45 protein-coding genes (1 of these 45 running past the window's edge) are annotated in these 57671 nt (G+C 63.5%); 24 read left to right on the top strand and 21 right to left on the bottom strand.

The window, feature by feature from the left end:
• From IVB26_RS31055 to IVB26_RS31045, 3 genes are all read right to left on the bottom strand, one after another.
• Window positions 1-260, bottom strand: partial view of a hypothetical protein gene (locus IVB26_RS31055; protein WP_247968845.1) — the 5' portion only. 28 nt of this gene lie to the left of the window's left edge; 260 of the gene's 288 nt are visible here — the first part of the coding sequence; it begins with the start codon at window positions 258-260; its stop codon lies off the left edge, out of view.
• A 388-nt stretch (window positions 261-648) separates the two neighbouring features.
• The gene (locus IVB26_RS31050; RefSeq protein WP_247968844.1) at window positions 649-2880 is read right to left on the bottom strand and encodes a Wzz/FepE/Etk N-terminal domain-containing protein; all 2232 of its coding nucleotides are present in this window, start codon (window positions 2878-2880) and stop codon (window positions 649-651) included.
• A gap of 32 nt (window positions 2881-2912) precedes the next feature.
• Window positions 2913-3740 (bottom strand): hypothetical protein, encoded by an 828-nt coding sequence (locus IVB26_RS31045; protein WP_247968843.1) that lies wholly within the window; start codon window positions 3738-3740, stop codon window positions 2913-2915.
• A 334-nt stretch (window positions 3741-4074) separates the two neighbouring features.
• On the opposite strand from IVB26_RS31045, the gene IVB26_RS31040 reads away from it, so the two are divergent.
• From IVB26_RS31040 to IVB26_RS31025, 4 genes are read left to right on the top strand one after another with little or no spacing between them, the layout of a single operon-like run.
• The gene (locus tag IVB26_RS31040; RefSeq protein ID WP_247968842.1) at window positions 4075-5277 is read left to right on the top strand and encodes an acyltransferase family protein; all 1203 of its coding nucleotides are present in this window, start codon (window positions 4075-4077) and stop codon (window positions 5275-5277) included.
• Between the two features lie 7 nt (window positions 5278-5284).
• Entirely contained in the window at window positions 5285-6619 is a 1335-nt protein-coding gene (locus IVB26_RS31035; RefSeq protein ID WP_247968841.1) for a hypothetical protein, read from the top strand.
• Window positions 6620-6628: 9 nt separating this feature from the next.
• Window positions 6629-7735: an acyltransferase family protein gene (locus tag IVB26_RS31030; RefSeq protein WP_247968840.1), complete on the top strand. Its 1107-nt coding sequence runs from the start codon at window positions 6629-6631 to the stop codon at window positions 7733-7735.
• Entirely contained in the window at window positions 7732-8820 is a 1089-nt protein-coding gene (locus tag IVB26_RS31025; RefSeq protein ID WP_247968839.1) for an acyltransferase family protein, read from the top strand. The genes IVB26_RS31030 and IVB26_RS31025 overlap by 4 nt, the downstream gene beginning before the upstream one ends.
• A 17-nt stretch (window positions 8821-8837) precedes the next feature.
• Here IVB26_RS31025 and IVB26_RS31020 read toward each other — a convergent pair whose 3' ends face one another.
• The gene (locus IVB26_RS31020; protein WP_247968838.1) at window positions 8838-9935 is read right to left on the bottom strand and encodes a glycosyltransferase family 4 protein; all 1098 of its coding nucleotides are present in this window, start codon (window positions 9933-9935) and stop codon (window positions 8838-8840) included.
• A gap of 288 nt (window positions 9936-10223) precedes the next feature.
• On the opposite strand from IVB26_RS31020, the gene IVB26_RS31015 reads away from it, so the two are divergent.
• Complete coding sequence (locus IVB26_RS31015; protein WP_247968837.1) at window positions 10224-11681, top strand: lipopolysaccharide biosynthesis protein; 1458 nt, start codon at window positions 10224-10226, stop codon at window positions 11679-11681.
• Between the two features lie 19 nt (window positions 11682-11700).
• A complete protein-coding gene (locus IVB26_RS31010; RefSeq protein ID WP_247968836.1) occupies window positions 11701-13062 on the top strand; it encodes a polysaccharide pyruvyl transferase family protein in 1362 nt (453 codons plus the stop codon).
• 26 nt (window positions 13063-13088) lie between these two features.
• On the opposite strand, the gene IVB26_RS31005 is transcribed toward IVB26_RS31010, so the two are convergent.
• The 7 genes from IVB26_RS31005 to IVB26_RS30975 form a co-directional block, all read right to left on the bottom strand.
• Window positions 13089-14216: an acyltransferase family protein gene (locus tag IVB26_RS31005; RefSeq protein WP_247968835.1), complete on the bottom strand. Its 1128-nt coding sequence runs from the start codon at window positions 14214-14216 to the stop codon at window positions 13089-13091.
• 254 nt (window positions 14217-14470) lie between these two features.
• Window positions 14471-18379 (bottom strand): RHS repeat domain-containing protein, encoded by a 3909-nt coding sequence (locus IVB26_RS31000; protein ID WP_247968834.1) that lies wholly within the window; start codon window positions 18377-18379, stop codon window positions 14471-14473.
• Between the two features lie 527 nt (window positions 18380-18906).
• Entirely contained in the window at window positions 18907-20298 is a 1392-nt protein-coding gene (locus IVB26_RS30995; RefSeq protein ID WP_247968833.1) for a hypothetical protein, read from the bottom strand.
• Window positions 20295-21572, bottom strand: coding sequence for a glycosyltransferase family 4 protein (locus IVB26_RS30990; RefSeq protein ID WP_247968832.1), 1278 nt, complete (start codon window positions 21570-21572; stop codon window positions 20295-20297). Before IVB26_RS30990 ends, IVB26_RS30995 begins: the two co-directional genes overlap by 4 nt.
• Window positions 21573-21606: 34 nt before the next feature.
• Entirely contained in the window at window positions 21607-22944 is a 1338-nt protein-coding gene (locus IVB26_RS30985; protein ID WP_247968831.1) for a hypothetical protein, read from the bottom strand.
• Entirely contained in the window at window positions 22944-24083 is a 1140-nt protein-coding gene (locus IVB26_RS30980) for a glycosyltransferase (RefSeq protein WP_247968830.1), read from the bottom strand. The genes IVB26_RS30985 and IVB26_RS30980 overlap by 1 nt, the downstream gene beginning before the upstream one ends.
• A 255-nt stretch (window positions 24084-24338) precedes the next feature.
• Entirely contained in the window at window positions 24339-25442 is a 1104-nt protein-coding gene (locus IVB26_RS30975; RefSeq protein WP_247973313.1) for a glycosyltransferase family 4 protein, read from the bottom strand.
• Window positions 25443-25625: 183 nt separating this feature from the next.
• Here IVB26_RS30975 and IVB26_RS30970 point away from each other — a divergent pair, with 183 nt between their 5' ends.
• Window positions 25626-26504 carry an aldose 1-epimerase family protein gene (locus IVB26_RS30970; RefSeq protein WP_247968829.1) on the top strand — a complete coding sequence of 293 codons (879 nt, stop codon included), beginning with the start codon at window positions 25626-25628 and terminating at the stop codon, window positions 26502-26504.
• 27 nt (window positions 26505-26531) lie between these two features.
• Here the strand turns inward: IVB26_RS30970 and IVB26_RS30965 are convergent, their stop codons facing one another.
• Window positions 26532-27380 (bottom strand): MBL fold metallo-hydrolase, encoded by an 849-nt coding sequence (locus tag IVB26_RS30965; protein ID WP_247968828.1) that lies wholly within the window; start codon window positions 27378-27380, stop codon window positions 26532-26534.
• Between the two features lie 93 nt (window positions 27381-27473).
• A complete protein-coding gene (locus IVB26_RS30960) occupies window positions 27474-28634 on the bottom strand; it encodes an acyltransferase family protein (RefSeq protein ID WP_247968827.1) in 1161 nt (386 codons plus the stop codon).
• A 275-nt stretch (window positions 28635-28909) separates the two neighbouring features.
• Between IVB26_RS30960 and IVB26_RS30955 the strand changes: the two genes are divergently transcribed.
• Window positions 28910-29725: a response regulator transcription factor gene (locus IVB26_RS30955; RefSeq protein ID WP_063196665.1), complete on the top strand. Its 816-nt coding sequence runs from the start codon at window positions 28910-28912 to the stop codon at window positions 29723-29725.
• 87 nt (window positions 29726-29812) lie between these two features.
• Here IVB26_RS30955 and IVB26_RS30950 read toward each other — a convergent pair whose 3' ends face one another.
• Complete coding sequence (locus IVB26_RS30950; RefSeq protein ID WP_458309295.1) at window positions 29813-30619, bottom strand: transglycosylase SLT domain-containing protein; 807 nt, start codon at window positions 30617-30619, stop codon at window positions 29813-29815.
• 52 nt (window positions 30620-30671) lie between these two features.
• Window positions 30672-31808 carry an alpha/beta hydrolase family protein gene (locus tag IVB26_RS30945; RefSeq protein WP_247968826.1) on the bottom strand — a complete coding sequence of 379 codons (1137 nt, stop codon included), beginning with the start codon at window positions 31806-31808 and terminating at the stop codon, window positions 30672-30674.
• A 1505-nt stretch (window positions 31809-33313) separates the two neighbouring features.
• Between IVB26_RS30945 and pgm the strand changes: the two genes are divergently transcribed.
• The 4 genes from pgm (at window position 33314) to IVB26_RS30925 (ending at window position 38062) form a co-directional block, all read left to right on the top strand.
• Window positions 33314-34960 carry a phosphoglucomutase (alpha-D-glucose-1,6-bisphosphate-dependent) gene (pgm, locus tag IVB26_RS30940; protein ID WP_247968825.1) on the top strand — a complete coding sequence of 549 codons (1647 nt, stop codon included), beginning with the start codon at window positions 33314-33316 and terminating at the stop codon, window positions 34958-34960.
• A 304-nt stretch (window positions 34961-35264) separates the two neighbouring features.
• On the top strand, window positions 35265-36314 hold the full coding sequence (locus IVB26_RS30935; protein WP_247968824.1) for an aromatic ring-hydroxylating dioxygenase subunit alpha: 1050 nt from the start codon (window positions 35265-35267) through the stop codon (window positions 36312-36314).
• 3 nt (window positions 36315-36317) lie between these two features.
• On the top strand, window positions 36318-37070 hold the full coding sequence (locus IVB26_RS30930; protein ID WP_247968823.1) for a GntR family transcriptional regulator: 753 nt from the start codon (window positions 36318-36320) through the stop codon (window positions 37068-37070).
• An 11-nt stretch (window positions 37071-37081) separates the two neighbouring features.
• Entirely contained in the window at window positions 37082-38062 is a 981-nt protein-coding gene (locus tag IVB26_RS30925; protein WP_247968822.1) for a PDR/VanB family oxidoreductase, read from the top strand.
• A 201-nt stretch (window positions 38063-38263) separates the two neighbouring features.
• On the opposite strand, the gene IVB26_RS30920 is transcribed toward IVB26_RS30925, so the two are convergent.
• Entirely contained in the window at window positions 38264-40225 is a 1962-nt protein-coding gene (locus tag IVB26_RS30920; RefSeq protein ID WP_247968821.1) for a putative bifunctional diguanylate cyclase/phosphodiesterase, read from the bottom strand.
• A 298-nt stretch (window positions 40226-40523) separates the two neighbouring features.
• On the opposite strand from IVB26_RS30920, the gene IVB26_RS30915 reads away from it, so the two are divergent.
• Window positions 40524-41699 (top strand): IS481 family transposase, encoded by a 1176-nt coding sequence (locus IVB26_RS30915; RefSeq protein WP_247968820.1) that lies wholly within the window; start codon window positions 40524-40526, stop codon window positions 41697-41699.
• A gap of 104 nt (window positions 41700-41803) precedes the next feature.
• Here the strand turns inward: IVB26_RS30915 and IVB26_RS30910 are convergent, their stop codons facing one another.
• Window positions 41804-42169 (bottom strand): nuclear transport factor 2 family protein, encoded by a 366-nt coding sequence (locus IVB26_RS30910; RefSeq protein WP_247968819.1) that lies wholly within the window; start codon window positions 42167-42169, stop codon window positions 41804-41806.
• Between the two features lie 102 nt (window positions 42170-42271).
• Here IVB26_RS30910 and IVB26_RS30905 point away from each other — a divergent pair, with 102 nt between their 5' ends.
• Genes IVB26_RS30905 through hemC form a run of 3 tightly spaced genes read left to right on the top strand, consistent with a single transcriptional unit; the run spans window position 42272 to window position 45548 of the window.
• Window positions 42272-42862, top strand: coding sequence for a TetR/AcrR family transcriptional regulator (locus IVB26_RS30905; RefSeq protein WP_247968818.1), 591 nt, complete (start codon window positions 42272-42274; stop codon window positions 42860-42862).
• A 54-nt stretch (window positions 42863-42916) separates the two neighbouring features.
• The gene (locus IVB26_RS30900) at window positions 42917-44542 is read left to right on the top strand and encodes a GMC family oxidoreductase (RefSeq protein ID WP_247968817.1); all 1626 of its coding nucleotides are present in this window, start codon (window positions 42917-42919) and stop codon (window positions 44540-44542) included.
• Window positions 44543-44567: 25 nt separating this feature from the next.
• Window positions 44568-45548, top strand: coding sequence for a hydroxymethylbilane synthase (gene hemC, locus IVB26_RS30895; RefSeq protein ID WP_247968816.1), 981 nt, complete (start codon window positions 44568-44570; stop codon window positions 45546-45548).
• A gap of 74 nt (window positions 45549-45622) precedes the next feature.
• Here hemC and hemE read toward each other — a convergent pair whose 3' ends face one another.
• The gene (hemE, locus tag IVB26_RS30890) at window positions 45623-46657 is read right to left on the bottom strand and encodes a uroporphyrinogen decarboxylase (RefSeq protein ID WP_247968815.1); all 1035 of its coding nucleotides are present in this window, start codon (window positions 46655-46657) and stop codon (window positions 45623-45625) included.
• Between the two features lie 106 nt (window positions 46658-46763).
• On the opposite strand from hemE, the gene IVB26_RS30885 reads away from it, so the two are divergent.
• Window positions 46764-46979, top strand: a complete 216-nt coding sequence (locus IVB26_RS30885) for a hypothetical protein (protein WP_247968814.1) — start codon at window positions 46764-46766, stop codon at window positions 46977-46979.
• Window positions 46980-47152: 173 nt separating this feature from the next.
• A complete protein-coding gene (locus IVB26_RS30880; protein ID WP_247968813.1) occupies window positions 47153-49060 on the top strand; it encodes a sensor domain-containing diguanylate cyclase in 1908 nt (635 codons plus the stop codon).
• A gap of 156 nt (window positions 49061-49216) precedes the next feature.
• On the opposite strand, the gene IVB26_RS30875 is transcribed toward IVB26_RS30880, so the two are convergent.
• Both IVB26_RS30875 and trhO read right to left on the bottom strand, forming a co-directional pair.
• The gene (locus IVB26_RS30875; protein WP_212092107.1) at window positions 49217-49435 is read right to left on the bottom strand and encodes a SlyX family protein; all 219 of its coding nucleotides are present in this window, start codon (window positions 49433-49435) and stop codon (window positions 49217-49219) included.
• Complete coding sequence (gene trhO, locus IVB26_RS30870; protein ID WP_247968812.1) at window positions 49425-50207, bottom strand: oxygen-dependent tRNA uridine(34) hydroxylase TrhO; 783 nt, start codon at window positions 50205-50207, stop codon at window positions 49425-49427. The genes IVB26_RS30875 and trhO overlap by 11 nt, the downstream gene beginning before the upstream one ends.
• A 198-nt stretch (window positions 50208-50405) precedes the next feature.
• On the opposite strand from trhO, the gene ggt reads away from it, so the two are divergent.
• The 5 genes from ggt (at window position 50406) to IVB26_RS30845 (ending at window position 56609) form a co-directional block, all read left to right on the top strand.
• Window positions 50406-51992, top strand: a complete 1587-nt coding sequence (gene ggt, locus IVB26_RS30865) for a gamma-glutamyltransferase (RefSeq protein ID WP_247968811.1) — start codon at window positions 50406-50408, stop codon at window positions 51990-51992.
• Window positions 51993-52157: 165 nt separating this feature from the next.
• Window positions 52158-52772 carry a (2Fe-2S)-binding protein gene (locus IVB26_RS30860; RefSeq protein ID WP_247968810.1) on the top strand — a complete coding sequence of 205 codons (615 nt, stop codon included), beginning with the start codon at window positions 52158-52160 and terminating at the stop codon, window positions 52770-52772.
• A gap of 4 nt (window positions 52773-52776) precedes the next feature.
• Window positions 52777-53799, top strand: a complete 1023-nt coding sequence (locus IVB26_RS30855; protein WP_247968809.1) for an FAD binding domain-containing protein — start codon at window positions 52777-52779, stop codon at window positions 53797-53799.
• Entirely contained in the window at window positions 53796-56084 is a 2289-nt protein-coding gene (locus IVB26_RS30850) for a xanthine dehydrogenase family protein molybdopterin-binding subunit (RefSeq protein ID WP_247968808.1), read from the top strand. The genes IVB26_RS30855 and IVB26_RS30850 overlap by 4 nt, the downstream gene beginning before the upstream one ends.
• Window positions 56085-56144: 60 nt before the next feature.
• The gene (locus IVB26_RS30845; RefSeq protein WP_212092113.1) at window positions 56145-56609 is read left to right on the top strand and encodes an FKBP-type peptidyl-prolyl cis-trans isomerase; all 465 of its coding nucleotides are present in this window, start codon (window positions 56145-56147) and stop codon (window positions 56607-56609) included.
• A 162-nt stretch (window positions 56610-56771) separates the two neighbouring features.
• Here the strand turns inward: IVB26_RS30845 and IVB26_RS30840 are convergent, their stop codons facing one another.
• On the bottom strand, window positions 56772-56990 hold the full coding sequence (locus IVB26_RS30840) for a CsbD family protein (protein ID WP_246927548.1): 219 nt from the start codon (window positions 56988-56990) through the stop codon (window positions 56772-56774).
• Window positions 56991-57118: 128 nt separating this feature from the next.
• On the opposite strand from IVB26_RS30840, the gene IVB26_RS30835 reads away from it, so the two are divergent.
• Complete coding sequence (locus tag IVB26_RS30835) at window positions 57119-57631, top strand: cupin domain-containing protein (RefSeq protein WP_247968807.1); 513 nt, start codon at window positions 57119-57121, stop codon at window positions 57629-57631.
• Window positions 57632-57671: the final 40 nt, after the last annotated feature.

Raw genomic sequence — 57671 nt, 5'->3', positions numbered from 1 at the left:
AAGAGCCGCATGATCGCATCGCGCAGGGCGAGCAACGGCGGCACCAGCACGAAGAATGCCCCCATCGCTACCGAGACGATGACATGACGGATCGAGAAGGGTTCGTCCTGCTCGAGGTCTCGTTGGCTGGGGTCGACAGGGGCCGGCGATAGCGTCGTCGCCATCGGCTGCCGACGCGGCTTGCGCGGGGGAACCACGATCAACACGAACAGGATGTTGAGCAGAACCCAAATAGTCAAAATCGTCAGGACGATCAGCATTCCGAGCCCACCGGAAAAGAACTACAAATATGAGCCGAGGTTAGCCTCAGGGAACCCAGAAAGAAAGATGCCCAAAGTTTCGGCATTTTGAAGCATCAAGGACCGGATTGTCTCGTCTTATCGGGAGATGATTGCCAATTGGCGCACTGTCCTAGCGACCACCGCCTTCGTCAATCCTTGCTTTTGGCTAGAGCAATAGCTGCAAGTTGTGGATTCCGGGCGAATACGGAGGCCTGAGCAGTCCGGTGGGCTTGGCGCAATCCTCGCGCCGTGCGCAAAGGCGCATTCGATCGCCTTCCAGCTACAGTTCCGCAAGACGCGAAAAAGGCCCGCTGCCAATATGGCAGCGGGCCCGAGGTCGTTACGGTTCGGCTGAGCGCGGCGCCGCCTAGGCATGCTCGACGTAGTAGCTGTTGTGGTGCTTGCCCTTGTACGCCTCGATGCGCTTGAGCATCTTCGGGTTGGCGCGGTTGAGCACGGCGCCGAGCAGCTTCTTCTGGAGCACTTCCGACCCGGAAACCGACTCCTGAAGAGCACTTCGCGTCGTCTGTCCCCATTCGATCACGTAGACCATGGCGTCGATCAGGAGGCTGACGGCCTTGGAGTCCGCCACCGGCATCACCGGGGCAAGATCGATCACGATGTATTCATAGTGCTCTCGCAGCACCTTGAGCAGTTCGGCCATCGCCTTCGATCCGATGACGTCGGCCGAATTGACCATGCGGGACGCCACGACGGACGGCAGGAAATCCAGTCCCGTCTCCTTGCTTCGCTGCACATGGTAGCCGAGGCTCGCGGGGTCGGCGAGGGCCTCCACCAGGCCGCTCTTGGCGTTGGGTGCGAGCTCTCGGGTCAGCGAGCGCGTGTGCAGATCGCCGTCGATCAGGACCGTGCGATGCCCGGTGAGGGCGATCAACTGTGCGAAGTTGGCCGCCACCGTCGTCTTTCCTTCCTTGGGAAGCGAAGACACGATGCCGATCACCTTGATCTCGCGGGTCAGGCGCGCAACATCAATCGACACCTTGATGTTGCGCAACGTCTCGGCGAACCGCGAGAATGGATGATCGACGACGTAGCGGGACAGATCGGGTGAGGCTGTCTTGGCTGACGTCGAAAGCAACGCGCCAGTCGTCGTCGGCGGACGAATGTCCGGCAGCACTCCAAGGCACTTCACGCCGAGCTCATCCTCGACCTCGGCCGGGGTCCGCAAGACGTCGCTGAGCAGCTCACGCCCAAATGCGACGCCGAAGCCGAGGCACAGGCCACCGACCAGGCCACCGACGAGCGCCAGGACCGTACGCGGCGAGCTCTTGCGATCCGGCTTGGTGGCGGTGCTGATGAGGCGTGACTCGCTGAGCGGAAAGCTCTGATTCTGCGTCGCGCTTTGCAGCTTCTCGAGGAAGTTGTTGTAGAGGTTGCGATAGGTGTCGGCGGCGCTTTCGAGATCGCGCAGCTTGACCGCGGCCTGGCCGCTATCGCCGGCCTGGGCGACGAGCTCCTTCACGCTTTTCTCGAGCGATGCCTCCCGGCTCTTTGCGATCTCATAGTCGCTGCGATAGGCATCTCCGATCCGATGCAGCTCGTCGGCGATGTTCTTGCGCAGCTCCTCCATCTTGTTGGCCAGATTGACCGCCGCAAGATGCTGCTTGCCATAGCGTCGCGACCAATCCGCATATTGGGCCTGAAGGTCGAGATATTGGGCGCGCAGGCGGGTGATGACCGAGTTGTTAAGAGCGTCCGTCACGGTTGATTGCGCAACATCCTGATCGGAGATCGCGTTGATCCGGTCGAGACGAGCCTTGGCTTCGGCCGTCGCCGCTCGCGCTTGAACCAGCTGCGTGTTCAGGTCCGACAATTGCTGCTCGGACATCAGGCCGCGGCTGGTTCCGACGATGTTGTGCTCGGCCTTGAAGGTTTGCACGGCGCGGTCGCTGGCCGTTGCCTGCTCGCTGAGCTCGATGCTGCGCTGCTGAAGCCATTCGGTTGCCCGCTTGGTGGACTGATATTTGGCCTCCAGGGCGCCGACAAGGTAGGCATTGGCGATGGCGTTGACGATCTTGGCGGCCTTGTCGGGGCTCCGTGCGCGATAGTTCATCGACAAGACATACGTCGTCAGAACGCGTTCCGTTCTCAAGTTCTTCTGAACCGCCTCGACCACGGCATGCTCGAGCCGCTCCTGGGACGCCGGTTCGCCGGAGCTAAACAGCGACATGACCTTGCCGAGGACAACGGACAGCAGGCCCGGATTGGAGCCGTTGAATTCGGGATCGTCCGTCAGCTTCAGGCGACGGACGACCGAGAGAATCAGGTCGTCCGAATTGATGACCTCGACTTGGCTATCGACGTAGCCGGTGTCGATGAGGGCACTGTTGGCGTTGCTGTCCTTGTCCAGCACCTGCGCCTGACGCGTATCCATCATGATGCGGGCATTCGCCGTGAACATCGGTTGCGCCATGACCAGGTAGATCATCACCAGAGCCAGAGAAGCCCCGGTGCACGCCGCGATGATCGGCCACTGCCGGCGCAGGACGTCGGCCACGCGCTCGAAGCTGAGGACTGCTCCGCCGAATTCGATGCCGAATCGGTGTCCCGACTGGAAATGTTCTCTAGGCTGGTACATTTGCTAATTCGCTGCCTTTTGACGATCGCTGATCAGTTCGGAAGGGGGACGGGCTTGAAGGGGTTGGCCAGCTTGGTTTTAAATTCGCCGTCGAGCAGGGCCCCGCCTCGGGACGGTTGCGCCAGACTCTTGTTTTGCGATTGAGCCTGGGCGCCCGAGGCGTCCTCACCTGCGGCGGAATAGCCCGCTTGCACGTTGAGATCACCGATCCGTTGCGCGAAATCCCTGATCTTGCGCGCGGCGTCCGGCTTCGTAGACGTGCACCGTCCTTCCGCAATCCTCAGCGCGGCGCCGATGGCGGAACGATCGGCCGAAGCCGAGCCGGAGATGAGTGTCTGCACGGACGGCAACACCGACGGGTTCGTGGCGATGTAGGTGGCGAGCCGAAATCTCAGCTTCTCCTTGTCATTGCGGAGCCGCTCCAGAAGCGAGGAGGGCGATTTCACGAACGTGTCGAGCTCGAGCTGCGAGGCGCGATCCGAAAATTCGACGCACTGAGCGCGGCAAGCATCGATGCTCGACACGATCAAGGCAGAAGCTGCCAAGACGATCGGTAGCCATCGTGTCATTGCATGACGACGTGTTAGTCCGCAGCCCATCCGTGTCCCTTCCTCCCTGTTGCAATAGGAGAACAGGTGAAACTTGGCAGGTAACTGTGTCAATTTTTGTGCGACGCAAAAGCAGAGTGTGTCGGCGGCGATGACGTATGCATTGCCTGATTTTCGATCGGTTGCAAAATGAGGATATGCAATGCATGCGAGATCGGCATGCTCGCGCCTAGGAATGTTGCAACTTGAAAACATAAGAGGCGTTTGCGGTGAGGCGTCGCAAGCGACCGTCGCAAAACCGACACAAGTCATCAGCTGCTCATTAGTTCCCGCCCGCGAAAAATTATCAGCGGGACATCAGCATGCGAAGATCGCGGTTGTCTTAATCGCAGCAGCGCCGAATTTCGCGCAAACTTTACGCGCAAATACTCGCGATCATCATCGCTTGATTTGATTTGCGCGCCGACGCGACGGCGGTCTCAGGCAAAAAGTGGCGTGAACTTGACGCTCGCATGTCCGAATGAACTGCGAGCCTTGAAATTATCGTCGATCGTCATGCGTCGAATGCGAGTCCGCAATCGCAGAGATTGAACACGCGCCAAGTCCTGATACACACTGCTGCGGTGCAATAGTTGGGAATGTTGATGTGACGGAGTTGGTTCATCGTGAGAAGGCGCATGTCCTGGCGCTCGACAGCATCCGGGGTATCGCCGCGACATCGGTGGTGATTCACCATCTCCTGCTGATGCCGACGTTCCTCGCGGCGTTCCCGCACAATGCGTGGATCAACTGCTCGTTCTTCAGGAGCTCCTGGCTGCTGGTCGATCTGTTCTTTGTTCTCAGCGGGATCGTCATGTCGCTCAGCTACGTCGAGAGCGACTTCGGGCGTTTCTCGCTGCGCGAGTTCATGGTGCGGCGCCTGGCGCGGGTCTATCCGCTGCACATCGTCATGCTGATGGCAAATCTGTTGTTTCGCCTCCTGCGAATCAGTCTGGTCATGGCGGGTGTCGTTGTGGCCGCGCCGGCGGCGTTCGAAGTGAACAATGCCTATTCCTTCGTTCTCAACGTCCTGCTGCTGCATTCGATGGGGTTTATCGACTATCTCAGCTGGAACGCGCCGAGCTGGAGCATCAGTGTCGAGTTCTACACCTATCTCGTGTTCGGCCTGATCGTCCTCTTTGCCCAGCGCATGCGTTCCCTGTTGTGGTTTTACGTCCTTTGCGGCGCGCTTGCGGTCGGAAGTCTGGTCTTCATCATCTTCGTGCTCGACAAGAGGAGCCTCGGGCTTCAGACCGACTTCGGCATCGTGCGCTGCTTCGTGAGCTTTTTTCTGGGGGTGCTGACGGTCAGGATCGTTGATCGCCTGCCGGCCAAGCCGGGCCCAGCCGTGCAGGGAGTGCTGCAATTCGTCGCCATGATAGCCAGCATCGTCCTGGTGTCCCTGGCGGAGACCAGTCCTGCGTCAACCTTCCTCGCGCCCGTGACGTTCGCGATCTTCCTCGGCAGTTTACTGGCTTTTCCCGATGCGCTGCTGGTGCCGCGGATGCTGGTGGCCAAGCCGCTGGTCTGGCTCGGGAAACGTTCCTACTCGATCTATATGGTGCACGCGCTCGTGGTGCTCCTGGCCGAATATTTCGTGCGGGCGCTCGGGGCGGGGCGGATCGCCGCTCTCGATTCGGTCTTCGCTGGTCTGCCGGCCACGCTGAATCTCGTGGTCTCATTGACCGCCGTGCTGGCGGTGTCCCACTTCACCTATCGCTATGTCGAAATTCCCGGCGGCAGGCTGATGCGGAACGTCCTTGGAGACCGGTCCGGTTTCTCCGCCTCGCCTGCGCGACAGACGAACTGAGCCGGACATGACGATCCTCGCGCTGCATCGCCCCAAAATCACGCTGATCAGCCTCAACATCGAGGCGATCGCGCTCGGGGTCTATCTGGTCCGCGACGCCTTTGGCGGCGTGATCCGCTATTACACCAGCATCTATCACGTGGATCCGCTCTGGTACCTGCCTGACGGCGTTGCGCTTCTGTGTCTGGCCCAGTTCTTCGTGCATTGTGTCCTGCGCAATCGCAGCACCCTGGCGCTGTTGGTGCTGGTCCAGATCATTCTGTCGCTTGTGCTCGGCTACTTCTTTATGGGAACGATGAACGCTGCGATCTCGTCCTTCAAGATGATGTTGCCGATATTCGTCGGATTCTGCTTCTGCGATTCGAGCCTTGGCTCGTACCGGAAGCTGCTATCGGTCATCGCTGTGACCTTCTATCTGTCCGTGATCGGCGTTCTCCTGACGAAATTCTACCTGATGCCCTGGGTGGGCTACAAATACGAGTCCTTCGGCGCCGTACGCGAGGCTGGTCGGTTGTGGTGGGCTTATGGCGGCGACGACCAGCGCCTCATGGGCTTTGCGGCCGACAATACCATGGCTGCATTCTTCATCCTGGTGTCGTTCGCGATCACGTCTATTCGCATGAGCACCACGTGGTGCCTCATATTCGGCTCCATCGCGATCTATGCCATCAAGCTGACCACGAGCAAGACGACCATGATCGTCCTCGTGCTCTATCTGGTTCTGCTGGTGTTCGTGCGAATGCTGCCGGAGAAATCGCGCTTCCCCGCGATCCGGACCATCGCGCTGTGGTCGTTTGCCTCGATCCTGGTTCCGTTCTTCATGATCGTGGTTGCGTCGGGCACCGCAGCCGTGCCGCATTCGACCTTGTTCAGCATCGTCGATCGCATCAACAACAGCTGGCAGTTGCCGTTCGTCTACATGAACCAGCTTATGCCGGTCGGTCTGGTGACCGGCTGCGGGGCGGGTTGCTTCAACTATCCGCAAAAGCTGTTCTCGCCACTCGCCCACTTCTGGGTGCCGGTCGACAATTTCTACATCGGCACGTACCTGATGTTCGGACTCCCGTTCGCGGCGTTCATGGTGATGGTGTTTCGGGCGACTTTCGGTGCGACCGACGTCTACAAGCTGACGCTGCTCTTCGTCGTCAACCTGTTCACGATCACGGTGCTGAACTACGGCCCGGCGTCCGGCCTCCTGATCATCGCATTGAGCTTCAGCGAAGTGTTCTCGCGGCGTGCGGCCTCCGCACGGGCAGGCGACGCCGTGCCAATTGTCATGCGGCCGCCGATGCCGTCATTGGAAGGCTTCCGCCCAGATGCGGCGGCGAGCGGAAGCAGGTGAGAACGAACAATGCATAAACGGCTCGCATTCATCGACACGTTGCGCGGCATTGCCGTGTTGTCGGTCCTGGTTCAGCATGTGTTCGAGGTGATCGTCGAAAAGCACCCGACAGGTGCCTATTACTGGCCCATCCATGATGTGTTCGGCTACTACATGAACTTCGGTCGGTTCGGTGTGGTGTTGTTCTTCTTCGTCAGCGGCTTCGTCATTCCGTTCAGCTTCCCGGACAGCGCCACGCCGGTGCGGGATTTTACGATCAGCCGCTTCTTCCGGCTCTACCCGGCCTACTGGACCTCGCTCGTGGTCGGGCTCGTGACGATGCAGCTGCTGGAGTCGAAGATCTATCCGCTGGGGCAGGTCGCTGCGAATGTGACGATGTTGCAGACCTTCGTGAACGTCCCGAACCTCTGGGTCTTTTACTGGACGCTGGCGATCGAACTGCTGTTCTATGTCGGATGCACCATTCTTTTTGCCATGGGGCTGCTGAACCGACGCTTCACCGCGGTCACCATCGTCGCTGCGGCCGCGCTGGTCGGAACCACCGCTGCGCTCTTCGTTGAGAACAGGACGGTCTCCTCGGTGATGGAGGTCGGGCTGAACCTGTCGGCGATGTTCCTGGGCAAGATCATCCGCGACACCGTCATCGGCGGAAAGCTGCGATGGACCCATGTGGCCGTCTGCACTCTCCTGTATGCGATCTTCGCCGTCACCCTGTCGGACCGTCGGTTCGGAGGCGTGTATCACGAGAACTTCTTCTACAGCTATTCGATCGGATCGGCCTATGTCTGCGCGGCGCTGGTCTTCATCGGCTTTGCCGTGTTCGGCGAGAGGATGGCGTGGCGCCCGATGGCGTTCGTCGGCGTGATCAGCTATTCGGTCTACCTGATGTCGCCGTTCGTGATCGTCTTCATCCACCGCCTCGTCTGGTTCGGCGATGGGCCGCTGGGATGGTCGGTCTTTCTGGTCATGATCCTGGCGTTGTCGGTCCTCGTCAGCTGGATGACATTTGCGTTCGTCGAGAAGCCCAGCATTGCCTTCGGGCACAGGTTCCGCTCGACGCGGCGGAAGACCGTGGTTATCGACCCTGCGCTCAGTACCCAGGGTGCCGCAGAGTGATCAGGACACCGCAGCAGCCGGGCGCAGCCTACGACGGATCGTTCGTTCCGTCGGTCCAGGGGCTTCGCGCCATCGCGGCGCTGAGCGTGCTGATGGATCATTTCTACGACATGCCGAAAGCAGGCATGTACGACATTCCTGATCCCGGATTCCTGCCGCCGCTTTGGCTCTGGCTGCAATCGGTGATCAATGTCGGTGGTCACGGCGTCGAACTGTTCTTCATGATCAGCGGCTTCCTGATTCCGGCGAGCCTGGTGCGGCACGGGTCGTTGCCGCGGTTCTTTTTCGATCGCGTCCTGCGCATCATGCCGGTGTTCGTCGTCCTGCATCTTGCGCTGTTCGCAATTGGGCCGATCGTGGCCTACAAGTTCTTCCGCGGGATCGATCTGACCAGCTATCTCGCAATCTTTGCGGCCAACCTGTTCTTCGTGCAGGACGCGCTCGGCCTGCCCATTGCCCAGCAGAATGCCTGGACGCTGACCTATGAGTGGGCATTCTACATCTGGTTTGCGCTGACATTCTCGATGTGGCGCGCCGGGGGCAGGCTGCTGGCGGCGCCATTGATCCTGCTGGGTCTGGCGTGCCTGATGCATTGGCCGATCACCGCGTTTTTCTGCATCGGCATGCTGTTCAGCGCGACCGGATTTCGCATCTCCATTCCCGGACGCGTTGGGCTGCTCGCAGGTCTCGTCTGCGGGGTCGCCCTCTATGCGAGCCTCGTGCTGTTTCACCCCTTCGTGGGGCTCATTCCCGGTTTCCTGTTGTTCGGCATGGTGCTGGCCCCGGAATCAGGCCTCGGGAAGGCTCTGAGTGCGCCGGCCCTGCAATATGTCGGCAAGATCAGCTACAGCCTCTATCTCGTGCATCCCTTCGTGCTGTTCCCCTTGCAGGTGATCGGCCTGAAGCTGGTCGCTGCCGGCGTTGATCGGTGGCTGCTGTGGGCCGCCTTCATCGTGCTCGGGCTGGTGATGTCGTTGGTCGCGAGCGCGATCAGCTATGAGCTGATCGAGGTCAGGCTGAGGCGCCTGTTGGACGGCGCGATCCGCGGCATGTTCTTCCGACGGCAGATCGAGCAATCGGTGTGAGAGGACGCCTGTCGCGGTCAGCTCACGGTCCGGCCGGCGAGCCTGTGATAGGATCCGAGTAGCTGCTCGGCGATGCGGTCCCAGTTCAGGAGGCCGGCCGCGGTTTGCCGTGCGCCTTCGGTCAATGTCGCGGCAAGAGGCGTCGAGGTCAGCACGCGTTCGAGTGCCTCGGCCAGCGCCGTGGCATCGCCGGGAGGAACCAGCAGCCCGTTGACGCCGTCGGCCACGACGTCGGGAATGCCGCCGGTGGCGCTGGCAACGACGGGACGGGAGTTGCCGTAAGCGGATGCAAGCACGCCGCTTTGCGTTGCATCCTTGTAGGGCAGGGCGACCACGGCGGCGGATTGAAACAGCCGTCCGGTCTCCGCAGGCGAGATATAGGCATTGATCATCTTGACCGTTGGCATCGCTTCCATCCGCGCGCCGAGCCGTGTCATCTCGGGACCGCGGCCGGCGACGATCGCCTCATGCGCCACGCCGCGCTGAGCCAGTATGTCGATCGCATCGATGAACACGTCCAGGCCCTTGTAAGCCCACATTCGTCCAAAGAACAGGATGCGCCCGGATTCCGGCTCGCTGAGCGCGCCCTTGGCTGGCGGAACCATGAGCACGCCGTGCATGCTGGAGATCGTCTCGCCTTTGAAGTCGGGCGAGGCGCGGCGAAAATCGGCGATACAGCTCTCCCCGTGCGTCGTGACCACCGATGCGGCGGCGCGCATGCGCCCGCGCCAGGCATCCTCACGCGCCGAGGTGCCGGAGCCGCCTTCCGAATGCGGAATCGCATCGTGAACGGTCAGCACCAGGGGAATGCCAAGCGGACGAAGCAGCTGGATCAGCTTGGATGTGTAGATCTCCGGAACTTCATGACAATGAATCACGTCCGGACGAAACGATATTATGTCGAAGAAGGACGCGGGGATGCCGATTGCGCCGCCGCGGCGCAGACTCAGGTCGCGGATGCGTGTTTCGAAGGGCGCCGCCACGGCGATATCGGCCAGTTCCCATTGCTGATTTGCGTCCTTGGCGTTGAGCACGAGGCGGACGTCGCAATGATGCGCCAAGCCTGATGCGAGCCGGTAGGAATATTCCGCAAAATGCGGTGCGTAGATCGCCACACGCAAGCGCCTGGAGTTACGCAGAGAACGCTGAGCAGGCGAATTCATCAAGGCATCCATTTTGCATCACTTCGCAAAGGTTGATTGGAGTGTAGTCCACGATTTGAACTCACTTCCACTCTAAATGGGAAACGTGACGGCACTCATCTGATTGCCATCACTCCGTCGTAATGTAGCGAGCAATCAGTACTCCGCCGCGATCGGAGATGGAGACGTCGCGGCAGCATCGTGCCACGTCGTCTAGCCTGCGATTGTGGTTGGATCTGTCGGAATTGGGTCGAATTGTTGATGAACGTCACGCAGGGCAAACAACATCAGGTCGTGGTTGCCTTGTTCTGGTCGCTTGCACAGAATTGGGGCGGCCGGGCGCTGTCGTTCGTCCTGTTCCTGGTTCTGGCCCGGCTGCTCAATCCCGCGGATTTCGGTCTTGCAGCACTCGTCGCCTTCATCCTGCTGCTCTTGAGTTCGATCGCCGAATTCGGCTTCGGCGACGCGTTGATCCAGCGGCGCACGCTGGAGCCGGCCGATGTGACGCTGCCCTTCTTCTGCTCCTTCGCCGCTTCGACGCTTTTGGCGGTTCTGATTGCCTTCCTCGCGACGGATATCGAGCGTTGGCTCGACGTGAAGGGTCTCGCGCCGCTGTTGACGGCCGCAAGTCTTTCTCTTCCGATCGGCACCGCGACCTTGTTCCAGGAGGCGCTTTACAAGCGCCAGATGGATTTTCGCGTGCTCGCAGTCAGGACCATGGTGGCGACCGCCATCTCCGGCATCGTGGGAATCGCCTGCGCCTATGCCGGGTTCGGCGCTCTCAGCCTCGTGATCCAGGTGGTCGTTCAGAGCGCGATCAGCGGCTTGTGGCTCTGGAGCCAGCCGCGATGGCTGCCGATGCGCGGCTACGATTCCGGAAGCTTTCGCGAGCTCTCCGGCTATAGCGTCCATGTCGTGCTGAACAGGCTGCTGGATTTCGCCATCGTTCGCACGATCGACATGATCATCCTGACGCTCTATGGCGTCGCCGCCCTCGGCATCTACACCGTCGGTGCGCGGGTCTACATCATCCTGATGCAGCTGCTCACCCAGGCCGTCATGGACGTCGCTTTGAGCGCGCTGTCCAAGATCGCTCACGAGCGCGACCGTATTGCCGGCGCCTACTTGCGCAGCGTCAGTCTCGGCGCGCTGGTCGGCTCTCCCATCTTCGTGCTGCTTGCGGCGATCGCGCCGGAGTTTTCGCTGCTGCTGTTCGGCGCGAAGTGGAGCGGAAGCGAAGCGGTGATGAGGCCGCTGATGCTCATCGGCGCGATTCAGACGGTGCAATTCGTCAACAGCGCCTATTTCGGCGCCCTGGGCAAGCCGAACTACGTATTCGCGCTGAACATCCTCAAATTCTGCGCGGTCGTGCCCGCAATGTTCCTGCTTCCCTCGCGCGATATCGGTCAGCTGGCGACGATCTTCGCTTTCGCGCAGCTTGTGGTGACCCCCGTGACATTCGCGCTGGCGCTGCGGCTGCTGGGCCTGAGCTGGAGCCAGTTCCTGCGTCCGATCGCGGGCTGCCTTTGCGCCATCGTGCTGGCTTATGGCGCGGTCGTGCTGTGTCGCCATGCGACGCCGGATATCAACCCGTATTTGCGGATGGGGCTGCTGTCGTCGTGTTTCGGCGCGACCTATCTGATGAGTATTCTGCTGTTCTGGCGGAAGCAGCTGTTCTCGCTGATCGAATTCGTCGTGAAGCGCGGCGCGACCGCCTGATGAAGACGAGGAGGACGATTTGAAGCAACTGATCCCGGTGCCGGTTCGCAGGCATCTCCGAGGCTGGCTCAACAGCGCAAAGAACACGCCCCTCGCGGTCGATCTCCTCGAACTGCGCCGGTGGCAGATTGCCCGGAAGGACGTCGGCGTCAATGCCGCGCCGCGCAATAATCCGCGCCGCCTCGTGCTGTTGCCGTCGGATCCCTGGAGCATTCATCAGTCACGTGGCGACGAGGCGATGATCGAAGCCACCGTCGGCGAGCTGAAGCGGGTCTATCCCGATCTCGAAACTTACATCGTCACCGCCACCAGCGCGGCGAGCGCGGATGTTCGCGCGATGGGTTTCAAGCCGCTCGAGATCTGGAGACAGCCGTTTTCCTACGAGAAGGTCGCGCAGGAACTTTCGATCACCCGTCCGGATTTTGGCGTGGTGCTGGGGGCCGATGTGCTCGACGGCTATTATTCGCCGGTGGATGCGGCGCGCATGCTGCTCGTTGCCGACCTGATGGCGGGATTTGGCGCCAAGGTCAGCGTGCTCGGCTTCAGCTTCAACTCCCGTCCGGCGAAGGCACTGCGCGAAGTGTTCCGGCTGCTCGATCCGGGCGTGGTCCTGAACCTGCGCGATGCGATATCGCTTCAGCGTTTCGACGATTTCGCCCGCAAGCGCGCGCGTCTCGTCGCCGATTCTGCGTTCATGCTGACGCCGCGCGCCGACACTGCCGCAGTGAAGCAGATCGCGGCCGCGGTCGCACGGCAGCGCGCGCAGGGTCGCAAGGTCTTCGTTTTCAACATCCACCCGATGCTGTTCAAGAAGCCGGAGCCGGCCAAGCTGGAGCGGATGATAGAGCTTGCGGCGGATGCCATGGCGCGCCTGTCGCGGCAGCACAATGCAAGCTGGCTGTTGCTGGCGCATGATTACCGCCCCGGAATTGCCGACGACAATTGCCTGCGGCCGCTGGCCGCGCGGCTTCAGCCCGCGCTTGGGGAGCACGTGCATCATGTCGACCAGGTTCTGTCGGCGGGCGAGATCAAGGCCGTTGTCGGACTGGTCGACGGCGTGATCACCGGCCGTATGCACTTGGCGATTGCTGCCCTCGGACAGGGCACGCCGGTGGCGGCGATCACCTACCAGGACAAGTTCCAGGGTCTGTTCGCGCATTTCGGCATCACCGAGTCGCTGTTGCTCTCGCCGGCCCAGTTCCTTGTCGGGGACAGCTTCGAGGCGTTTCTGCTGCACTTCCTTGGCACCTACGAAGCCGCCGGCGAGCAGGTCCGTCAGATGCTGCCCGAGGTCATGGAACTATCTCGCGCCAACGTCGCTCCGTTGCTGGACAATGGTGCGATGCGGATCGTGCCGGAGGCTGGCGGCAAGGTCGCCTGAGCAGCCCCGATGTTTCCGGAGCGGCGTCAGTTGACCGCCCGCTCCGTGTTCTCGAAGCGCATGGACGTCTCGGCCGTCACCGGCCGGACCTTGCGGGGGGATACCGGCGCGGTGTCGGCCAAGCGATTGAGCAGGCGCCGCGCGGGATTCTCGAAATAGGCGTAGGTGCGGTCTGCGACGATTGTCAGCACCACGCAGCAGGCAAGGGCGAAGAGGCCGAACTGATCCGGGCGCAATCCGAGCCAGGTCCATAGCGGCTTGAACACGGCAATCAGAACGGCATCGTGCAGCATGTAGATGGCGTACGAGGTGTTGCCGAGCCGTCCAAGCAGGCGGGCGCCGGGGAATTCGGCGAAGGCGCTTTCGCCGACTGCGGTCAGCAGAATGGCGCAGGAGAACAGCAGAATGGCAAGGTCCGGCTTGGCGAAGACGTTGAGGACGAGCACGGAGATGCCGAACATGGCGATGCCGGCGAACACCACACGCTTCTGCCGGTAGGGCTGCGACAACCGGAACAGGATCGCGAGCAGGATGCCGTTCAGGAAGCTCGGCAGCGCGCGGAGCATGCCGTAGTCGTAATTGGCCCCGTACATCTGCGACCGTTCCTGCCAGATCGGCAAATGGCCGTGCGCCAGGACCAGATACAGCGCCGCGACGATTGCGGCCAACCCAAGGGGATGCAGCTTGCGCGCAAACAGCATCAAGAGCGGGAAGATCAGATAGCAGAAGAATTCCGCGCTGATCGACCAGGATGGCGAGTTGAAGCTGAGGTGATCGGTGACGCCCCAGGCCTGCAGCAGCAGCACGTTATACAGGAAGTCCAGCGGGGTCGACCGCGCGGTACGCTCCAGACCGACGCCGATCAGCACCACGAAGATGAGCAGGCTCAGCAGGTGCAGCGGATAGATCCGCGCGATGCGGCGGATCATGAAACGGGAATAGGCGCGCATGCCGCGCGCATCGGACGGATAGGAGTAGGAGATCACGAAGCCGGACAGGATGAAGAACATGTCCACGAACAGGCCGTAGGACCCGTTCCAGGCCGGCGAGATCCCCGTGTCGATCAGCTTCAGGTGGAAGATGAAGACCCCGAGCGCGGCGACGAAGCGGTAGAAGTCGAGAACGACAAAACGTCTTGCTTCACTGGCTTGCATCGGGCCTCGGAGTCCTTGCGCGGTTCGTGTTTCTTCTAGAGGCGAATTGTGACGCAAGTTCGCAAGCGCGCGGGTCGATGCGGCGCAATCGCGGCAAGTCGTCAGAATTCATGGGGCCCATCCAATTGCGGATGGCAATCAGCTCTCTGCTCATCGATGAGGCAGGCGCCCGATAAAGAATTGGGGGCCGGGACCCCTGCATGGTCCCGGCCCCCCAGCGACGTGGCGCGCGTCTGGGCAGTATTTCGTCGGACTCAGACGAACAAGAAGTCGTGGCTCGTCAGGCTGGAGACATAGACGTTCTTCAGCAGGATCGAATCATTGGCCGAGAACGTGATGAGCGCGTTCGTGCCGGACTGCGTCATTTGCAGGTGACTGTAGTCCGCGGCGAGCAGCTTCGAGATCTGGACCACGTCGTGAGTTGTGCCATCGCCGGCCTGGAAATTGAGGATCTGGTCCTGGCCGTGATCGTAAGCCACCGTTGTTGCGCTGGGTGCCGCCGAGAACACGTCGTTGCCGGCGCCGCCGTGGATCGTTACGCCGCTGGCGACGGCCGTGACGTTGTGGGTGCCGTCGGTCTTGCTCTGATCGAAGAATTGGAGCGCGCTGGCGGAGTTGTAATTCTCGTGCTGCGTCGTTCCGGTCTGTCCGTTGAAGTTGAACAGGAAGACGTCCTTCGATCCGTCGGCGTTGTTGGCGATCTCCTGGGTCTTGTTGCCGGCGCTGTTGTAGATGTCGGTCAGCTTGCTGCCGTCGTCGTGGATGACCTGGGTATAGTCCAGGGTGCCGTCGGCGTGGGTCCGGGTGAGCTCGACCATCTTGCCCGAGGCATCGAGGTGTTGATGCTGGGTGGTGTAGGACTGCCCGGTGATGTTGTAATTCCAGTTGTCCGACGTGCCATCCGCATTCTTGATATAGGCAGCGCTCTTCACGCCGCTGTTATAGACGGTCGTAGAGCTGTAACCATCGCTCTTGGTCGTCACCTCGCTGGTGATGACGCCGTTGGCGTCGTACCAGTCGGAGGTTTTGGTGCCGTCGGCGCTCTGCTCCAGCGTGAAGGCCAGGCTGTTGTCGGCGTGGGTGCGAACGATATCGGTGAGGAAGCCGGTCGAATCGTAGCTGTCGTGCTCGTTCGTATAGGTCTGGCCGACGATGTGGAACTGGAAGACGTCCTTCGACCCATCGGCGTGGTAGTCGGTCTCCGTCTTCTTGACGCCGGCTGTATCGTAGTTGGTGACCACGCTGCTGCCGTCGTCGTTGACGACCTGAGTGTAGTCGAGCGAGCCGTCGGCGTGCCAGCGGGTCACCTCCGTCGTCTGGCCGGTCGGATCGAGGTGCTGGTACTGCGTGGTGTAGCTCTGGCCGGTGATGTTGTAGCTATAGTTGTCGTGACTCATGTCGGCGTTGGTGATGTAAGCCGCAGTCTTCACGCCATTGGTGTACACCGTGGTCGCGCTGTAGCCGCTTGGCTTCTGGAGCACCTCGCTGGTGAGGACGCCGTTGGCGTCGTACCAGTCCGTGGTCTTGGTCCCATCGGCGCTCTGCACCAGCTTGAACGCCATGCTGCCGTCGGCGTGCTTGCGGATCAGCGTGGTGAGGAAGCCGGTCGCATCGTAGATGTCGTGCTCGGTCGTGTAGGTCTGGCCGGTGATGTTGAAGAGGAAAACGTCCTTGCTGCCATCGGCGTGATAGTCGGTTTCCTTCGTCCGCGTTCCCGCAGCGTCATAGTTGGTGACGACGCTGCTGCCATCGCTGTTGATGACCTGGGTATAGTCGAGCGTGCCGTCGGCATGCTTGCGGGTCACGGCGGTGACCTTGCCGGACGGATCGACGTGCTGGATCAGCGTGGTGTAGCTCTGGCCGGTGATGCCAAAGGCGTAGTTGTCCTGGCTGCCATCGGCATTCTTGACATAGGTATTGGTCTTGACGCCGTTGCTGTAGACCGTCGTCGAGGTATAGCCGTCCGCCTTCTGCACGACCTCGCTGGTGAGGCTGCCGGCGGCATTGTACCAATCGGTCGTCTTGGTGCCGTCGGGCGTCTGGACCAGCTTGAAGGCGAGGCTGCCGTCGCCGTGCAGCCGCGTCAGGCTGGTGAGGAAGCCGGTCGAATTGTAGACGTCGTGCTCGGTCGCGTAGCTCTGGCCCTTGATATTGTAGGTCCAGACGTCCTTGCTGTGATCGGCATGATAGGCCGTCTCGACCAGCTTGACGCCCGTGGCGCTATAGGTGGTGATCACGCTGCTGCCGTCGCTGTTGTAGACTTGCGTCGAATCCAGCGAGCCGTCGGCATGGCTGCGGGTCACCGAGGTGACCTTCCCCGAGGCGTCGAGATGCTGCACCTGGGTGGTGAAGCTCTTGCCGGTGATGCCGTAGGTATAGTTGTCCTGCGAACCGTCGGCATTCTTGACGTAGGCGGCCGTCTTCACGCCGCTCGTGTACAGCGTGGTGGAGTAATAGCCGTCGGACTTCTGGACGACCTCGCTCAGGAGGATTCCGGCCGTGTTGTAGGTATCGGTGGTCCTGGTTGCGTCGGTGCCGACATGAACGAATTTCGTCTGCACGCCATTGGTGTAGCTGATCAGGTCCTTGGAGCCGTCGGTGTAGGCGACGGTGGTCGAGGTCGGCTGTCCGCTCGAATTCAGACCGGTATCCGACTTCGACAGAAGCGTTCCGCTGGCGTTATAGGTCTTCGTGTTGCTCCAGGTCGCGGCAGCATTCGTCACCGAGAACGAGTATCCGCCCTGGATCTTGGAGAGAGCGCTGCCGTAGTGGGCAATGATGTAGTCCATGGTCGCCTTGGAGGCGACCGGCAGCACGTGCGAGTCGGTCAGCGTGATGGTCTGCAGCGCGGTCGACTCGCTCAGGTCTGACAGTTGCGGTACGATCTCGGCAGCCGTGCCGGTGATGCTGGTCCGGGTGTCCGGCGGAGTCGAAGTGGTCGGGGGCGCGTCGATCTCGATGATCAGCGGGTGATCGCTGACCGGGATGGTGATCGTGCTGACGTCGGTGTAGCTGGCGATCGCCGTGGTTCCCGTCAGGGTGTCATACACCTTCACCGAATGATGCACGCCACCGAGGTTCACCGTGACGGTCTCGGTCGGATTGGAAATCTCGGTGTCGTTGGCGTCCTTCCAGAGCTTCGGCTCCGCCCACACGACGAGCTCGTAGGCGCCGTTGCTCTTGCCGAGCACCATGCTGTTGCCCGACGCAGGCATGTTGCTCAGGGTGTAGTTCAAGGGATCAGTCGGCTGCAGGCCGCCCTTGCCGTCGTCGGCCAGAATGGTCGTCAGGTTGTGAATGGCCGTCGCGGCGAGCTTCGGCGTCCCGTCGGAGTTGAACAGTCCGAAATTGGCTTCGGGATTGGTATTGCCGGCGGACGAGTCGCGGTCGAACAGTTCGTAGAGATAAGTCGCGCTGACGCCGGCCTTGTAGGCATCAGCCAGCGTATTCAGGATCGACTTGGCCTGCACCGTCTCGTTGACGCCGAGATATTGGGTGTTGGCTTGCGTGGTGTAGCCGGTTTCCGTGATCACGACGGGCTTTCCCGGCGCCGCGGTCATGACGGCGCTCAGCGTTTCCGCAATGGAGCTGCTCGGATTGAGGCTGGTGCTGACATAGGCGTGGGCGTTGGCGTAGTCGACGGAGCCCGACATGTCGCCGAGCTTGCTGTAGCCTTGCGGATCGTTGTAGGCCAATGACAGATTGTAGACGGGGATGCTGCCGAGCGCGGCGTTGGCATTGACGGCCTGATAGAGCGCGCTCTGGAACTGAGCCGCGGCCGTGAGGCTCGAGCTGCCGTTGTAGCTGAAGGGCTGGTGATTGGCTTCGTTAAGCCCCTCGATGGCGCTGATGCTGCCCGCATGGCTCGTCACGAATTTCTGGAGCGAGGCGATGTAGTTCTGCAGCCCGACCGTGCCTGTCTGAGGCAGGGCGGACGACACCAGGAAGTCGAATTTGTAGCCGGCAGCGGCCAGCCCGTCGACGACGGGCTGCGCGGCCGGGCTGGTCCCCATCGCGTCGCGGAGATGGGTGACGCCGAGATATTCGAGGTCATCGACCATCAGCGCGAGATTGTTGTAGCCGGTCCACCCGAATCCGGCGTGCGTGTTGACGCCGATGGAGTTGATGAAGCCGCTGGCGGACAGGATGGTCTGGTCTGACATTGCACACTCGAGTTTTTCAGCGCGAGCAAAATTGCTCGCAGGGATTTGCGTTCAAGCTTCTGTGTCGAGTGTGAATTTCAGATAAAAATAGAAGCTACAAATCGCGAGCGAAGTGGGGTTCCTTGTGCAGGAACAGATTCGCTCTTTGCAGCAGAATAGGAATGCGATGCCGGGGCAGGATGACGTGAGGAAGGCGCTTTCGTGATTTTCAACAATTGCACTGCTGAATATATGTGCGCGTGCCCTTGCGAGAACGCTTCGGCTTGAGCGTGCCACAGGCATCGTGGTGCTCGGAGTTGCGGCCAGTAAAGCTAACCCCAGTCTCCGTCCTCACTATCGGACTGCACAGGAAGCCGGCAGATGCCTTTATTTTTCGTCGGCGAGCAATTTAATAGATTTTATCGCTTTGGTTGTACCAGTAGAATCCCGGAGCATGACACGCAACGGTTCCGCGCAGGAACTGCAGCCCTTCGCCCCATGGCTCAGCCGTTCACTCCATGTGATGGCATCGGGCTGCTCGCGACGAATCAGCTGCGGCGGGCCAGCAGCAGAAAATCTCCGCGCCACCCGATGATCGCCGTCGCAATCGCGGCGATCACGATCTTGCCGGCGAGCCATGTCGCGGGCTCCGTCGGCATCGAGCCGAGCGATCCGATCAGGATTGCGGCCACCAATGCCTGCATGACCAACGGCCAGCGCGGGAATGCCTCGAACCGCAGGGTCGGACCGAGCGCGATCAGGATCGTTGCGAGGGTGGCGAGCGAAGCGCAGCCGACTGCCTGTCGCGGCGACAGGCCGGCCCATACTGCGACCAGCGCGACGGCTGCGACGATCGCGAGCTGGCCGGCCGCGACGAGCACCAGCCTGGTCGCGAGCTTCTCCAGGTGTGGAACCACCGCGATGGTGGCCTGGAGATGTGTGTGCAGGAAATAGAAGGCGGCTACCGTGGGCGCCGTCGCCAGGAAGCCGTCAAGGCTCTCCCGCGGCACCAGGATACGGGCTGCATCCGGAATGAAGCCGACCAGGCCGCCGAGCAGCACGAGGGTCGTGCAGATCATGAATTCGAACATCCGCCGCGCCGATTGAACCGACTTCACGGCGGTCCCGTGTTCGAAGTCCTTGACCAATTCGGGATAGCTCACGGTGTGAATTGCGGCGTTGAGGACCCAGAACGGACGCTGCAGCAGGTCGAGCGCGATCGAAAATCCGGCACCTGCCCCCGTTGCGCCCAGCCGGCCGATGATGATGACACGGAGCAGCACCGGCACCGACAAATGGATGACCGATGCGCCCGCCGCGAGCATGCCGTAGCGGGCGAAGGTCTTCCAGTCGGTCAGCATCGCCTGCAACGAGGCGCGTTCCAGCGGCGTGCGATACGAGACGAGGCCCGCGACGAGCCCCAGCATGTGACCCGACGCAATCCCGAGCAGCGCAGCTTCAGCCGTCCCCGAAATCGCTCCTCCCACGGCGGCGCCTACCAGAAGCGCGGTGGCACGCAGCGCAAGAAGAGAGGACGCGACGCCCAGCCGGTCGGACAGACGGACCGACAGGAAGTAGAGATCCGTCAAGCCCTGAAGCACGGATATGCCCAGTCCTAGCGCGATAATCCCGGTCGGGAGCGCGCTGGCCACGGATGCGCAGCTCCCGACCACGACGAGCGCGCCCGCACTCGACAGGCCTGCTGCAAACAGCGACCACCTCAGCCGGGCCGCCTCGTTCTCCCCGGCTGCGGCCAGGAAACGCAGTCCGGCGAGTTGCAGCCACTCGAACATCAGCACGCAGAGCAATTGGCTCGAGGCCAGCGCGAGCGAAAAGCTGGTGTAGTCGGCAGCGGGCAGCAGATGGCTGATCGCGAAGATCAGGATGATCGCCGCGGCGCTCTGATAGACGTAGCCCGCCATCGCGAGGAGGCGTGTCATCGCGGAATGAGGCGCTCCTTGCCGACGACCGCCGCTCCCTGCGGCGTTTCGGTTGTGGCTGCGCGCAGGTGCGACATCCGCTGTTCGCGCAATTGTTCATACAGGTTCTTGTATGAAGACAGCACGTCGGAAAATATCCACTTGTTGGTATCGGCGATGAGGCGCCGGCTGATCTCGTCGATCTTGTGCGGATCGGCTGCGACCGCGAGCATGCTCTTGGCCAGGGATTGCGGATCGGCTTCAGTCAGCCAGCCCGTGATGCCGTGCTCGATGACCTCGGGCATGCCGCCGAAGCGCGTTCCGAGCAGCGGCCTGCCGGCCGCCTTGGCGTCGGCGACGACCAGCGGGCCAGGGTCGTGCCAGATCGAGGGGGCGATCACCACGTCCACTTGCTTGTAGAAATCGTCGGGCACCACGAAGCCCATGAATTCGATCCGCGCATCCGGCGCGAGCGTCCTGAGGCGTCGTTGCTCCTCGTCGCTGACACGGCCGGCGATCAACATGCGGATGCGATCCGGGGGCAGCAGAGCCAGCGCCCGCATCAGATTGTCGATGCCCTTTTCCTCCGTGAGGCGGCCGATGAATCCGAACGTCACTTCCGTGGTGCAGACCGGACGAGGATAGGGCTCACGCGGCGGCTCGGTGGAGGCGTTGCGGATCACGGTGCGGATCGGCGTCTCCGAGAACATGCCCATCTCGGTGTGAATGGACAGGACGCGCTCGCTCACGCCGACCACGGCACTGAGCCAATGCGTGGCACGCCTGCGATGAAAGGTCAGAATTCCGCAGCTCGTGCAGGTGTGCTCGCAGGACCGTCCCTTCTCGAAGCGCGAGCAGCGCGGGCAGGTCAGATAATAGTCGTGAAGCGTATGGAGCACGGGAACGCCGAGCTGGGCGGCAACGCGCCAGATCGCGGTGGTGAGGCCCGACAAATTGTTGGAGTGCAACACGTCCGGTTTGAAAGCCCGGATGCGCTCCGCGATCAGGGGCGCCTGCATCTGCCAGTCGTCGACGGCATGCCAGATGCTGCGCAGCGCGACGTTCTTCTGCTCCGTGAAGGGCATGTAGATGTTCTGCACCGGCGCGGAATAGACGTTGATGCCGTTGCAGCTTTCGCGCGCCTGCTCGGGCGAGGATGCGGCCCGGATCACTTCCACTTCGTCACCGCGCTGCGCCAGGCCCTCGGCGAAACGCCGCGCGAAGATCTCTGCGCCGCCGACGATCTTTGGGGCCTGAGGCGTCGGATAAAGCGTGGATGTCAAAAGAACTTTCATCGCGTCAACCTCATGTCTGCAAAAAAAATCGCGTCTACCGCGCCGGCCTTATCTCCAGGGCGGGAACGGCACTGTCATTGGCTGCAATCAGGACCGGTGTGCTCGAGACGGGGATCCAGACCCCGGACGCAGGCTTTGCCGTCTGGTCGCACGGCATCGCAAAGCTTGCGCCTGGTTGGTCGCCCTTGAGCCGGATTTCGTAGCGTCGATCCGGAGCCTCGGACCAGACCGCAACTCTGCCGCCGGAAGCCGTTGATGCGTTGATCGACACGACCCCGCTGGCGAGCTCGCGTCGTTCGGCACTCAGGCTGGAGCGAACGAAGGCCCAGGCGCCCTGGGCGGCACAGGCAACCGGCTTTGGCGAATTGTCGAAACGATAGAGCCCGAAATTGTCCTCCAGTTCCGATGGATTCTTTCCACTGTCCTTGAGCTCGTAGAGCCACATGCCCTTGAGCCAGCGCGTCGCGGTCGCTGCCCACAAGATGAGCTGCGCCGTATTGTCGGCCTGGGCCTGCTCGCTGACGCCGCATTTGTTGGTCGCCGTGGTCCAGCCCGTCTCGGTGATATAGATCGGAAAATCGGGGTTTCCGCTCGCCTGGCCGACGAGACGGTGAAACGCCGTGACGCGGTCGATGATTTCGGCCGAGGTGCGTTTGCTTGGGCCCATGCAGAAATTGTAGAGATGGATCGAGGCGCCGTCCGCGTACTGAAGGATGCCGGTCCGCAGCATCTTCTCCGTCCATGTCCAGCCCGGATCGTCGCCGAGAGCTCCGACCAGGAAAGGCGCATGCGGCGCGACCCGCTTGACCGCTGGCCGCGCGACTTGTGCGAGCGCCAGATAGTTTTCGGGTGAGAATGCGGCGTCCTTCTTCGCCGCCAGATTCCATTCGTTCCAGAGCTCGAAAAGTGGATGCTGCGCCACGACCGATTGCGCTGCCGCAGCAGCATAGTCGGCAAACCGCTGTCGCGCTTCATCGGTCGTCGGTGGCGACGAATTCGGCACCAGATGGTGGCCGAACGCGAGGATCAGAAGGGGACGCGCGACGCCGGATCTGACTTGGGACTCGAGCCTGCCGAGCCTGGGCGTAAACCCCATCCGGCGTCCGCCCACTTCGAAATCGGACCAGGGAAAATCGTCGCGGAAAGCGTTGAGGCCGAGTTGCTTGATCTGCGCGACGTTCTCCGAAGGGACGTATCCGCGCGCGCTCACCGGACCACCCAGCCCCTGATGCGTGCCGACCCCCAGCAGGAATCGGGCATCGAGCGGTTGAGCCTGCTGCGCGCAGACGGAAACCGGCAGGAAAATGGCTGCGATGAGGCTCGCAAGGCGGAAGCTGCCGCGAACCAAAGTGCGTGGGAGCGGTAGAGCCATCAGAAATTCTTGGAGAGATCCGATTGCAGTGCCGCCTTTGCCTCGACCGGCGTCCGGTCGTCATGCAGGAGCTCGGCATAGACCTGCTGCAACTGTCCATGCGTCTTCTGAACGTCATAAAGCTGTTTGAACCGGTCGTAGCCGCGCTGTCCCAGCACCTTGAGGTCGAAATCGAGCGCTCGCCGGAAACCATCAACGAGCGGCTGAACGGCGACGGGTTCGCAAAGCACGCCGGTGACGCCGTCGACGACGATCTCGGGCAACGCGCCGCTGCGGAATGCCAGGATGGGTTTTGCGGCGCGCATCGCTTCCAGGGCAACGAGGCCAAAGGCCTCCCATCGTGACGGGATCACGACGAGATCGGCGGCTTCGAGCTGGGTCTCGATGGTCGGGCGGTCGAGCCAGCCCAGCAGGGCCACGTTCGACGGGACGCTCGGACCTTCGTACTTGTTGACGACGGAGGCGCCGATCATGCGGATATCAAGCACATCTTCGAGCGTGCGCGCCGCTTCGATCAGGAGATCGAATCCCTTCTGGCGGTCCAGGCGTCCGATGAAGAGGACCTTGACCTTCTTGGAGGTCCAGTCCGCCGCGACGGGCTGCGGCGTGCGGCTCTTCGAGATGCCGTTATGAACGAGGGTAAGACGGTCAGCCGGAATTCCCGCGCGGACCGCTTCGTTGAACTCGTCGCTGGAGATGCAGATGATTCGGTCCGACGTCCGCGCGAGAAGGTTCTCCGCCGCCTTCGTCACCACATGACTGAGGCGGCCGGTCTCGCGCGTAAATGCCCAGCCGTGCGGGCAATAAACCACGCGCGGACCGTCCGAGCGGGTCGCAAGCGCGGGGCGGAGCACGAGGCCTGCAAACGAAGAATGCAGATGCACCACGTCCGGCTTGAAGGCATCGAGTGCCTGCATGCTCGCGCGAAACATCTGGAATAGTCCGGCGACGCTGCGGCCGGATCGTTCGAACGTCGTAATCTGGTTGTCATCGACCGCGGGAAGATCGCGGCGATGATCCGAGGGCACGACATAGTGCACGTTCTCGGCGCCGAAACTGGCCTGTTGCTGTGGATGCAACTCGTTCAGGTAGCTCGCAATCCCGCCCCGAATCGTCTCGGCGATGTGCAGCACTTTCATCGTTTGCCTTGCATAAGGCTGCGTCGGAGAGACGGACATCCTGTATCCCTGTTCTAGTGTTCGCTAGTGCGAGATACAGTTCCTCGAATACGTAGCGATAATGGGGCAGTGATGTGGTGATGTTGCGCCAAGCCTTTCGCATGCGTGAAGTCGTTACAAAAACAAAAAAGTTTCATGGAACTATGCAGCGGCAGGCGAGTTGCGAGACGTTTGTGCGGGAGCTTTTGCACGCGATAGGCGAGTTGCGTCTAAATTTCATGCCGCGCTGGCGACATTCGCCGGACCTGCGAGATGATCGAGCAGAGCCTTCGCCGATTTCTTCCAAGAATAGAATGCAACGCGATCCTGCTGCCTCATGCGTTCCTGATCAGAGATGGCGCCGGTTGCCAATCTTTCGAGCATGAGCTGCTTCAATGCTTCGGCATCGCTGGCGCGAAAATACGCAGCTGCATCGCCACAGGTCTCAACGACCGCGTCGGCGGTCGAGGCGATGACCGCACAGCCGAAGATCATGGCTTCGAGCGGCGGCACGCCAAACCCCTCGTAGAGCGAGGGGAACACGAATGCCGATGCATGCGCATAGAGCGCCGCGATCTCGCCGTCCGTCAGGCGTCCGGCCAGCAGCAGGCCGGAAGCCCCGTCGCCAGAATTGTCCTGAAAGACCTTGCTGTTGTCGCCGCCGACGATGACCAGCGGAACGTCGGCCCGATCGAGCAATTGGACGGCGCGGATTGCGACGGAGAGATTCTTGTTCTTGGTTCTCGAGCCCACATAGAGGAAGAATTTCTGTGGCTGAATCCCAAGTCTGGCAATGATGCCGGGATCTGGCTTCGTCTTGGCGAAATGTTCTGCGCTGTTGGGGAAGACCGGGATCCCCATTGCCGACAGATTCAGCACCTCGGCAAGCTCTTTGCGCGAAAAAGCCGACACGGTTGCGATGCCTGCATGTCGGGCGAGCAGCCGGCCCATTGTGCGGTGAACCGCCAAATAGCGCCAGTTGAAGAAGTCGGGCCTGCGAAAAACCTGTGCGTCGTGGATCACGACAATGTGGTCGCGATGGAACACCGGGCCGGAATTGGCCAGACTGATCAAGCGGCCGCCCGCAGCGGCGCGGGCCAGATCGATTTGATCCCAGGCGTGCCCGCGCAAGCGGCCGACGGTCCGAATCTTGATTCGCTCGAGGTGAAGGTCTTCGCTTGCATCCACGGGCGCCAGCAACTGCCAGTCTGCGTTCCGCAGCGAGGCGGGCGTTTGCTCCGACGCCAGCTGCGCGTCGATCGCCTTGACGATTTCGGCGGCATAACGCTGAACGCCGGTGAGGCTTTGCGACAGAAAGCGGCCGTTGATGAAGAATTTCAATTGGCTACCAGAATTGTTCTCGGGGATCCGGGCCGCGTTTCCGAAAAAGCTTGGCGGCGGACGAACTGCAAGGGAGCAACCGTTAGGTACAGAAATATGACGCTGCTCTGCAGGGCGCTGAGGCGCCGGCTGCATGGCTGGCGCCGCCTTGCTGCATGTGAGGGCGAGGTGTAGATGTCGCGCATGAGCGATGACAGCCACTCCCTCCGCAGCGGCGGGCTCACCGCAACCGTCAAGGCGCACGGCGCCGAACTGTGCTCGCTGAAGGACGGGGGCGGCGTCGAATTCGTCTGGCAGGCGGGGCCGGAATGGCCGCGCCATGCGCCGTTGCTGTTTCCGATCGTCGGGCGCCTCGCCAAGGACGAATTGCGGCACCGGGGCAAGACGTATCGGATGACCCAGCACGGCTTTGCGCGCGACAGCCGCTTTGCATGGGCGGAGCGCGGCGAGAGCCGCTGCACGCTGGTGCTCCAAGACAGCGAGACGACGCGCGCGCTCTATCCGTTCGCGTTCCGGCTGACCGCAATCTATACGCTCGATGATGCCGGCCTCGACCTGACGCTCACGATCGCCAACACCGGCAAGGAGACGTTGCCGGTGTCGATCGGCGGTCATCCCGCGTTCAACTGGCCGCTCCAGCCGGGACTTGCCAAGGAGAGCTGCGCGCTGACCTTCGCGGGCGCGGAGTCGTCTCCCGTCCGCCGTCTCGAGGGCGGATTGCTGCGCCCGGCAACGGAGCCGAGCCCGGTCAAAGGTGCCGTGCTTCCCTTGTCCGAATCCCTGTTCCGCGACGACGCTGTCATTTTCGACCGGATCGAGAGCAACGCAGTCCGCTATGCTGCGTCCAGCGGCCCCTGGCTGAAAATGTCGTGGCGCGGCTTTCGTGAACTCGGTGTCTGGTCGAAACCATCGGGCGCGCCGTTCCTCTGCATCGAGCCCTGGCGTGGTTATGCCAGTCCCGCCGGCTTCGACGGCGAGTTCAGTGACAAGCCGGGCCTGATGCACATCGCACCGGGCGCGGAAGAGAGCTTGTCGTTCCGGATCGAGGTCGGCTCGTCCTGAGCTCGATCGCGAGCTGATCGATGGCCCTCAGACCTCGATGCGCGTGAGATCCTCGCCGAGCACGACCGGCCCCGCGTAGTCCTGCCTGACATCCGCAAGCAGCGCGTCCAGCATGGCATCGTCGGTGCGCGGCCGGTGGTGGGTCAGCGCGAGCTTCTTGACGCCGGCCTTGGCCGCGATCTTGCCGACGGTATCGCCGCAGGCGATGGTGAATTGCGCAAGGCGGCGCAGGTGCTCGTTGTTGATCTCCGGTGTCGCGAGAAAGCAGCACTGAACCAGCAGGTCGGCTCCCTGCGCCAGCCGCTCGAGCCCGGGGCAGGGGACAGTGTCGCCGGAAATCGCAATGACCTTGCCCTCCGCTTCGAAGCGGTAACCGAGACACATCCAGCGCGCGAGGAAGGCGGGCGGCATGTCGAGGCCGTCGCCATGCGAGACCAGCTCGGCGCTGATCTTCCAGCGCCCGGTGTTGAGAATGGGACCCGGTACGATGTCCGTTGCGACAACGGGTTTCCAGCCGCCGAAGGTCGGTTCGCCCTTATCCCGCCAGGTGATGTCCTTGTCGTAGACCTGCGTGACCAGCGTGTGGACGAGTCGCTCGGTATCCGGCGGTCCATAGATGCGCAGCTCGTCCTTGCGCCCGTGCATCCATGAATTCAGCATCACGTCGTAGAGGTCGCCGATGTGGTCGAAATGATGGTGCGTGAGAAAGACCGTGTTGATGGCGCCGAGCGGAACGCCGGCCTTGCTGAGCTGCACCATGACGCCGCGGCCGGCGTCGAACAGGATATTCTCGTCGCCGAGCCTGATCAGCGTGGCCGTTGCCATGCGGCGCGGGTCCGGGCGCGGGCCGCCGGTGCCGAGCAGTATGACCTCCATGGTGCCCACTCCATCGTGAAGGTTCTTCACAGTAGATGCGATGGCGGCAATGAAGCAAGCCGCATCAGGCCGGCAGGGATGGAGCAGGCGCGTTCAGCGCATGCCGGCCGCCGTGGCGGCAATGGTCGGCCGGAGGCTTGATCGGCCCGGTCCCGCTTTTGTCAGGCGATGCGCCAGGTTCTGCGCGTGCCGTTCGACCAGATGCCATGTCGCGCGCGCGACGAGATAGCTCAGCGCGGCGGTGACGACATAGGCGATGAGCAGCGAGACCAGCCCATCGGCGAGCGGCCAGAGCTGACGCAGCCCATAGATCACCGCGAAGTGCGACAGATACATTGAATAGGAGTTGCGGCCGAGCGCCTCGAGCGGCTGGAAGCGGATGGCAAGCTTGATGCAGCCGGCCACCAGCGCGCCGAGCACGAGGTTGATCATCAGATAGTTGAATTCATGCGAGCCGGTCGCGCGGTCGGCCGCAAAGGACAGTGCGATGAAGGCCGCGAAGATCGCGGCGTCGGACCGGGCGAAGCCGTCGCGCAGCGCGAAGAACAGCGCGCATCCGATCAGGAAGACCGGCAGCTGGTTCAGGAAGCTGATGTGGAGCGTGGTCCAGACGAATGCCTCGTGGCCGGGGCCGTAATAGGCCGAGAACAGCGCGAAGGCCCACGGCTTGAACAGGATGACATTGACGAGATGCAGCACGATCGCCAGCGCAACATAGAGATGGCGGCGCGACCCGAACGCAGTGATCAGAAGCGGGAAGACGAGATAGAAGGTCATCTCCGCCGCGATCGACCAGTCGCCCGGCACCACGCTGTTGACGCTGTCCGGCCAGAAGCCGTGCAGGAAGGTCGCGGTCAGGATCAGCTGAACAGGCCCGATGCCATTGGGCGCGTTGGCGCTTGGTCCGGTGCCGTTGATGGCGAGGTAGACCGGGATCGCCAGCCAGAACAGCGGCGCGATGCGCAGGAACCGGCGGATGTAGAATTTGCCGGTCGCATTCGTCTCGCCGCTGCGCTGCGTCCACATCAGGCACATCGTCATGGCGCTGACGAAGTAGAACACGTTGACGCCGGTCCAGCCGCACATGAAGGCGAAATCGACCGCGTGAATGTTGGACGGAAATGCCTGCGAGACGTGGATTGCCATCACCCCGGCAATGGCAAGGCCCCGCAGGACATCGAGCGTGTGCGAACGGGCGAACGGCGCCGTGCCTTGCTCGGTTCGACCGGCAGCCAACCGGGCCTGCCCCTGCATCACGCTTGCTCCGTGGTTTCGCATCTTGTAGGCGGGACAATAGAGGTGCGGCCGGGCCTTCCGAAGCCGAAGGCCTTTTTTACGTTAACCGGCGGTTGAGTCCGATGCCGAATGTCCGGGTGGGCTTTCGCGACCCAGGCCATCCTGCGCTTGATGCGCGGATTGAGAATTGTGGGCCAATTCATACTTAATGGTTGAGGATCATGAGCAATATTGTTTGCGCGTCGCAACCCGCCTAATATTCCGGCGGCTAATTTCGGGGGCTCGAACAAGTCGTGAATGTACGTTCACATGACGGCGCATTGCGCGGCGAGATGGATCGCCAGGTCGGGTCGCAGGCACACAGGATACCCAAGACCGTGGTTGATTCCGCACGTCAGGAAGTGCGTCCCGCCGGCCGCGAGCGGCTGATCGTCGTCGAGGACGATCCGGTGACGCGGACCATGCTGGTCGGCTATTTCAGCGAGAACAATTTCGACGTGGTCGGCGCCGGCTCCTGCGCGGAATGCCGCCAGGCGCTGCGCGCGCGCACCGACCTCGTCTTCCTCGATCTGCAGCTACCCGACGGCGACGGCTTCGAGCTCGCCAAGGAGATCCAGGCGACCAGCAATGCGGGCATCATCTTCGTGACGCGCCGCGACACCGACGTCGATCGCATCCTCGGCCTCGAGATCGCCGGCGATCACTACGTCACCAAGCCGATCAATCTGCGCGACCTGCTCGCGCGCGCACGCAGCGTGCTGCGGCGGCGCTCGCTCGACCGCAAGGCAGCCCGCAACCACAATTCGATCGCCTTCGGCGACTGGATCATCGACCTGACCCGGCGCGAATTGCTCGGCAGCGACGGCAAGCCGGTGGCGCTGACGCGCGCCGAATTCGATCTGCTCGCCGCGCTGGTCGGCGCCGACGGACGGCCGCTCAGCCGCGACTATCTGATCGAGGTCGTCAGCAATCGTCAGGCCGAGGTCGACATCCGCACGGTCGACGCGCTGGTGGCGCGGCTGCGCCGCAAGCTCGTCGGCAGCGGCACGCCCGTGATCGCGACCGTCACCGGCGTCGGCTACAAGCTCGCGCTCAGCGAGCGGCTGTAGAGCATGATCCGGACCCGAAGGGCCGCGTGAGCGCAAAGTGTGCAGCGGTTTTCCGAAGAGATCATGCTCAAACAATAGAGCATATCTTCATCGCGAGGCGACGCGCTTCCATCGTGCCTCGATCCGAGCCTTGATCTGGCTGACCCTAGCCTCGTGCGCGGCCCAATAGGCGCGGCTGGCGGCCGCGGTGCCTTGGCGATAGCGGGCATAGACGGCTTTGGGCTGCAGCGCCACCTTCGGACGGCTCGCCGGTTTGGCCGGAGCCGCCGCTTGAGCTGCGGGCGTTGGCCGGGGCGCCGGATCCGGCACGGCCGCGACCTCGCCGTCTAGGGCCTTCGAATTCATGGCGACAAGACGGTTACGGGCCCGGTTGCAATAGACCTGCGACCGCGGCGTCATCTCTTCTTCACCATGGCCTGCCCGGTATTTCATGAGGGCGCGGCAGATGTCCCCGCCCGCCAAGCGCCAGGCCCGGCTGAGATAAAGCACCCCATAGTGGATATTGATGTCGGGTTCGGCGAGCTCCGCGTCGGTGCCCCGGAAGCCCAGCATCGCCGCCGTCTCGGGCCGCACCTGCATCAGGCCGATTTCACCGACGTTGCCGATCATAGCTGGATTGTATCCGCTTTCGACGAAGACGACGGCTTCGGCGATATCGGCCGGTAAATTGGTGCTCGCGGTTTCCCGCTCGATGATCTTCCGGATCATGGCCCGGGATGACGGCGTCTCGCCGGCACCGAGCTGCGCCCCGCCGCTCGGGATCGCCGACGGCGCGCGCGGCTTGTCCATGTTGCCGTCGCCGGCGTGTGCGCCGATCGGGGCCGACAGCAGCAGGACGAGCACCACGTGTCTCCACGTCGCGTCGAGATTGAAGCGTGCCAGATCCCACAGCATGAGTCTTCCATAGAGCTCCGGAGTTAACAAACCGGCCTCCAGCGCACGGCGACTAGCGCGCGCGGGCGCTCTGATCGGTGGACGTCGGTTGCGAGGGGCCGGCCAGATGGTCGTCGATCGCATAGAGCGTGCAGGTCGGCGACCATTTCATGCAGGCCGCCAGCGAGTCGCGCTGGGCCTCGTCAGCCGTCACGCGTCCCGCGCGCCAGCCATAGCCGCCGTTTGGCGACACCGCGAAAGCCTTGTGCGGCAGCGTGCTGGCGAGATAGCGCGCAAACTCGGCCCGCGCGGCCTCGTTGAGCTGGCGCGGCGGCGGCAAGGAATCGGGCGGGCTCAGGATGTCGCGGCTGGCGAGGGCGCGCTCGCGCAGGAAGGCGTCGACATAGGGCGTCCATTGCGGACGGCCCGCAACCGAATAGAGGTAGTGGCCGTCGTCGCCGTAAGCCGGCGCCGCGATGAATGTCGCGTTGCCGCCACTGGCGCGAAATCCGTCATGGAGACGGCGTGCGAGGTCGGGGCCGAAATACGAATCGTTGGTCGCATAGACCCAGAGCATCGGTACGCGCGAGGTCTTGCCGAAGCTGGTGAAGGCCTGCACCAGCCCATCCGGATTGCAGACGTCGTCGTCGTCGCGCGAGCCGCGGCCGCCGGCGAAGCTGATCGCGGCGACTAGTCCGGGCGGCGCCTGCGCGGTGAGCGCGACAGTGGCGAGCCCGCCGGCGGAATGGCCGGCCGCGATCATGCCTGTTGTCGTGACGTCAGCCCGGCGCGCCATCGCATCGATCGCGGCGCGTAAGTCCGCTACCGCGACCGCGGCCGCCGGCAAATAAGCGGCCTTCGCGCAACCGCCGACGCTATCGACGCGCCCGCCAGGCGAAGTGCCATAGCCGCGCCGCAGCACGATCAGCGCCGCAAAGCCGCGCCGGGCATATTCGAGCGCGATGCCGTAATATTTGTGCGCCGACATGGTCGCGCGGTCGTCGAAGCTGCGCGGCGAGCCGTGGCTGAGCAGCGCGAGCGGATAGCGCTTCGTCCCGGCAGGGCGGACCAGAAACGCCTCCAACCCCTGCGGCCCGGCCTCGGCCATGGGGATGCGCAGATCCTCGGTATAGAACTCCGCGGCAGGCGCCGGCGTACCGGCCACGAGGAGGCCGGCGATCAGCAGAAGCAGCTTGCGCAGGAGAGCCATGGAACGATTCGGAGGGCCACGATGGCGGGAAGCATAGCATGATCTCCTGACTTGAACCGTGACCTCGCAGCTATCGCCGTCGTCCTCAGGATGACGCGACGGGCGCCGGCCTGTGTCGCCCTCTGTCAATCCACCCCCACAAAAATATTCCACTTTACCGAAATTCGGTTTTGACGTATGTGTCGTTCATCCCGGCTCACCAAGAGGGGCGATCTTGTGTCGTCACGCATCGCGAGCCGGGCTTGCGGTGGACGCAGCAGCGTCGGCATGAGAGGTGCGGGCAGGGCGGGTAGTCCCTGTGAGCCCGAGGCTTCGTGCAGACGAGCGGCGCTGTTCAGTTCGTCTCGCCAAATTCTCTCGGCAACGTCGACAAGGCCGGGGGATAATGTGGTGACCAGCGAACGTGCGTACGGCAAAACCGTGTGGTCCTGGCCGTCGTTGCCACGGTCAAGTTCTTGCGAAGGTGCGAGCGAGCCCAACCGGGCAGACTGCATCATCCAATTCGCGGGGCGAGGGAGGCCAGAAGGAAAGTTCGGCTCCCGGGAGATCACGGCATAAGCCGTCCGACCACCGCGCAGGGAAGGCCGAGTGATCGGCATCACCTGTATGCTGCTGTGCGGTTCTTCCTGCGTGTGCATTTCGCGCAGCGGACCGCGGGTGCCTGCCGGCACCCGGCCTTCCCTGCGCCCTCTTGGATTTAGAGGGACGAAGACGAAGCAAAGCTCGGGCGAAACAAGCCGCGAGGTCGAAGAGCCATGTCTGCCGCCACACACGCGGTGTCATCGCCCGGTTCAACCGGGCGATCCAGTATTCCAGAGACGGTCGTGATCGAACCGAGAAGCCGCGGCGTACTGGATTCCCCGCTTTCGCGGGGAATGACAGGTCACTTGGGGAAGCAACTTGTCACCTCATCCTCCGTCATTGCGAGCGTAGCGACTTGTCCGCCGAGGCCTTGGCGAAGGCGGAAGCAATCCAGAATCCCTCAGCGGAGAGACTCTGGATTGCTTCGCTTCGCTCGCAATGACGATGTGGAGGTGGCGAGCGTCAATCCATCCCCGTCACCCTCGCGCAACGGCGAAGCCGTTGTCGCTCGGGGTGGTCGCCCCTTGGGCAAACCTCGAAGGGCCCGGCTAATCTCGGCCGTTCATCCTTCGAGGCTTCGCTTGCAACGCTCTCGCATTGCAAGCTTCGCACCTCAGGATGCGGGACCTGCAGATATCGTAGGGTGGGCAAAGGCGCTCTTGCGCCGTGCCCACGATCTCTCTCGACCGCGAAAGATACGTGGGCACGCTCCGCTTTGCCCACCCTACGGCACTGCGTGTCCGGATGTGCATTGGAGCATCGCGATGCTGCCGCCTCATGACGCTTCTCTGGGAGATCGGGGCTTTCGCTGCAGCCACCTACCCAAGGAACGCCTCCCCCATCGCGCGTGTTGTGCCCTTGGCGGGGGCCCGGCCGATGCTATGGTATCCCCGTGATCTCTTGCGACAGGACGAGGTACTTCAGTGGCTGATGTTCATCCCGCGGCAGGCAAGCAGGCCTCGCCGGACGCGCTCACCAACATTCCGCGGCTGGTGACGGCCTATTTCGCCGGCAAGCCCGATGTCGCGGATCCCGCGCAGCGCGTGGCGTTCGGCACCTCCGGCCATCGCGGCACCTCGTTCAAGAACACCTTCAATGAGGGCCACATCCTCGCGACGACGCAGGCGATCTGTGACTATAGACGAGAAAAGGGGCTGACCGGACCGTTGTTCATCGGCATCGACACCCATGCGCTGGCCGAGCCGGCGCTGGTCAGCGCCGTCGAAGTGTTCGCCGCCAACGGCGTCGACATCATGATCGACAAGGACGGCGGCTACACGCCGACGCCTGTGATCTCGCACGCGATCCTCACCTATAACAAGGGACGCACCTCCGGCCATGCCGACGGCGTCGTCATCACGCCCTCGCACAATCCCCCCGAAGACGGCGGCTACAAATACAATCCGCCGCATGGCGGTCCCGCCGACACCGACGTCACGGGCGTGGTCGAAAAGCGTGCCAATGCCTACCTCGCCGATGCTCTCAGGGGCGTGAATCGCATCGACTACGACAAGGCGAAGAAAGCCGCGAACGTCCACGCTTACGACTTCATCACGCCCTATGTCGCTGATCTCGGACAAGTCGTCGATCTCGACTTGGTCAAATCCGCCGGCATCAATATCGGCATCGATCCGCTCGGCGGCGCCGCCGTGGATTATTGGCATCCGATCATCGAGCGCTACGGCCTGAAGGCCACCGTCGTGAACGAGGCGATCGACCCGACCTTCCGTTTCATGACAGTCGACTGGGACGGCAAGATCCGCATGGACTGCTCCTCGCCTTACGCGATGGCGAGCCTGATCGGGATGCGCGACCGCTTCGACGTCGCCTTTGCCAACGACACCGATGCCGATCGCCACGGCATCGTGACGCGCACGGGCGGCCTGATGAATCCGAACCATTATCTGGCGACCGCGATCTCCTATCTGTTCGCGCATCGCCCGAACTGGAGCAGGGATGCCGCGATCGGCAAGACCGTGGTGTCGAGCTCGATCATCGACCGCGTCGCCAAGAAGCTCGGCCGCAAGCTGGTCGAAACGCCGGTCGGCTTCAAATGGTTCGTGGACGGCCTTCTCACGGGCGGCTTCGGCTTCGGCGGCGAGGAGAGTGCAGGGGCCTCGTTCCTGCGCCGCGACGGCGGGGTGTGGACCACCGACAAGGACGGAATCATCCTCGGCCTGCTCGCCGCCGAGATCATGGCGAAGACCGGCCGCGACCCCAGCCAGCTGTTTGGCGAACTCACCACAGAGTTCGGCGTGCCGCATTACGCGCGCATCGACGTCGCCGCGACAGGGCCGCAAAAGAACATCCTCAAATCCGTCACGCCGGAGCAACTCGGCCTGAAGGATCTCGCCGGCGACCCTGTCCGCTCAACGCTGAGCAAGGCGCCCGGCAACGGTCAGCCGTTTGGCGGCATCAAGGTCGAAACCGATTTCGGCTGGTTCGCCGCCAGGCCCTCCGGCACCGAGGACGTCTACAAGATCTACGCCGAAAGCTTCCGCAGCACCGAGCACCTGAAGCGGATTCAGGAAGAGGCGCAGGCGGGTTTGGCGAAGGTGTTCGGGGCGTAGGTGCCGAGCCCGTACGATTCTCGATCTGCCGCGGCGAGGGCGCCCTTGCTGCATCTTCCGCCCGGGCCGCAGTCACCACCGTCATTCCCCGCGAAAGCGGGGAATCCAGTACTCCGCGGCTGTCATTTGGACAGACAATTTCCGCCGCGGAGTACTGGATCGCCCGCCTGCGGGCGACGACTGGGAGTTCGATGTATACAAATCAGGGCAGCTAGGTATTATAGTACATCACATTTACCCTTGAACGATTCCATTCCCGCGTTATTGTATACACAACGTATTCATAAGCCGAGGGAGTGAGACCGTGACAAAGCCCTTCCCGATGAACGCCTGGTACGCCGCCGCCTGGGACGCCGAGGTGAAGCCGGCGCTGCTGCCGCGGACGATCTGCGGCAAGCATGTCGTGATGTACCGCAAGGCCGACGGTTCGGTCGCTGCGCTGGAAGATGCCTGCTGGCACCGCCTGGTGCCGCTGTCCAAGGGGCGGCTCGAAGGCGACACCGTCGTCTGCGGCTATCACGGCCTGAAATACAACGCGCAAGGTCGCTGCACCTTCATGCCCTCGCAGGAGACCATCAACCCGTCGGCCTGCGTCCGCGCCTATCCCGTGGTCGAGCGCCACCGCTACATCTGGCTCTGGATGGGCGATCCCGCGCTGGCCGATCCCGCGCTGGTCCCCGACATGCACTGGAATCACGATCCGGCCTGGGCCGGCGACGGCAAGACCATCCATGTCAAATGCGACTATCGCCTCGTGCTCGACAATCTCATGGACCTCACCCATGAGACGTTCGTGCACGGCTCCTCGATCGGCAACGAGGCGGTCGCCGAGGCCCCGTTCGACGTCACCCATGGCGAGAAGACGGTCACGGTGACGCGCTGGATGCGCGGCATCGAGCCGCCGCCGTTCTGGGCCAAGCAGCTCGGCAAGACCGGTCTCGTCGATCGCTGGCAGATCATCCGTTTTGAAGCACCATGCACGATCGCGATCGACGTCGGCGTCGCGCCGACCGGCACCGGCGCGCCCGAAGGCGACCGATCGCAGGGCGTCAACGGCTTCGTGCTCAACACCATCACGCCGGAGACCGAGAAGACCTGTCACTATTTCTGGGCCTTCGTGCGCAACTATCAGCTCGACGAGCAGCGCATCACCACCGAGATCCGCGAGGGCGTCTCCGGCATCTTCCACGAGGACGAGCTGATCCTCGAGGCGCAGCAGCGCGCCATGGACGAGAACCCCGACCGCATCTTCTACAACCTCAACATCGACGCCGGCGCGATGTGGACGCGCAAGCTGATCGACAGGATGGTGGCGAAGGAAAACGGGCCGCAGCATCTTCAGGCCGCGGAGTAGAACATGGCCGAGCGTGAAGTCGACCGCTCTGTCTCGCAGACCGTGAAGGCGCAGCTCGCGCTGCGCGACCAGATTCTGTCGGGCGCCTTGCGCCCCGGCGAGCGCATCTCCGAGCTCCAGGCGGTGGAGACGACCGGCGCCTCGCGCACCCCGGTGCGCATGGCGCTGGTGCGGTTGGAGGAGGAGGGGCTGCTGGAAGCGATCCCTTCCGGCGGCTTCATGGTGAAGGCGTTTTCGGAGCGCGACATCTCCGATTCCATCGAGCTGCGCGGCACGCTCGAAGGCCTCGCCGCGCGCTTTGCCGCCGAGCGCGGCGTCTCGGCGCGTGAGCTGGAGCCGCTGAAGGAGTGCCTCGCCGCGATCGACGAGCTGTTGCGCCAGGTGCCGATCTCGATTGAGGCCTTCTCGTCCTATGTCGCGCTGAATGCGCGCTTCCACGCCCTGCTCACCGAATTGTCGCGCAGCCCGCCCTTGATCCGCCAGATCGATCGCGCCTCCGCGCTGCCTTTTGCATCCCCGAGCGGCTTCGTGATGGCGCAATCCGCGCTCCCCGAGGCGCAGCAGATCCTGATCATCGGCCAGGAGCACCATCGCGTCGTGATCGACGCCATCGAGAACCGCGAGGGTGCGCGCGCCGAAGCGGTCATGCGCGAACACGCGCGGCTCGCGGTGCGAAACCTGCGGCTTGCGCTGCGCAACCGGACCCATCTGGACCTCTTGCCGGCGCTCGCGCTGATCAAAACCGCAACCGATTGAGGGCAGCCGCCATGCGCTTCATCGAAACCTGGATTCCCGCGACGCTGGTCTCGACCCGCGATCTCGCACCCGGCATCCGCGAATTCCTGATCCGCCCCGATCAGTTCGACGGCGCGGCCTATCCGGTCGGCAGCCACATCAATGTCAGCGTCACCATCGACGGTCTTCCGGAGACGCGATCCTATTCGCTGGTCGGTGAGGCCACCTCGCAAGGCTTCAAGATAGCGGTGCGCCGCACGGATGATTCCCGCGGCGGCTCGCGCTACATGTGGCAACTCGCGCCGGGCGCGCGGCTCGACATCACGCAGCCCGCCTCGCTGCTTGCAGTCGACTGGGCGCGCGAACGCTACTGCCTGATCGCCGGTGGCATCGGCATCACCCCGATCCTCGGCGCCGCGCAGGCACTGGCGCGGCGCGGGGCCGACGTCACGCTGCATTATGCGGTGCGCTCGCGCGGCGAGGCCGCCTATCTCGACGATCTCGCCGCGATGCTTGGAGATCGCCTGGTCGTTCACGCCAGCGACGAAGGCCGGCGGCTCGATCTCGATGCGCTGTTCGCGTCGCTCCCCAAGGGCGCGCTGGCGCTGTTCTGTGGTCCGATGCGGATGCTCGACGCCGCGCGTCACGCCTGGATCGGCGCCGGCCATCCGCTCCCCGATCTCCGCTACGAGACCTTTGGCTCCAGCGGCACGCTGCCGACCGAGACGTTTCGCGTGCGCCTGAAGGGATCCGATGTCGAGCTCGAGATCCCGCGGGAACGCTCGATGCTGGACGTGCTCAATGCCAGCGGCCATGACGTGATGTACGATTGCAAGCGCGGCGAATGCGGCCTCTGCGCCATCGACGTGGTCGCGGTCGACGGCGAGATCGACCATCGCGACGTCTTCTTCAGCGATCATCAGAAGCAAAGCAACCAGAAGATCTGCGCCTGCGTCTCCCGCGCACGCGGCACGATTACCGTGGACACGCTGCTGCGCGCGGATACGATTTAACTGAGAGCTTGTTTGGGAAAAATGGACGCCGCCGCGGGCTCCACCTCTCCCGCTTGCGGGAGAGGTCGCGCCGAAGGCGCGGGTGAGGGTTCTCTCCTCTGGGGGACTCCCGCTGCGGAGCTACCCTCTCCCCAGCCCTCCCCCGCCAGCGGGGGAGGGAGCGCACCTCCCGCGTCGCCGGCAACAAGGCCCCAATCGTGCCTACGCCGCGTAAATCGCCCGATACTTCTTCGTCTCCAGCAGCGCCAGCACGCTATCCGCCGACACCGGCCGGCTGATCAGATAGCCCTGCGCCTCGTCGCAACTGATCTGGCGCAGATATTCGAGCTGGTCGGCGGTCTCGACTCCCTCGGCGACGACACCGATGCGCAGGTCACGCGCAAGACCGATCACCGATTTCACGATGGCGGCGCAGTCGGGCTGCACCAGCATGTCGCGGATGAAGGACTGATCGATCTTGATCCGGCTGAACGGCAGCTTGCGCAAATAGGTGAGGGAGGAGAAGCCCGTCCCGAAATCGTCCAGCGCCACGGTGACGCCGAGCTGCAGCAGCGCGTTCAAGACCGACTCGGCCGAGCCGTATTTCGACAGCAGCATCGATTCAGTGATCTCGATCTCGAGCCGGTGCGGGGCGATCTTGGCGTCGCTGAGCGCCTGCACGATGGTCTGGAGGATGCCGGCGTTGTGAAACTGCGCCGCGGAGAAATTCACGGCGACCCTGATCTCGTTCGGCCACTTGGCAACCGTCGCGCAGGCGCGGCGGATGGCCCATTCGCCGATCTCGTGGATCAGCCCGGTCTCCTCCGCAATCGGGATGAATTCGCTCGGCGGCACCAGCCCACGCTCCGGATGTTGCCAGCGGAGCAACGCCTCGAAGCCGGTGATCCGGCTTTCGTCGAGATCGAGGAACGGTTGAAACACGAGGAACAGCTCGTTTCGCGCGATCGCGCCGGCGAGGTCTGATTGCAGCGCCTTGCGATCGCGTGAGACCCTGTCGTCGGCTTCCTCGAAGAAGCGGATCGTGCCCGGCCCCGCCTTCTTGGCGCGGTAGAGCGCGGCGTCAGCATTCTTCATGACGTCGAGCGACGTGGTGCCGTCGCGCGGTGCCAGCACGATGCCGACGCTGGTCGCGCCCACGATCTGGCGGCCCTCGATCTGGAACGGCTCCTCGAAGGCTGCGACGAAGCGCTCGGCGATTTCGAGTGCATCTTCCGGCCGCGTCAGATTGTTCATGACCAGCGCGAATTCGTCGCCGCCGATGCGTGCGACATGTTCGGCCGCGCGCGTGCAGCGCTGCAGGCGGCCTGCGACCTGGACCAGGAATTCGTCGCCGGCAGGATGGCCGAACTTGTCGTTGACCTCCTTGAAGCGATCGAGATCGAGCAGGAGTACCGCGAACTCCTCGCCGGACAAAGCGAGCCGCCTCAGGGCGGCATCGAGCGTTTCGTTGAAGGCGACGCGGTTGGGCAGATGAGTCAGAGGATCCAGCCGGACCGTCCGCTCCGCCTCGATCTGGCGGATCACGCGCCGCGCGAACGCGATCGAATTGACGAACACGCCCCGCAGCAGCACGCTGCCGTAGACCACGACGAGGAAGGCGATCAGCAGGAAGGCGAGATCGCCGTTCCTGCCGAGGCAGATGGCGATGCCGAGGAAGATGGGCGCCGTGAAGGCGATGGCCGCGATCGGGATGGTGGCGAAGGCGAGCGCACCGCCGGCCAGCATGCCCGAGCACAGGCAGGTGATGACGAGCTGCCCGCCGGTCGAGGCATCGGCGAAAAAGGTGACTGGGACGATGCCCCAGGCCGCTCCGAGGACGAAGGCATTTCGCACGAGCCGATGCATGGCGCGGCGCGAGACGAATTGCGGTTTTGTGATGCGACGCGCGGCGCGGGATTGGACGCCGAATCCGATTGCGGCGGCGGCCACGGCGACCGCCCAGATCAGGGCAGGTATCCTGTCCGGCGACTGCCACAGCGCGATGGCGAGCACGATGGCGTTGCAGGCATTGGCGAGCATGATGCCCACCGAATAGCCGAGCACAAGCGACATCTGTTCGGCGCGGATATGGCCGGCCACGGCCTCGTCGGTTGCGGGACCGCCAAAGGCCGACAGATCGCCGGCGAACAGCCGCGCGAGATAGCTGGTCGTTTGAGTCCGCATCCCAGAGCCTAACATCGGCCGTTTGTCCGGCTCGATCCGGGAGAATTCGCTGCAAACCTTTGACGATCTATGAATTATCCCCGTTTGCGAGGTTCGCTACGACCACTTCTGCGTGTTCGAATCGGTGTATCGCTAACAAATCGATACAAATGCGGCGCGGCGGGGTTACGGTGGTTCGCGACTAACTCCGCTGTCATGCCCCGCGTAGTGTTTAGCCCGGACAGATCACTGACGGGTGTTCGGAGACATAGCTGACACATCAACATTGGCTGGATTGGTCCGATTCGGGAGGCCGTCCATGCCCTGGAGTGAGGTGTCAGCAATGGATCAGCGTCACGAGTTCGTGCGGCTGGCTTTGCAGGAGGGCGCCAATCGGCGCGAGTTGTGCCGACGGTTCAACATCAGCCCTGACGTGGGCTACAAATGGCTGCGGCGCTGGCAGGCTGGCGATCGAGAGCTGGCCGACCGCTGCCGTTGCCCGCATGCGATGCCCAAGCGCAGTGAGGCTGCGGTCGAGGCACAGGTTCTGGCCGTGCGGGACAAGCATCCGGCTTGGGGAGCGCGGAAGATCGCTCACTGCCTGAAGCGGCGCGGGCAGACGGTGCCCGTGCCGTCAACGGTGCACCAGATCCTGTGTCGGCACGGTCGGGTCAAGCCAAGCGAGAATGCACCGCCCAATCCGGGGCATCGCTTCGAGAAGGAAGCTCCTAACCTGCTGTGGCAGATGGACTTCAAGGGACACCTGCCGCTCGCCAACGGGACGCGATGTCATCCGCTGACAATTGTCGACGATCACTCGCGCTATGTCCTGTGCCTGAAGGCCTGCGCCGACGAGCAGCGTCTTACCGTGCAGGATCATCTGACGACGACGTTCCGCTGCTACGGCCTGCCGGAGGCTTTCTACACCGACAACGGCTCACCGTGGGGCGATACGTCAGGTGTTCGTTGGACCGGGCTGAAGGTGTGGCTGCTCAAGCTCGGTGTCAGGGTGGTGCATGCCAGGCCCTGTCACCCGCAGGCGCGCGGCAAGAACGAACGCTTCCATCGCACCCTGAAGGCCGAGGTTCTTGCCATGCGTCGCTTCCGCACTCTGCCGGAGGTCCAGCGCGCCTTCGACGCCTGGCGGCCAGTCTACAATCTGGAACGTCCCCACCAGGGCCTCGATATGCACGTCCCCGCCGATCGCTTCCGGCCGAGCACCCGTGCCATGCCGGCTCGCGTTCCGATCGTCGAATACGACAGCGGTGAGATCGTGCGCAGAGTCTCATCGACAAGACCCTACATCTCCTTCAAGGGGCGCTTCTGGAAGGTTCCCCAGGCCTTCGCCCGCGAGCGCCTCGCCATCCGGCCGCTGGACCGCGATGGCCATTACGGCATCTTCTTCGCCAGCTGGCAGGTCGCATCGATCGACTTGACCAATGGCCAACCTGTCAGTGATGTGTCCGAACAGGTGTCAGCCATGTCTCCGGACTAAACAGTAGGCGGGGCATCCAGTACGCCGCGGCTTATCGATTCAATCACAATCGTCTCGATCGCCCGGTCAAGCCGGGTGATGACACCTGTGTTTGAGAGGCGCAGTCACCGCCCGAGCTGCTTCGGATCGTAATAGAACCGTTCCTCGATCAGCTTGTCGCCCCGCCAGGTCTGCCAGGCGATCTCGTCCAGCGTCCGCGTGATCCCTTCGGCGTTGGTGAAGCTGAAGGTCCAGCGCGTCGCGACATGGTCGCCTTCGATCAGGCTTGGCCCGATGCGCACGGCCTTGACCTCCTTCGAAGCCGCCAGCACGCCGCGCTCCTTGGCGACGAGCTTGTCGCGCCCCACCGTCGGCTCGGCATTGTTCTCATAGGTCGCGGCATCAGGTGTGTAGAACTGCTCGATCGCGCCGATGAAATCTCCGGTCTCCAGCCGCTTCGCAAAGGCTTCGACGATGTCACGGCTCGGCATGGCGCACCTCACGATTAAAACCGACTGATAGTCGGTAAATACCGACCGGCAGTCGAAAAGTCAACTGGCTGCATAGTTCGAATTCTACTAGACGAGAGAGCCATGGCGAAACAGGCGGAGCGGCGGGCGGCGACATTGGAAGCGATCCTGACGGCGGCGCGCCGCCTGTTCGGGACGCAAGGCTTTGCCGCCACCACCATGGACGAAATCGCGGACGGAGCCCGCATCGCCAAGGGCGCGGTCTATCATCACTTCAGGAACAAGGAGGCGGTGTTCGAAGCCGTGTTCGACCAGGTCTCACGTGACCTCGTCGTGGAGATCGACGGCGCCGCGCGCGCCGAGAAGGACGTGCTCGCTGCGATGGTCGCCGGCACTCAGCACTATTTTGCCGCGACGGCGAAGGGCCCGACCGGCCAGATCATCCTGCGCGACGGCCCGGCCGTGCTCGGCTGGGAGCGCTGGCGCGAAATCGACGCAAAACACTTTGGCGGCAAGCTGCCGCGTGCGATCGCGGCCGCGATGGAGGCCGGTCTGATCGCGCGCCAGCCGGTCGAGCCGCTGGCGCGGCTGCTGCTCGGCGCGGTGACGGAGGCCGCGGTCGCCTGCGCCGGACGCACGGATATCGCAAGGGCGGGCGCGGAATATGCCCGTGCGTTCAAGTCGCTGGTCGAGGCGCTGCGCGTGCGGGAATGATTGTGCTAAGTGACGAAACGGAAACGTCCACAGCAACAAGAAGACTAGCAACAGATGACTGCAAATTCTTCCCTCGCACCAAGCGATCCCGAATTCGACTACATCATCGTCGGCGCAGGCTCCGCCGGCTGCGTTCTCGCCAATCGGCTCTCGGCGAGCGGCAGGCACACTGTGCTCCTGCTGGAGGCCGGCCCGAAGGATTCCAACATCTGGATCCACGTCCCGCTCGGCTACGGCAAACTGTTCAAGGAGAAGTCCGTCAACTGGATGTACCAGACCGAGCCGGAGCCCGAGCTGAAGGGCCGCCAGGTGTTTCAGCCGCGCGGCAAGACGCTGGGCGGATCGAGCTCGATCAACGGCCTGCTCTATGTCCGCGGCCAGCACGAGGATTATGACCGCTGGCGCCAGCTCGGCAACACGGGCTGGGGCTATGACGACGTGCTGCCCTATTTCAAGAAGGCCGAGAACCAGTCGCGGGGGGCCGATCAGTATCATGGCAGCGGCGGTCCGCTGCCGGTGTCCAACATGGTCGTGACCGATCCGCTGTCGAAAGCCTTCATCGACGCCGCGGTCGAGACCGGTCTGCCCTACAACCTCGATTTCAACGGCGCCACGCAAGAAGGCGTCGGCCTGTTCCAGACCACGACGCGCAACGGCCGCCGCGCCTCGACCTCGGTGGCCTATCTCGGCCCGGCAAAGTCCCGCGGCAACCTCAAGATCGAAACTGGAGCGCTCGGCCAGCGCGTGCTGTTCGAGGGCCGCCGCGCCGTCGGCGTCGAATATCGACAAGGCGTGCAAACCCGCCGCGCCCGGGCCCGCAAGGAGATCGTGCTGTCGAGCGGAGCCTACAACTCGCCGCAGCTGCTGCAGCTCTCCGGTGTCGGTCCCGCCGATCTCCTGCGCAAGCATGGCATCGATGTCGTGCTGGACGCGCCGGGCGTCGGTCACGACCTCCAGGACCACATGCAGGTCCGCATCGTCATGCGCTGCTCGCAGAAGATCACGCTAAACGACACCGTCAATCATCCGCTCCGCCGTACCATGGCCGGCGCGCGCTATGCGCTGTTCCGGAAGGGTTGGCTGACCATCGCGGCCGGCACCGCGGGCGCGTTCTTCAAGACCAGCCCGCGGCTGGCATCGCCCGACATCCAGGTGCATTTCCTGCCGTTCTCGACCGACAAGATGGGCGAGAAGTTGCACGACTTTTCCGGCTTCACTGCGTCGGTCTGTCAGCTCCGTCCCGAAAGCCGCGGAACCTTGCGCATCAAGAGCGCCGACCCAAGCGTGCCGCCGGAAATCCGCATCAATTACATGTCGACCGAGACCGACCGCACCACCAACGTCGAAGGCCTGAAGATCCTGCGCCAGATCCTGAACGCGCCGGCGATGAAGCCCTTTGTGGTCAGCGAGTACGATCCCGGCGCGAAGGTATCCACGGATGCCGAGCTGCTGGATTATTGCCGCGAGCGCGGCAGCACGATCTATCATCCGACCTCGACCTGTCGTATGGGCAATGATGCGCTCGCGGTGGTTGACCAGCGGCTGAAGGTGAGGGGCCTCGAAGGCCTTCGCGTCGTCGACGGTTCGGTCATGCCGGACCTCGTGTCCGGGAACACCAACGCGCCGATCATCATGATCGCCGAAAAGGCCTCCGACATGATATTGGAGGATGCGCGGTAATCTCGCGCAGTGAAAGGACGACAGCTTGGCTATTCGACTTCGGATCGGCACACGCAAGAGCGCGATGGCGCTGGCACAGACGGAAGAGATCGCGCGCCGCCTGACCGCCGCCGTGCCCGGTCTCGACGTCGAGATCGTCAAGTTCGACACCACGGGCGATCTCGACCAGACCAGCAAGCTGTTGCCCCATGGCGGCAAGGGCGGCGCCTTCGTGGCGCAGATCCGCGCTGCCGTGCTGTCGGGCGAATTGCAGGCGGCGATGCACTCGCTGAAGGACATGCCGGGCAACGAGGACACGCCGGGCCTCGTCATCGGCGCCACGCTGTCGCGCGATCCGCCTGGTGATGCCCTGGTGCTACGCGACGGCGTGACATTGGAAGCGCTGCGTCGGTCAGGTGGCAAGGGGTTCAAGATCGGCACCAATGCCGTGCGCCGCGCGGCCTATGCGCACAGACTGTTTCCCGATGTCGAGGTGATCCATTTTCGCGGCGCGGCCGATACGCGCGTGCGAAAACTCGACAATGGCGAAAAGCAGCGCCTGCCGGATGGCGGCGCCGTGGGCCCGGCCGACGCGCTGATCATGGCGCGCTCGGGCCTCGACCGCGTCGGCCTCGCCGGCCGTATCGCCTACGAATTCGCCGCGGCGGAGATGCTGCCCGCGGCGGGGCAGGGCATCGTCGCAGTCGAATGCGCAGCGCAGGACTGGCAGACGCGGCAGATCCTGTCATCGATCGACGATCCCGCCGCGCATGCCAGCGCGGATGCCGAGCGCGAGGTCTTGTGGGTGCTGAACGGCCACTGCAATTCGCCGGTGGCGGGCTTCTCGACCATCGCGGGCGATCAGATGTCGCTCACCGCATCGGTGCTCGATCTCTCCGGCAACACCATCATCGAGGCCTCGCGCGCGGGTCCCGCCAATCGCCCGCGCGAGCTCGGCCGTGCGGTGGGTCTGGATCTGCTGGGTAAGGGTGCCGCCGAGATCATCGAGCGCAGCCGGCCGCGCTAGCTGCCTTGCGAAATTACACGACGTGGATGGTCGGGACAGGCCCGGCCATGACGGGTGGAAAGGCCGCTCGTCCCTCAGCCCCGCACGCGCTTGATCATCTGCTCGACATGGGCGATCGGCGTTTCCGGCTGGATGCCGTGGCCGAGGTTGAAGATCAGGCGCCCTTGCGCAAAATTGGCCAACACGTTGTCGACCGCGCGGTCGAGCGCGGCGCCGCCCGTGATCAGCACCAGCGGATCGAGATTGCCCTGCACGGCGACCTTGCTCTGGACGCGCTCGCGGATCAAGGCGGGCTCCGCGGTCCAGTCGATGCTGACGGCGTTGACGCCGGTTGCCTCGACGTAAGCAGGCAGCTGAGCGCCGGCGCCGCGCGGGAAGCCGATGATCTTCGCATCCGGCACCTTGGCCCGCACACCCTCCACGATGCGTCGCGTCGGTTCGACCGACCAGCGCGCGAATTCGACCGGCGGCAGCACGCCGGCCCAGGTGTCGAAGATCTGCAAGGCATTGGCGCCGGCGGCGAGCTGCGCCAGCAGATATTCGATTGAGCTCTCGACCAGCACGTCGATGATCTTGGCGAACGCCTCCGGATGCCGGTAGGCCATCATTCGTGCCGGCCCCTGGTCGGGCGTGCCTTGGCCGGCAACCATGTAGGTCGCGACCGTCCACGGCGCGCCGCAGAAGCCGATCAGCGCGACCTCAGGGTCCAGCGCGCCGCGCACGAGCTTGAGCGCCTCGAACACCGGCGCGAGTTTGCCGAGATCGGCGCGCGGTGCCAGCGTCGCGACCTTGGCGGGATCATCCAGCGGATCCAGCCGCGGGCCCTCGCCGACCTCGAACCGGACCGAGCGTCCGAGCGCATAGGGGATGACCAGAATATCCGAGAAGATGATCGCGGCATCGAAGCCGAATCTGCGGATCGGTTGCAGCGTCACCTCGGCCGCAAGCTCCGGATTGAAGCAGAGATCGAGGAACCCGCCGGCCTTCGCGCGCACCTCGCGATATTCCGGCAGATAGCGGCCGGCCTGCCGCATCATCCACATGGGCGGAATGCTCTGGCGCTGGCCGGAGAGCACATCGATGAAGGGCCTTTTTGCAGATTGGGGCACGAATGGTCCTGAACAGGGTTATGGCTCCTGATACACCGCCTCGGCCCGCAGCGGAACAGGGGAACCAGCGCAACAGGGCCGCGTTGACCAGCCGATGGAGGACATCATGGCTGAGACATTCAATCCCGCGCCGCCTGACAAGCACGCCGACGATCTGCACGAAGCGCTCGCTGCCGACCGCCACACCAAGCTCGATGCCGGGCTGAAAGACAGCTTTCCCGCGTCCGATCCCGTGAGCGCCACCCAGCCGACGCCCTCGAAGGCCGACGCGGATGCCGACAATCCCTCGCTCTGGGACAAGGTTAAGGCCATCTTCAGCTAGCGGAGGCCGACGCCGGATTCCGATCAGCTTGCTAATATCCTGTTAGCGATGCGCTGATCCCGAGCGTCCGTACGACTACGGAAAACGGGCCTATTGCGGCCTATTCCGGCGGTACTTTCAGAGTTCAATAACAGAAGCGGCAGAGGTTCCGAAACATCGGAGAACTCTGCCGCATGAACGCTGTTAGCCAACGAGCTGGATGGAGTCGCCTGCCGCTGCGCGCGGCGGCGTTCGTCGTGCTCACCTGCGTGACCATCCTCGGCGTCAGTGGCTGGCGCGAATGGGCCGCGCGCGATGCAGTGCTGAGGGGTGCCGAGACCGAGATGGCGAACGTCGCGCGTTCGCTGACACAGCATGCCGAGGACAGCCTCGATCTCCTGGATTCCGGTGTCGTCGGCGTCGTCAGCCGGCTGGAGATGGACGGCGCCGGGCCTGCCACGATCGCGAAACTGCGCACCCTGCTGGATGCGCGCAAGAAGGCGATCGAGCGCATCCACAGCCTCGCCATCATCGACGATCAGGGCAATTGGCTGACCTCGCCCGGCACGATCGGTTCGACCCTCACCGACGATGCCTTCTTCCGCCATCACCAGCTCTCACCCAAGCGCGAGGCCTATCTGGGCCGCCCCGTGAAGAGCTTGCTCGACGGTGAATGGGTGGTCACCCTGTCGCGCCGCTTCAACAAGCCGGACGGCAGCTTCGGCGGCGTCGTGCTCGCCACCATCAGCTCGAAATATCTTTCGCATTTCTACGAACAGTTCGAGATCGGCCGCAACAGCTCGGTGTCGCTCACGCATGGCGACGGCCTGATGATCGCGCGCAATCCCAGCAACGAGACATTCGTCGGACGCAGTGTTTCCGACAAGCCCTTGTTCCGCGACGCCAGCCTGCAGCGGCCGAGCGGCGCCTATCATTTCAAGTCGCCGCTGGACGGCGCCGAGCGCGTCAGCTTCTTCAAGCGCAGCAGCCGCTATCCGCTCCTCCTGCTCGCCACCGTCGACAAGGCCGAACTGCTGGCGCCCTGGCGCGCCTCGGCAATCTCCCGCATGCTCTACGTCATCGCGCTGGTGATGCTGATTGCGGTCATCGGCGCGGTGCTGGTGCGGCAGTTGCAGCGGGGCCAGCGCATGGCCGCGGCCCTGACCGAGAAGGAGGCGCATTTCCGCCTGCTCGCGGAAGGCTCCAGCGACATGGTGACCCGCATCGGGCTCGACGAGCGGCTGCGCTATGTCTCGCCCTCGTCCGCGCGCGTCGTCGGCTGGCGCGCCAATCAGTTGATGGGCACGCCGGCACTGGCGGGCATCAATCCGGAGGATCTGCCGGAGGTCCAGACGATCGTCGACGCCATGAAACGTGGCGAGAGGGAGGAGGCGCGCCTCACCTACCGCAACTCGCACCGGGACAACGGCGAAGTCTGGCTCGAATCGACCATGCGGGTGACGCGCAAGGACAATGGCCGCGTCGACGGGGTGGTCGCGATCTCCCGCGACATCACCGAGCACAAGAAGCTGGAAACCAGGCTCGAGACGCTTGCGATCGAGGACAGCCTCACCGGCCTTGCCAATCGCCGCCGCTTCGACGAGCGGCTGAAGGAGGAATGGGCGCGCGCCTATCGCGATCGCTCCAGCCTCGCTTTGCTCATGATCGATGTGGATCACTTCAAGGCCTATAACGACGAATACGGCCATCCCGCGGGCGATGCCTGCCTGCGCCTGGTCGCAAAGATCATCGCGGCCGAGACGCAGCGCGCCGGTGATCTGGCGGCGCGCTATGGCGGCGAGGAATTCGCCATGCTTCTGCCGAATACCGATGCCGCCGGCTGCGCCCGGATCGGCGAACGGATCCGCACTGCCATTCACGAGGCCGGCCTCGTTCATAGCAGCAATCAAGCGTCTGGATGCGTCACCGCCTCGCTCGGCGGCGCGACCTGCCGGCCGGCGCTGGAGCGCACGGCCGGCGTGACCTCGCTGGTTGAAGCTGCCGACCGGGCGCTCTACGCCGCCAAGGACGCAGGCCGCGACCGCCTGATGATGTCCGTCGAGGTCGTGGACCTCCTGCTGCCCAGGGCATCCGGCCAGTAAGACGGCCGCTGTAACAGCCATCGTGTCCCGGATGCGACGCAGCGTGAAACGGTGCGGCGCTGAGCCGGGACCCAGGCTCTGTCTTCGCCACTATAGTGGGCCCCGGTTCAGCAGCGCATCGCTAAGGGCGCTGCGCTGCGCCCGGGGCACGAGAGCTCAATAATGCGGCGGAGGCTCGTTGGCGGGACCAGGCGCATTGGCCTCGGCTTCCTGCAGCCGCTCGCCGAGCTCCGCGATCTTCCGCGTCAGCAGATCGATCTGCTTCCACTGCGCGGTGATGGTCTGGTTCAGCGTCTCGATCGTGTCGTCCTGATAGGCGAGCCGCGTCTCCAGCGTGTCGATGCGCTCGCCCAGACTCTTGATCTCATTCGTCACGGCCTTGCCCCATATCTTGTTCCAGCAAGTTCCGCTCGCGCAAACCGTGGCCGAGCGCGACGCGCTCGTCGAACACGAAGCATTCGCCGCGCCAGCGGCTCTGCGCCTCCGGCACCTCTTCCAGATATTTGAGGATGCCGCCCTTGAGGTGATAGACCTCGGCAAAGCCGCGCGCGAGCAGATGCGCGCTCGCCTTCTCGCAGCGGATGCCGCCGGTGCAGAACATCGCGATCCTGCGGTGCTTTGCGGGATCAAGCGCAGCTTCGGCATAATCCTTGAACTGGCCAAAGCTCCTGATGCCGGGATCGACGGCGCCCTCGAACGTGCCCATCGCCACCTCGAAGGCGTTGCGGGTGTCGAGCAGCAGCGTGTCGGGCGCAGAGATCAGCGCGTTCCATTCGCTCGCATCGACGTAGGTGCCGACCTGGCGGGTTGGATCGGCTGCCTCATCGCCAAGCGTGACGATCTCCTTCTTCAGGCGCACCTTGAGCCGCCCGAACGGCATCGCCTCGGCGGTCGAGAATTTCAATTCGAGATCGTCGAGCCGGCCGCCGAACATGTCGCCGTGCGCCAGCTCATCAGCGAGGGCGTCGATCGCCACCGGCGCGCCGGCGAGCGTGCCGTTGATGCCCTCCTGCGCGAGCAGCACGCTGCCTTTTAGCTTAAGGCCGGCGCAGAACGCGCGCAGCGGCTCGCGCAGCTCGCGGTAATCCGGGAGGGCGGCGAATTGATAGAAGGCGGCGACCTTGGTGACCGAATTCGGATCAGACATGGCGGCTCGTTTAGCAGGCGATCGCCGCTCAGAAAACCCGCATGGCCGCTGGCCGCGAAAGGTCTATACGCCCAGCGGATGGCAGCCATTTCCTGGTATGCCAGCATTGCCCCGGCCGGCTGGAATGTGTCATGTAGACCCGGTTTTTCCTAAGACGGCGCGGCGCGCGCATTCCCGGCCAAGAGAGCAAGAAATTCGATGAGAAACTTCCATTTCCCCGGCAGGTCCACGGTCCACGCCACCAACGCGATGGTAGCGACCTCGCACCCGCAGGCCTCGCTCGCAGCGATCGAGGTGCTGCGTGAGGGCGGCACGGCGGTGGATGCCGCGGTCGCCGGCTCGGCCCTGCTCGGCGTGATCGAGCCGCAATCGACCGGCATCGGCGGCGACTGCTTTGCGCTGATCCAGCCGCGGGGTGAGGGCAAGATCATCGCCTATAACGGCTCCGGCCGCGCGCCGAAGGCGGCAAACGCCGACTGGTATCTCGAACGCAAGATCAACTCCGTGCCGTTGACCTCGGCGCATGCGGTGTCGATTCCCGGTGTGGTCGACGCCTTCGCGACCGTCTTGCGCGATCACGGCAAGTTCGGCTTCGACCGGCTGCTGCAGCCCGCGATCAAGGCGGCCGAGGAAGGCTACGTCGTCGCGCCCCGCATCGCTTTCGACTGGAAGAACCAGTTCGAGAAGCTGAAGGGTGGCACCAACACCGTGCGTTATTTGTTGCCGGGCGGCAAGTCGCCGGTGGCCGGCGACTTCATCCGCCAGGCCGAGCTCGGCAAGACGCTGCGCGCGATCGCCAAGGACGGCCGCGATGCCTTCTACAAGGGCACGATCGCGGAAGACATGGTCGAGACTTTGCGCGGGATCGGCGGCCTGCACACGCTCGACGATTTCGCCGCGCACACCACCGAGACGACGTCACCGATCGGCACCATGTACAAGGGCTACGATGTCTGGCAGTGCCCGCCGAACGGACCCGGCCTCACCATGCTGCTGATGCTCAACATCCTGTCGCGGTTCGACCTGACGAAATACGCGCCGCTCAGCATCGAGCGCTTTCATCTCGAGGCGGAAGCTGCGCGCATCGCCTACATGCATCGCGAGCTGCATGTCGCCGACCCTGAGCACATGCAGATCGAGGTCGCCAAGATCCTTGCCAAGGAGTTCTGCGACGAGCACATCGCCAAGATTCGCATGGACGGCATGCTCGACCTGCCGAACGTTGCGCCGCCGATGAATCCCTCGACCATCTACATCACCGTCGTGGACAAGGACCGCAACGTCTGCTCGTTCATCAACTCGATCGCGCATTCGTTCGGCTCGGCGATCGTCTCGAACAAGACCGGCGTCTTGTTCCAGAACCGCGCCGGCGGCTTCCGCATTCAGCCCGGCCACCCCAACTGTATCGCCGGTGGCAAGCGCCCGCTGCACACGATCATGCCGAGCCTGCTCACCAAGGACGGCCGCTCCGTAATGCCGTTCGCGGTGATGGGCGGACAGTACCAGCCGGTCGGCCAGACCCGCGTCGTGACCAACATCCTCGACTATGGCTGCGACGTGCAGGAGGCGATCGATATGCCGCGCGGTCTGCACTACGAGGGCCAGTATCAGCTCGAGGACAGCGTGCCGGCTGCGATCGTCGAAGGCCTGAAGAAGCTCGGCCACAAGACGACCAGCGTGGTCGGTCCGCTCGGCGGCGCTCAGGCAATCTGGATCGATTGGGACAAGGGCACGCTGACCGGCGGTTCCGATCCGCGCAAGGACGGCTGCGCGTTGGGGTACTGATCGCGCGCGCGAGTTCCCCGCACAAGATCAGGAAAAGTTGACGAAGGGCGATGCGGCAATTTCTGCATCGCCCTTTCTCGTTCGGAACGGAGCTCATCGCTTCAGGTTAAGGGGCGATGGGCGGTGCAGGCGTGCGCTGCTTGGCAAGAAGCGGCGGAGGCGTCGATGTCCGACAAATCAAGTTCCAGGCAATCAGCATTCGATCGGCGCGCCTTCATGGCCGGCGCCGCTGGCAGTGCGCTCGTCCCGATGACGGCGCGCGCCGCCGCAGAGGAGGCCAGGGCCCCGGTCGCACAGGATCCGTCGCTTCCCGTCGACGTCACCCTTCGGGTCAACGGCAAGGACAAGCGCCTGAGCATTGATGCCCGCACCACGGTGCTCGACGCGCTGCGCGAACATCTCAAGCTCACCGGCAGCAAGAAGGGATGCGACCATGGCCAGTGCGGCGCCTGCACCGTGCTGATCGACGACCGGCGGGTGGTGTCGTGTCTCACGCTCGCACTCGCCGCGGAAGGGCAGGAGATCACGACGATCGAGGGCCTCGCCACCGACGACCGCCTGCATCCGATGCAGCAGGCCTTTGTGGACAACGATGCATTCCAATGCGGCTACTGTACGCCCGGCCAGATCATGTCAGCCGTGGCCTGCGTCAAGGAGGGGCATGCGGGGAGCGAGGCCGACATCCGCGAATATATGAGCGGCAACATCTGCCGCTGCGCTGCCTATCCCAACATCGTTGCGGCCGTGAAGCAGGCCGCGCCCGAGATCATGAAAGGCTAGACGCATGCGACCTTTCTCGTATCAAAGGGCAACAGATCCGACCGTGGCCCTGCAGGCGCTCAGCGCCGCCGCGGCGTCGAACGATGCGTTGACCAAGGCTGCAGCGCAGCCGCTTGCGGGCGGCACCACGTTGATCGACTTGATGAAGCTCGACGTGATGCGGCCGACCTCGGTCGTCGATATCAATCCGCTTGCGGACGGTTGGTCGGCAATCGAGCCCAAGGGCGACGGCCTCCGCCTCGGCGCGCTCGCGAAGATGTCGGATGTCGCCGCGCATGAGGAGATCCAGCGCCACTACCCGGTGATCGCAAATTCGCTGAAGCTCGCCGCGAGCGCCCAGCTGCGCAATATGGCGACGCTCGGCGGCAACGTGATGCAGCGGACGCGTTGCAGCTATTTCCGCGATGTCTCCTATGGGAATTGCAACAAGCGCAATCCCGGCTCCGGCTGTGCCGCCATGGACGGCGTCAACCGCATGCATGCCGTGCTCGGCGCCTCCGATCAATGCATTGCGACCTATCCCGGCGATTTTGCCCAGGCCCTGATCGCGCTCGACGCCATGGTCGAGATCACCGGCAGATCCGGCACGCGCAAAATGCCGTTCGCAGAGTTACACAAGGCGCCCGGCAATACGCCCGACATCGAGACGACGCTTCGGCCGGGCGAGCTGATCTCGGCCTTCTCCATCTCCGGCCGCTGGCCGCGTTCGGTGTACCTGAAGGCGCGCGACCGGCAATCCTATGAGTTCGCGCTGTCGTCGGCTGCGGTCGCGCTCGACGTACAAGAGGGCACAATCAGGGACGTGCGGATCGCCCTTGGCGGCGTCGCCACCGTGCCCTGGCGCGCGCGAGAGGCGGAGGCAGTGTTGAAGGGGCAGAAGTTCGATGACGGCCTGGCGCAGCGCGTCGCGGATGCCGCCTTCGCAGACGCCAAGGGCCGTCGGCACAACAGCTTCAAGATCGCGCTCGGCAAGCGCGTAGTGGCGCGCGCGCTCCAGCAGGCCGTAACGATGGAGATCCGATCATGACCGCTGCAGCTCCCGAGCCGAAGGTGAATATGGGCAAGCCGGTGCCGCGCTATGATGCTGCCGCAAAAGTCACGGGGCGCGCGACCTACGCCTCCGACATGCCGCTGGACAATCCGGCTTATGCATTCCTGGTCACCAGTGCGATTGCCAGGGGGCGCATCGACGGTTTCGATCTCGATGGCGCCAAGCGTGTCCGCGGCGTGATTGATATCGTCACCCACGAGAACGCACCGAAGCTGAAGGAGTCGAAGCTGTTCAGCAATGGCGGTTATGCGGGCACGACGATCCAGCCGCTGAAGTCGGCCGATATCGCCCATGACGGCCAGATCATCGCTGTCGTCGTCGCGGAAAGTTATGAGGCCGCGCGCGAGGCGGCCAACCGGGTCAAAGTCAGCTACACCGCCACCGCACCGAGTGCCACGTTCGACTCGCCCGGGACAACCACGGCAGCCGCGAAGGGGCAGAGTGCCCAGTTCAAGGAAGACCCCGAGGTCGGCGATTTCGCCAAGGCGTTCGACGCGGCCGAGGTCAAGGTAACCGCCTCCTACGAGACGCCGACGCAGCATCACAATCCGATGGAGCTGTTCTCGACCAGCTGCGTGTGGATGGGCGGCAACCTCGTCATCTATGAGGGTAGCCAGTTCGTCTACGGCCTGAAGAACGGCGTTGCCGAGCAGCTCGGCATCGACGCCGACAAGGTGCGCGTGGTCAATCCCTATGTTGGCGGCGGTTTTGGTTCGCGCGGCTCGATGACGCCGCGGACCGCCATCATCGCGGGCATTGCCAAGCGCTTGAACCGACCGATCAAGCTGGTCCCGACCCGCGACCAGGGGTTTACCATCACGACGCATCGCGCCGAGACTCGGCACGAGATCAAGCTTGGCGCCAGCCGGGACGGCAAGCTGCTCGCTTTGAGGCATGAGGGGGCTGAAGTCTCCTCGCGTCCCGACGCCTATTGCGTCGGCGGCACCAAGACGACGACGCGGCTTTATGCCTGTCCGAACGTCGCCAGCCTCGTCTCGATCGTGCGCGCCGATCGCAACACCCCCGGCTTCATGCGCTCGCCGCCGGAGGTGCCGTATCTGTTCGCGCTGGAGAGCGCGATGGATGAGCTCGCGTTGAAGCTGAACATGGATCCGGTCGAGCTTCGCCGCATCAACGATACCACCGTCGAGCCGATCGGCGGCAAGCCCTATACTTCGCGCTCGCTGATGGCCTGTTTCGACGAGGCCGCCAAGGCGTTCGGCTGGGCGCAGCGCTCGCCGCAGCCGAAATCGATGTCGGACGGCGACTGGCTGATCGGCTATGGCTGTGCCGCCACCTGCTATCCGACGCAGATGGCGCCGTCTGCCGCGCGCGTGCGCCTGCAGCGTGACGGCCGGACCCGTGTCGAGATTGCCGGTCACGAGATCGGCACCGGTGCCTACACGGTGATCGCCCAGACCGCGGCCGAGCGGCTCGGCGTGCCCCTCGAGAAAGTCGCCGTCTTCATGGGTGACAGCGATCTGCCACCGGCACCGGTTGCCGGCGGATCGAACTCGACCGCGAGCACCTGCTCGGCGGTGATGATGGTGTGCGATCAGATTCGCCAGCGCCTGTTCAAGGCAATGATGCCTGACAGCCTCACAGACAAGGCCAAAGAGACCGTCGGCATCAGCCAGGCGCCGGCGACCCGAGCCGCCAAGAGCGATCGTCCGCTCGATATCGAGAAGGCGTTCGATGCCCTCGGCGTCGGCGTGGTCGAGGAATATGGCGAGTGGAAGCCGGAAGGTGCGCCGCTCGATTCGTTCAAGGCCATGCACAGCGGGCAAGTCCGGTTGGTCGGTGGCCACCAGATGAAGGACCAAATTGCCTATGCCTTCGGCGCGGAGTTCGTTGAGGTCCGCGTCAACCGCTTCACGCACGAGATTCGCTGCCCCCGCCTGGTCGGGGCCTTCGCCGGCGGCCGCATCATGAACCCGCGCACGGCGCGCAGCCAGCTGATGGGCGGCCTGATCTGGGGCATGTCTTCGGCGATGCTGGAGGCGACGGAAATCGACGAGCGCAATGCGCGCTACGTCAACGACAATCTTGCCGACTACCTCGTGCCGGTGAATGCGGACGTCCCGGGCGTCGAGGTGATCATGCTCTCCGAGCAGGACGATCATATCAACCCGGCAGGCGTCAAAGGACTCGGCGAACTCGCCAATGTCGGCACCAATGCTGCGATCTGCAACGCGATCCACCACGCCACCGGCCAGCGCATCCGCAAGCTCCCGGTCCGGCTGGAAAATATCGAGGTCTGAGGGGTGGAAACCCTACCCGCGTTGCGCTAGACACCTTCCGCCTCAAACGGAAGGTGCCTTATGCAGCGTTTCCAGCGCGCGCTCCTCACCCTGATGTCGGCACTCGCGATCACGGTGATCGCAGGCGTGTCGCATTTCGTTTCCACCACGGCCTCGGCCCAGACCGCAGGAAAGACCATGACCACAGCTTCAGGCTTGCAGATCATCGATTCCACCGTCGGCACCGGTGCTTCGCCCCAGGCCGGCCAGATCTGCGTGATGCACTATACCGGCTGGCTCTATGAGAACGGCCAGAAGGGCAAGAAATTCGATAGCTCCGTCGATCGCAAGGAGCCGTTCGAATTCCCCATCGGCAAGGGCCGCGTCATCGCCGGCTGGGACGAGGGCGTTGCCTCCATGAAGGTTGGCGGCAAGCGCACGCTGATCATCCCGCCGCAACTCGGCTACGGCGCCCGCGGTGCCGGCGGCGTGATCCCGCCGAACGCAACGCTGATGTTCGACGTGGAATTGCTCGCGGTGAAGTGACGGCGTAGCCGTCATTCCGGGATGGTCCGAAGGACCAGACCCGGAATCTCGAGATTCCGGGTTCGGTGCTCTCGCACCGCCCCGGAATGACGGTGCCACGAGAGCGCAAACAAAAAGACCGGCCTTTCGGCCGGTCTTTTCGTTCTCAAGCTTGCTCGCGCGTCACTCCGTCGCGCGCTTTGCGGCTGCCGCGGCGCGATCCATCGCTTCCTTCGCGGCGTCCTTGGCATCGCCCATGGCCTGCTGGCCCTTGCCCTTCACTTCCTGAACTGCGCCTTCGCCCTTCATGCGGTCGGAACCGGTGGCTTCACCGATGCCTTGCTTGGCCTTGCCGATGGCTTCGTTGGCGTTGCCCTTGATCTTGTCGGTCGTGCTACCCATGAAACTCTCCTTTCACTTGGTTCGCAAAGCCAACGTCCCGCGGCTACGAGGGTTCCGATTTTGCTATGGCTCGCGGGCGCAGCTTCGGGTTAGTTTGCCGCGCACGGAACCAACAGAAAGCAAGTCCCATGACCGGCCATGATCATTCGCATTCCCACCATGACCACGATCACGACGATCGCTGGAAACATGACGGCGTGCGCGTCGTTCCCGGCAACCAGCTCGACACCAACGTGCCCTCGACGGCAGGCATGGACCGCGCGGCCGCGATCAATTTCGCGCGCGTCGGCGCACAGAAATTGTGGGCGGGCACCGTCAGCATCAAGCCGGATGCCAAGACCGGCGCCCATCATCACGGTCATCTCGAAAGCGTCATCTATGTCGTGAAGGGCAAGGCGCGGATGCGCTGGGGCGAGAGCCTGCAATTCACCGCGGAGGCAGGCCCCGGCGATTTCATTTTCGTCCCGCCTTACGTGCCGCACCAGGAGATCAACGCCAGTCCCGACGAGGTGCTGGAATGCGTACTGGTGCGCAGCGATGGCGAGGCGGTGGCGATCAACCTCGACATCAAGCCGGTCGAGAAGCCCGAAACGGTGCTGTGGGTCGATCCCATTCACCGGGATCCGAACGAGAAGAAGTAGGGTCTGACGATCCCCGCCGGTTCTGCGCGGCAGAGCCGGC

Origin of the sequence: Bradyrhizobium sp. 195, assembly GCF_023101665.1 — a bacterium.
Lineage (GTDB): Bacteria > Pseudomonadota > Alphaproteobacteria > Rhizobiales > Xanthobacteraceae > Bradyrhizobium.
The sequence above is the reverse complement of the archived record's forward strand: the minus strand, read 5'-3'. Positions and strand labels throughout refer to the sequence as shown.

Bases quoted from the DNA above. Each gene is read 5' to 3' on its own strand.
- IVB26_RS30970 (WP_247968829.1), top strand. From the start codon at position 25,626: ATGAGCGATGACAGCCACTCCCTCCGCAGCGGCGGGCTCACCGCAACC.
- IVB26_RS31015 (WP_247968837.1), top strand. From the start codon at position 10,224: ATGAACGTCACGCAGGGCAAACAACATCAGGTCGTGGTTGCCTTGTTC.
- IVB26_RS30835 (WP_247968807.1), top strand. From the start codon at position 57,119: ATGACCGGCCATGATCATTCGCATTCCCACCATGACCACGATCACGAC.
- IVB26_RS31045 (WP_247968843.1), bottom strand. From the start codon at position 3,740: ATGACTTGTGTCGGTTTTGCGACGGTCGCTTGCGACGCCTCACCGCAA.
- IVB26_RS30860 (WP_247968810.1), top strand. From the start codon at position 52,158: ATGTCCGACAAATCAAGTTCCAGGCAATCAGCATTCGATCGGCGCGCC.
- IVB26_RS30880 (WP_247968813.1), top strand. From the start codon at position 47,153: ATGAACGCTGTTAGCCAACGAGCTGGATGGAGTCGCCTGCCGCTGCGC.
- IVB26_RS30985 (WP_247968831.1), bottom strand. From the start codon at position 22,944: ATGGCTCTACCGCTCCCACGCACTTTGGTTCGCGGCAGCTTCCGCCTT.
- IVB26_RS31050 (WP_247968844.1), bottom strand. From the start codon at position 2,880: ATGTACCAGCCTAGAGAACATTTCCAGTCGGGACACCGATTCGGCATC.
- IVB26_RS30965 (WP_247968828.1), bottom strand. From the start codon at position 27,380: ATGGAGGTCATACTGCTCGGCACCGGCGGCCCGCGCCCGGACCCGCGC.
- IVB26_RS30915 (WP_247968820.1), top strand. From the start codon at position 40,524: ATGCCCTGGAGTGAGGTGTCAGCAATGGATCAGCGTCACGAGTTCGTG.
- IVB26_RS30920 (WP_247968821.1), bottom strand. From the start codon at position 40,225: ATGCGGACTCAAACGACCAGCTATCTCGCGCGGCTGTTCGCCGGCGAT.
- IVB26_RS30925 (WP_247968822.1), top strand. From the start codon at position 37,082: ATGCGCTTCATCGAAACCTGGATTCCCGCGACGCTGGTCTCGACCCGC.
- IVB26_RS30960 (WP_247968827.1), bottom strand. From the start codon at position 28,634: ATGCAGGGGCAGGCCCGGTTGGCTGCCGGTCGAACCGAGCAAGGCACG.
- IVB26_RS30945 (WP_247968826.1), bottom strand. From the start codon at position 31,808: ATGGCTCTCCTGCGCAAGCTGCTTCTGCTGATCGCCGGCCTCCTCGTG.
- ggt (WP_247968811.1), top strand. From the start codon at position 50,406: ATGAGAAACTTCCATTTCCCCGGCAGGTCCACGGTCCACGCCACCAAC.
- IVB26_RS30995 (WP_247968833.1), bottom strand. From the start codon at position 20,298: ATGACACGCCTCCTCGCGATGGCGGGCTACGTCTATCAGAGCGCCGCG.
- IVB26_RS30845 (WP_212092113.1), top strand. From the start codon at position 56,145: ATGCAGCGTTTCCAGCGCGCGCTCCTCACCCTGATGTCGGCACTCGCG.
- trhO (WP_247968812.1), bottom strand. From the start codon at position 50,207: ATGTCTGATCCGAATTCGGTCACCAAGGTCGCCGCCTTCTATCAATTC.
- IVB26_RS31000 (WP_247968834.1), bottom strand. From the start codon at position 18,379: ATGTCAGACCAGACCATCCTGTCCGCCAGCGGCTTCATCAACTCCATC.
- IVB26_RS31030 (WP_247968840.1), top strand. From the start codon at position 6,629: ATGCATAAACGGCTCGCATTCATCGACACGTTGCGCGGCATTGCCGTG.
- IVB26_RS30840 (WP_246927548.1), bottom strand. From the start codon at position 56,990: ATGGGTAGCACGACCGACAAGATCAAGGGCAACGCCAACGAAGCCATC.
- IVB26_RS30950 (WP_458309295.1), bottom strand. From the start codon at position 30,619: ATGCTGTGGGATCTGGCACGCTTCAATCTCGACGCGACGTGGAGACAC.
- IVB26_RS30850 (WP_247968808.1), top strand. From the start codon at position 53,796: ATGACCGCTGCAGCTCCCGAGCCGAAGGTGAATATGGGCAAGCCGGTG.
- IVB26_RS31035 (WP_247968841.1), top strand. From the start codon at position 5,285: ATGACGATCCTCGCGCTGCATCGCCCCAAAATCACGCTGATCAGCCTC.
- IVB26_RS30910 (WP_247968819.1), bottom strand. From the start codon at position 42,169: ATGCCGAGCCGTGACATCGTCGAAGCCTTTGCGAAGCGGCTGGAGACC.
- IVB26_RS30900 (WP_247968817.1), top strand. From the start codon at position 42,917: ATGACTGCAAATTCTTCCCTCGCACCAAGCGATCCCGAATTCGACTAC.
- IVB26_RS30930 (WP_247968823.1), top strand. From the start codon at position 36,318: ATGGCCGAGCGTGAAGTCGACCGCTCTGTCTCGCAGACCGTGAAGGCG.
- IVB26_RS30885 (WP_247968814.1), top strand. From the start codon at position 46,764: ATGGCTGAGACATTCAATCCCGCGCCGCCTGACAAGCACGCCGACGAT.
- IVB26_RS30905 (WP_247968818.1), top strand. From the start codon at position 42,272: ATGGCGAAACAGGCGGAGCGGCGGGCGGCGACATTGGAAGCGATCCTG.
- IVB26_RS30980 (WP_247968830.1), bottom strand. From the start codon at position 24,083: ATGAAAGTGCTGCACATCGCCGAGACGATTCGGGGCGGGATTGCGAGC.
- IVB26_RS31005 (WP_247968835.1), bottom strand. From the start codon at position 14,216: ATGCAAGCCAGTGAAGCAAGACGTTTTGTCGTTCTCGACTTCTACCGC.
- IVB26_RS30855 (WP_247968809.1), top strand. From the start codon at position 52,777: ATGCGACCTTTCTCGTATCAAAGGGCAACAGATCCGACCGTGGCCCTG.
- IVB26_RS30990 (WP_247968832.1), bottom strand. From the start codon at position 21,572: ATGAAAGTTCTTTTGACATCCACGCTTTATCCGACGCCTCAGGCCCCA.